The 57,671-nt window shown below is 39.3% G+C and carries 56 protein-coding genes and 2 pseudogenes (1 of these 58 running past the window's edge); 22 read left to right on the top strand and 36 right to left on the bottom strand.

Annotated features, from left to right (window positions below):
- The 4 genes from B3X18_RS03820 to B3X18_RS03805 all read left to right on the top strand — a co-directional run.
- Window positions 1–216, top strand: partial view of a MaoC family dehydratase gene (locus tag B3X18_RS03820; RefSeq protein ID WP_005025818.1) — the 3' end only. Its footprint begins 234 nt before the window's first position; 216 of the gene's 450 nt are visible here — the last part of the coding sequence; the start codon falls outside the window, past its left edge; its stop codon occupies window positions 214–216.
- 96 nt (window positions 217–312) lie between these two features.
- Window positions 313–1,341 carry an AraC family transcriptional regulator gene (locus B3X18_RS03815; RefSeq protein ID WP_005014389.1) on the top strand — a complete coding sequence of 343 codons (1,029 nt, stop codon included), beginning with the start codon at window positions 313–315 and terminating at the stop codon, window positions 1,339–1,341.
- A gap of 70 nt (window positions 1,342–1,411) precedes the next feature.
- Entirely contained in the window at window positions 1,412–1,786 is a 375-nt protein-coding gene (gene gcvH / locus B3X18_RS03810) for a glycine cleavage system protein GcvH (RefSeq protein ID WP_005014391.1), read from the top strand.
- A gap of 283 nt (window positions 1,787–2,069) precedes the next feature.
- Window positions 2,070–3,254 (top strand): MFS transporter, encoded by a 1,185-nt coding sequence (locus B3X18_RS03805; RefSeq protein ID WP_005025815.1) that lies wholly within the window; start codon window positions 2,070–2,072, stop codon window positions 3,252–3,254.
- A 57-nt stretch (window positions 3,255–3,311) separates the two neighbouring features.
- On the opposite strand, the gene B3X18_RS03800 is transcribed toward B3X18_RS03805, so the two are convergent.
- Window positions 3,312–4,358, bottom strand: coding sequence for a 3-deoxy-7-phosphoheptulonate synthase (locus B3X18_RS03800; protein WP_034688644.1), 1,047 nt, complete (start codon window positions 4,356–4,358; stop codon window positions 3,312–3,314).
- Window positions 4,359–5,179: 821 nt separating this feature from the next.
- Here B3X18_RS03800 and hppD point away from each other — a divergent pair.
- Window positions 5,180–6,238: a 4-hydroxyphenylpyruvate dioxygenase gene (hppD, locus tag B3X18_RS03795; RefSeq protein WP_005014397.1), complete on the top strand. Its 1,059-nt coding sequence runs from the start codon at window positions 5,180–5,182 to the stop codon at window positions 6,236–6,238.
- Between the two features lie 110 nt (window positions 6,239–6,348).
- Here hppD and B3X18_RS03790 read toward each other — a convergent pair whose 3' ends face one another.
- A complete protein-coding gene (locus B3X18_RS03790) occupies window positions 6,349–7,128 on the bottom strand; it encodes an IclR family transcriptional regulator (RefSeq protein WP_005014399.1) in 780 nt (259 codons plus the stop codon).
- A 471-nt stretch (window positions 7,129–7,599) separates the two neighbouring features.
- Here B3X18_RS03790 and B3X18_RS03785 point away from each other — a divergent pair, with 471 nt between their 5' ends.
- Both B3X18_RS03785 and B3X18_RS03780 read left to right on the top strand, forming a co-directional pair.
- Window positions 7,600–8,985: an amino acid permease gene (locus B3X18_RS03785; RefSeq protein WP_005014401.1), complete on the top strand. Its 1,386-nt coding sequence runs from the start codon at window positions 7,600–7,602 to the stop codon at window positions 8,983–8,985.
- A 93-nt stretch (window positions 8,986–9,078) separates the two neighbouring features.
- Window positions 9,079–10,293 carry an aromatic amino acid transaminase gene (locus tag B3X18_RS03780; protein WP_034675249.1) on the top strand — a complete coding sequence of 405 codons (1,215 nt, stop codon included), beginning with the start codon at window positions 9,079–9,081 and terminating at the stop codon, window positions 10,291–10,293.
- A gap of 75 nt (window positions 10,294–10,368) precedes the next feature.
- Here B3X18_RS03780 and B3X18_RS03775 read toward each other — a convergent pair whose 3' ends face one another.
- Window positions 10,369–11,478: an S-(hydroxymethyl)glutathione dehydrogenase/class III alcohol dehydrogenase gene (locus B3X18_RS03775; protein ID WP_034675252.1), complete on the bottom strand. Its 1,110-nt coding sequence runs from the start codon at window positions 11,476–11,478 to the stop codon at window positions 10,369–10,371.
- Between the two features lie 139 nt (window positions 11,479–11,617).
- Here B3X18_RS03775 and B3X18_RS03770 point away from each other — a divergent pair, with 139 nt between their 5' ends.
- Both B3X18_RS03770 and B3X18_RS03765 read left to right on the top strand, forming a co-directional pair.
- Window positions 11,618–13,171 (top strand): phospholipase D family protein, encoded by a 1,554-nt coding sequence (locus B3X18_RS03770; RefSeq protein WP_005405002.1) that lies wholly within the window; start codon window positions 11,618–11,620, stop codon window positions 13,169–13,171.
- Window positions 13,172–13,268: 97 nt separating this feature from the next.
- Entirely contained in the window at window positions 13,269–13,709 is a 441-nt protein-coding gene (locus tag B3X18_RS03765) for a hypothetical protein (RefSeq protein WP_034669977.1), read from the top strand.
- 74 nt (window positions 13,710–13,783) lie between these two features.
- Here B3X18_RS03765 and aspA read toward each other — a convergent pair whose 3' ends face one another.
- Window positions 13,784–15,238: an aspartate ammonia-lyase gene (gene aspA, locus B3X18_RS03760; RefSeq protein WP_034669979.1), complete on the bottom strand. Its 1,455-nt coding sequence runs from the start codon at window positions 15,236–15,238 to the stop codon at window positions 13,784–13,786.
- Window positions 15,239–15,679: 441 nt separating this feature from the next.
- Here aspA and putP point away from each other — a divergent pair, with 441 nt between their 5' ends.
- Window positions 15,680–17,170: a sodium/proline symporter PutP gene (putP, locus tag B3X18_RS03755; protein ID WP_005025803.1), complete on the top strand. Its 1,491-nt coding sequence runs from the start codon at window positions 15,680–15,682 to the stop codon at window positions 17,168–17,170.
- 32 nt (window positions 17,171–17,202) lie between these two features.
- Here the strand turns inward: putP and B3X18_RS03750 are convergent, their stop codons facing one another.
- Window positions 17,203–17,691, bottom strand: coding sequence for an Lrp/AsnC ligand binding domain-containing protein (locus B3X18_RS03750; protein ID WP_005014418.1), 489 nt, complete (start codon window positions 17,689–17,691; stop codon window positions 17,203–17,205).
- A gap of 136 nt (window positions 17,692–17,827) precedes the next feature.
- On the opposite strand from B3X18_RS03750, the gene putA reads away from it, so the two are divergent.
- The gene (putA, locus tag B3X18_RS03745; RefSeq protein ID WP_034675255.1) at window positions 17,828–21,580 is read left to right on the top strand and encodes a trifunctional transcriptional regulator/proline dehydrogenase/L-glutamate gamma-semialdehyde dehydrogenase; all 3,753 of its coding nucleotides are present in this window, start codon (window positions 17,828–17,830) and stop codon (window positions 21,578–21,580) included.
- Between the two features lie 81 nt (window positions 21,581–21,661).
- On the opposite strand, the gene B3X18_RS03740 is transcribed toward putA, so the two are convergent.
- From B3X18_RS03740 to B3X18_RS03720, 5 genes are all read right to left on the bottom strand, one after another.
- Window positions 21,662–22,252 carry a uracil-DNA glycosylase family protein gene (locus tag B3X18_RS03740; RefSeq protein WP_286935140.1) on the bottom strand — a complete coding sequence of 197 codons (591 nt, stop codon included), beginning with the start codon at window positions 22,250–22,252 and terminating at the stop codon, window positions 21,662–21,664.
- A 186-nt stretch (window positions 22,253–22,438) separates the two neighbouring features.
- Complete coding sequence (locus tag B3X18_RS03735) at window positions 22,439–23,182, bottom strand: SDR family oxidoreductase (RefSeq protein ID WP_005025800.1); 744 nt, start codon at window positions 23,180–23,182, stop codon at window positions 22,439–22,441.
- Between the two features lie 12 nt (window positions 23,183–23,194).
- Window positions 23,195–23,893, bottom strand: coding sequence for a histidine phosphatase family protein (locus B3X18_RS03730; RefSeq protein ID WP_005014429.1), 699 nt, complete (start codon window positions 23,891–23,893; stop codon window positions 23,195–23,197).
- Window positions 23,890–25,011 carry a phosphotransferase family protein gene (locus B3X18_RS03725; protein ID WP_005014431.1) on the bottom strand — a complete coding sequence of 374 codons (1,122 nt, stop codon included), beginning with the start codon at window positions 25,009–25,011 and terminating at the stop codon, window positions 23,890–23,892. Before B3X18_RS03725 ends, B3X18_RS03730 begins: the two co-directional genes overlap by 4 nt.
- A 20-nt stretch (window positions 25,012–25,031) precedes the next feature.
- Window positions 25,032–26,273: an acyl-CoA dehydrogenase family protein gene (locus B3X18_RS03720; RefSeq protein ID WP_005014434.1), complete on the bottom strand. Its 1,242-nt coding sequence runs from the start codon at window positions 26,271–26,273 to the stop codon at window positions 25,032–25,034.
- A 91-nt stretch (window positions 26,274–26,364) separates the two neighbouring features.
- Here B3X18_RS03720 and B3X18_RS03715 point away from each other — a divergent pair, with 91 nt between their 5' ends.
- Window positions 26,365–27,285 carry a LysR family transcriptional regulator gene (locus B3X18_RS03715; RefSeq protein WP_286935139.1) on the top strand — a complete coding sequence of 307 codons (921 nt, stop codon included), beginning with the start codon at window positions 26,365–26,367 and terminating at the stop codon, window positions 27,283–27,285.
- Here the strand turns inward: B3X18_RS03715 and B3X18_RS03710 are convergent.
- The 7 genes from B3X18_RS03710 to B3X18_RS03680 form a co-directional block, all read right to left on the bottom strand.
- Window positions 27,282–28,754: a PLP-dependent aminotransferase family protein gene (locus B3X18_RS03710; protein ID WP_034675265.1), complete on the bottom strand. Its 1,473-nt coding sequence runs from the start codon at window positions 28,752–28,754 to the stop codon at window positions 27,282–27,284. The genes B3X18_RS03715 and B3X18_RS03710 overlap by 4 nt on opposite strands.
- Window positions 28,755–28,807: 53 nt before the next feature.
- Window positions 28,808–28,957, bottom strand: a complete 150-nt coding sequence (locus tag B3X18_RS03705) for a hypothetical protein (protein WP_005014443.1) — start codon at window positions 28,955–28,957, stop codon at window positions 28,808–28,810.
- Window positions 28,950–29,762, bottom strand: a complete 813-nt coding sequence (locus B3X18_RS03700) for a hypothetical protein (protein WP_005025792.1) — start codon at window positions 29,760–29,762, stop codon at window positions 28,950–28,952. The genes B3X18_RS03705 and B3X18_RS03700 overlap by 8 nt, the downstream gene beginning before the upstream one ends.
- A gap of 138 nt (window positions 29,763–29,900) precedes the next feature.
- Window positions 29,901–30,008, bottom strand: a complete 108-nt coding sequence (locus tag B3X18_RS03695) for a hypothetical protein (RefSeq protein WP_005014449.1) — start codon at window positions 30,006–30,008, stop codon at window positions 29,901–29,903.
- Window positions 30,009–30,024: 16 nt separating this feature from the next.
- A complete protein-coding gene (cydB, locus tag B3X18_RS03690) occupies window positions 30,025–31,029 on the bottom strand; it encodes a cytochrome d ubiquinol oxidase subunit II (protein WP_005025790.1) in 1,005 nt (334 codons plus the stop codon).
- Window positions 31,022–32,467, bottom strand: coding sequence for a cytochrome ubiquinol oxidase subunit I (locus B3X18_RS03685; protein WP_005014452.1), 1,446 nt, complete (start codon window positions 32,465–32,467; stop codon window positions 31,022–31,024). The genes cydB and B3X18_RS03685 overlap by 8 nt, the downstream gene beginning before the upstream one ends.
- 283 nt (window positions 32,468–32,750) lie before the next feature.
- Window positions 32,751–33,185, bottom strand: a complete 435-nt coding sequence (locus tag B3X18_RS03680) for a hypothetical protein (RefSeq protein WP_005025787.1) — start codon at window positions 33,183–33,185, stop codon at window positions 32,751–32,753.
- Between the two features lie 268 nt (window positions 33,186–33,453).
- Between B3X18_RS03680 and B3X18_RS03675 the strand changes: the two genes are divergently transcribed.
- Window positions 33,454–33,891, top strand: coding sequence for a MarR family winged helix-turn-helix transcriptional regulator (locus tag B3X18_RS03675; RefSeq protein WP_005025784.1), 438 nt, complete (start codon window positions 33,454–33,456; stop codon window positions 33,889–33,891).
- Window positions 33,888–35,090 carry an MFS transporter gene (locus tag B3X18_RS03670; RefSeq protein WP_005025782.1) on the top strand — a complete coding sequence of 401 codons (1,203 nt, stop codon included), beginning with the start codon at window positions 33,888–33,890 and terminating at the stop codon, window positions 35,088–35,090. Before B3X18_RS03675 ends, B3X18_RS03670 begins: the two co-directional genes overlap by 4 nt.
- Before the next feature lie 85 nt (window positions 35,091–35,175).
- Here the strand turns inward: B3X18_RS03670 and B3X18_RS03665 are convergent, their stop codons facing one another.
- Window positions 35,176–35,667: a hypothetical protein gene (locus tag B3X18_RS03665; RefSeq protein ID WP_005025778.1), complete on the bottom strand. Its 492-nt coding sequence runs from the start codon at window positions 35,665–35,667 to the stop codon at window positions 35,176–35,178.
- A 270-nt stretch (window positions 35,668–35,937) separates the two neighbouring features.
- On the opposite strand from B3X18_RS03665, the gene B3X18_RS03660 reads away from it, so the two are divergent.
- The 3 genes from B3X18_RS03660 (at window position 35,938) to B3X18_RS03650 (ending at window position 37,871) form a co-directional block, all read left to right on the top strand.
- Window positions 35,938–36,144: a hypothetical protein gene (locus B3X18_RS03660; RefSeq protein ID WP_016801363.1), complete on the top strand. Its 207-nt coding sequence runs from the start codon at window positions 35,938–35,940 to the stop codon at window positions 36,142–36,144.
- A gap of 75 nt (window positions 36,145–36,219) precedes the next feature.
- Window positions 36,220–36,432, top strand: coding sequence for a hypothetical protein (locus tag B3X18_RS03655; RefSeq protein WP_005014460.1), 213 nt, complete (start codon window positions 36,220–36,222; stop codon window positions 36,430–36,432).
- 1,082 nt (window positions 36,433–37,514) lie between these two features.
- Window positions 37,515–37,871, top strand: coding sequence for a hypothetical protein (locus tag B3X18_RS03650; RefSeq protein WP_005025774.1), 357 nt, complete (start codon window positions 37,515–37,517; stop codon window positions 37,869–37,871).
- A 182-nt stretch (window positions 37,872–38,053) separates the two neighbouring features.
- Here the strand turns inward: B3X18_RS03650 and B3X18_RS03645 are convergent, their stop codons facing one another.
- Window positions 38,054–38,530, bottom strand: a complete 477-nt coding sequence (locus B3X18_RS03645) for a GNAT family N-acetyltransferase (protein WP_005025772.1) — start codon at window positions 38,528–38,530, stop codon at window positions 38,054–38,056.
- Between the two features lie 392 nt (window positions 38,531–38,922).
- On the opposite strand from B3X18_RS03645, the pseudogene B3X18_RS03640 reads away from it, so the two are divergent.
- Window positions 38,923–39,105 (top strand): annotated as a pseudogene (locus tag B3X18_RS03640) (DMT family transporter); the annotation flags it as partial.
- Window positions 39,106–39,777: 672 nt separating this feature from the next.
- Here B3X18_RS03640 and fumC read toward each other — a convergent pair.
- The 3 genes from fumC to B3X18_RS03625 all read right to left on the bottom strand — a co-directional run bounded on the left by fumC (window position 39,778) and on the right by B3X18_RS03625 (window position 43,385).
- Window positions 39,778–41,172 carry a class II fumarate hydratase gene (gene fumC / locus B3X18_RS03635; protein WP_005025770.1) on the bottom strand — a complete coding sequence of 465 codons (1,395 nt, stop codon included), beginning with the start codon at window positions 41,170–41,172 and terminating at the stop codon, window positions 39,778–39,780.
- A gap of 124 nt (window positions 41,173–41,296) precedes the next feature.
- Complete coding sequence (locus tag B3X18_RS03630; protein ID WP_005025768.1) at window positions 41,297–42,304, bottom strand: NAD-dependent epimerase/dehydratase family protein; 1,008 nt, start codon at window positions 42,302–42,304, stop codon at window positions 41,297–41,299.
- Between the two features lie 283 nt (window positions 42,305–42,587).
- Window positions 42,588–43,385, bottom strand: a complete 798-nt coding sequence (locus B3X18_RS03625) for a BRO-N domain-containing protein (protein ID WP_105919073.1) — start codon at window positions 43,383–43,385, stop codon at window positions 42,588–42,590.
- Window positions 43,386–43,588: 203 nt separating this feature from the next.
- On the opposite strand from B3X18_RS03625, the gene B3X18_RS03620 reads away from it, so the two are divergent.
- Window positions 43,589–43,945, top strand: coding sequence for an Arc family DNA-binding protein (locus tag B3X18_RS03620; RefSeq protein WP_034688636.1), 357 nt, complete (start codon window positions 43,589–43,591; stop codon window positions 43,943–43,945).
- A 23-nt stretch (window positions 43,946–43,968) separates the two neighbouring features.
- Here B3X18_RS03620 and B3X18_RS03615 read toward each other — a convergent pair whose 3' ends face one another.
- The 4 genes from B3X18_RS03615 to B3X18_RS03600 are packed head-to-tail and all read right to left on the bottom strand — an operon-like array spanning window position 43,969 to window position 47,120.
- Window positions 43,969–44,418, bottom strand: a complete 450-nt coding sequence (locus B3X18_RS03615; protein WP_034688635.1) for a hypothetical protein — start codon at window positions 44,416–44,418, stop codon at window positions 43,969–43,971.
- A 6-nt stretch (window positions 44,419–44,424) separates the two neighbouring features.
- Window positions 44,425–45,759, bottom strand: coding sequence for an AAA family ATPase (locus tag B3X18_RS03610; RefSeq protein ID WP_034688633.1), 1,335 nt, complete (start codon window positions 45,757–45,759; stop codon window positions 44,425–44,427).
- A 21-nt stretch (window positions 45,760–45,780) separates the two neighbouring features.
- Window positions 45,781–46,278, bottom strand: coding sequence for a type II toxin-antitoxin system VapC family toxin (locus B3X18_RS03605; RefSeq protein ID WP_034688631.1), 498 nt, complete (start codon window positions 46,276–46,278; stop codon window positions 45,781–45,783).
- Entirely contained in the window at window positions 46,275–47,120 is an 846-nt protein-coding gene (locus B3X18_RS03600) for a hypothetical protein (RefSeq protein ID WP_228133632.1), read from the bottom strand. The genes B3X18_RS03605 and B3X18_RS03600 overlap by 4 nt, the downstream gene beginning before the upstream one ends.
- 156 nt (window positions 47,121–47,276) lie before the next feature.
- On the opposite strand from B3X18_RS03600, the gene B3X18_RS03595 reads away from it, so the two are divergent.
- Window positions 47,277–47,555: a hypothetical protein gene (locus tag B3X18_RS03595; RefSeq protein WP_034688629.1), complete on the top strand. Its 279-nt coding sequence runs from the start codon at window positions 47,277–47,279 to the stop codon at window positions 47,553–47,555.
- A 6-nt stretch (window positions 47,556–47,561) separates the two neighbouring features.
- Here the strand turns inward: B3X18_RS03595 and B3X18_RS03590 are convergent, their stop codons facing one another.
- Window positions 47,562–47,786, bottom strand: a complete 225-nt coding sequence (locus B3X18_RS03590; RefSeq protein ID WP_228133631.1) for a DUF333 domain-containing protein — start codon at window positions 47,784–47,786, stop codon at window positions 47,562–47,564.
- Window positions 47,787–48,152: 366 nt separating this feature from the next.
- Here B3X18_RS03590 and B3X18_RS03585 point away from each other — a divergent pair, with 366 nt between their 5' ends.
- Window positions 48,153–49,289, top strand: a complete 1,137-nt coding sequence (locus B3X18_RS03585) for an OmpW/AlkL family protein (protein ID WP_034688626.1) — start codon at window positions 48,153–48,155, stop codon at window positions 49,287–49,289.
- Between the two features lie 493 nt (window positions 49,290–49,782).
- On the top strand, window positions 49,783–50,427 hold the full coding sequence (locus tag B3X18_RS03580; RefSeq protein ID WP_034688624.1) for a hypothetical protein: 645 nt from the start codon (window positions 49,783–49,785) through the stop codon (window positions 50,425–50,427).
- Window positions 50,428–50,546: 119 nt separating this feature from the next.
- Here the strand turns inward: B3X18_RS03580 and B3X18_RS03575 are convergent, their stop codons facing one another.
- The 9 genes and pseudogenes from B3X18_RS03575 to B3X18_RS03535 all read right to left on the bottom strand — a co-directional run.
- Window positions 50,547–51,299 (bottom strand): N-acetylmuramoyl-L-alanine amidase, encoded by a 753-nt coding sequence (locus B3X18_RS03575; RefSeq protein WP_034688623.1) that lies wholly within the window; start codon window positions 51,297–51,299, stop codon window positions 50,547–50,549.
- Window positions 51,296–51,859: a hypothetical protein gene (locus B3X18_RS03570; RefSeq protein WP_034688622.1), complete on the bottom strand. Its 564-nt coding sequence runs from the start codon at window positions 51,857–51,859 to the stop codon at window positions 51,296–51,298. The genes B3X18_RS03575 and B3X18_RS03570 overlap by 4 nt, the downstream gene beginning before the upstream one ends.
- A 64-nt stretch (window positions 51,860–51,923) precedes the next feature.
- Window positions 51,924–52,154 (bottom strand): hypothetical protein, encoded by a 231-nt coding sequence (locus B3X18_RS03565; RefSeq protein WP_034688620.1) that lies wholly within the window; start codon window positions 52,152–52,154, stop codon window positions 51,924–51,926.
- Window positions 52,147–54,045, bottom strand: a complete 1,899-nt coding sequence (locus tag B3X18_RS03560; RefSeq protein ID WP_034688618.1) for a hypothetical protein — start codon at window positions 54,043–54,045, stop codon at window positions 52,147–52,149. Before B3X18_RS03560 ends, B3X18_RS03565 begins: the two co-directional genes overlap by 8 nt.
- Window positions 54,046–54,058: 13 nt before the next feature.
- Window positions 54,059–54,739: a discoidin domain-containing protein gene (locus tag B3X18_RS03555; protein ID WP_034688615.1), complete on the bottom strand. Its 681-nt coding sequence runs from the start codon at window positions 54,737–54,739 to the stop codon at window positions 54,059–54,061.
- 3 nt (window positions 54,740–54,742) lie between these two features.
- Window positions 54,743–55,138: a hypothetical protein gene (locus tag B3X18_RS03550; RefSeq protein ID WP_034688614.1), complete on the bottom strand. Its 396-nt coding sequence runs from the start codon at window positions 55,136–55,138 to the stop codon at window positions 54,743–54,745.
- Window positions 55,135–55,407, bottom strand: a complete 273-nt coding sequence (locus B3X18_RS03545; protein ID WP_034688612.1) for a hypothetical protein — start codon at window positions 55,405–55,407, stop codon at window positions 55,135–55,137. Before B3X18_RS03545 ends, B3X18_RS03550 begins: the two co-directional genes overlap by 4 nt.
- 20 nt (window positions 55,408–55,427) lie before the next feature.
- A complete protein-coding gene (locus B3X18_RS03540) occupies window positions 55,428–56,720 on the bottom strand; it encodes a hypothetical protein (protein WP_034688610.1) in 1,293 nt (430 codons plus the stop codon).
- 120 nt (window positions 56,721–56,840) lie between these two features.
- Window positions 56,841–57,671 (bottom strand): annotated as a pseudogene (locus tag B3X18_RS03535) (hypothetical protein); the annotation flags it as partial.

Raw genomic sequence — 57,671 nt, 5'->3', positions numbered from 1 at the left:
ATTGGTACCGAAACCAGTTTACGTTGGCCCAAGCCTACCAGACCGGGAGATCTCATTCATGTTGAAGTCGAAATTACAGCAATCATTCCATCCAGAACTAAAAATGATCGGGGTATTGTTACTTATGTCACTCAGGCTTATAACCAATTTCAGGATCTCCTATTAATCTCTACTACAAAAATAGTAGTATTTAAAAAAGCAGCAATTGAAAATTAAGCAACTGATTTGTCCAACAATTCTTCTAGTTTAAAGTTTAATTTCATGCCAAGATGTAAACAGCACGTTGGAAAGCATGAGAGCAATGGATAGCGCATGGAGATAATTTCATCCCGGCAAGATGTGGGTATTCCAGGGGTATATGGCCTGTTATTGCTAGATGTGGTGTCACGCTGGGGCTATAGCGCAGAGACTTTATTTGCCCCCTTTCATTTTAGTAGTGAACAGCTCGCACACCCGGATTACCGTATTCCAACTCCTCTTGCCAACGAACTGATAAAACATGCCTTAAAAATTACAGGCGAGCAATCTTTAGGCTACCATCTTGGTACCCAAATGCGAATTTCAATTCATGGCTTTATTGGCTATGCAATCATGACAGCCAGCAATATATCTGAAGCCCTGGTTCTTGCTGCACGTTTTATTCAACTTCGTATGCCCTTTCTACAGCTTTATTTTTCTACTTTTGGTGATAAGGCAACCCTGCAATTACAGTGTGACATACAACTTGAACCTTTAAGGACCGAAATTATTCTTGCCCTGACTATTGGTATTATCAGTATGGCCAAGGCTATTACTGGCATTAATAACCTTGAAGGAGAAATTGATTTTGATTTTGCCAAACCTGAAGGATTTGACCGCTATTTAGCCAAAATGCCTTCACATCATTTCCGTTTTAATCAGCCACACATACTTTCCAGCTTTGATAAAAAGTTTCTGGGTTTACAGATGGTTAATGCTGACCCGATTGCCAGTCAAATCGCAATTAACCAGTGTGAAGCTGAACTTTCTGCTTTGGGTGAACGCCGACGTCTGGCCATGCGGGTGCGTGATATCCTCACTCATTCAGAACAGCACTATCTTAGTATAGAAAGCGTGGCCGATCGGTTGCATATGTCAGACCGTACCTTAAAACGCCAGCTGGCTGCTGAGGGCACCTCTTTTTCTAGTCTGGTTGATGAAGTGCGCTACCGGCATGCTACATCACTTCTCTCACGGACTGACTATACCCTTGAACAGATTGCCGACGAGCTGGGCTATTCTGACGTTGCCAATTTTAGCCGTGCCTTTAAGCGCTGGAGCGGCCGCAGTCCTAGTAATTGGCGTAAAGATCCGTATTTATAGACTTTAGTTTTTAAACAAAAACCTGTATAACACAAAGCAAAAATGCTTTAAAACTTTTTGAGGAATCGGCATGAATCATCCTTCGGAACTGAAGTATGCAAGTACACATGAATGGGTAAAAATTGTAGGTGATCTTGTGGTTACTGGTATTTCCGACCACGCTCAAGATGCTTTAGGTGACCTGGTCTATGTAGAAATGCCAGAGGTTGGCAGTCAGATTACAGCAGGTGCACAGGCTGGTGTGGTCGAATCCGTAAAAACTGCTTCTGATATTCATGCACCAGTTTCAGGCACAGTTGTAGAAATCAATTCTGCACTTGAAGATGATCCAGACTTTATCAATGAAGATCCGTATGGTAAGGGATGGATCTATAAAATTCGTCCAGATAATATGCAAGATGTAGACACATTACTTTCTAATACAGCTTATGAAGCTGGACTTTAAAAATTAATTTCATCAGCTTCTTTTACATAACTTGAGATTCACTCATACACTGTAGAAGAAGCTGTTTTTGTATTTATATATCATATGTAGCTTAATCGCTATTTCTCATAATCTTGCTTTAGTTCATCGTCTCTATACAATTTACATACTTTCACTTATAATTTACAGGTTATATGACTTTATGACGTATTTACTTTTTATTTATCTCCCTCTTTTCCTATTATAAAAAATATCAATTTCTCTACGTCTCAAGTCATGCTCTCCCGGTTATTATAGGTTTATCATGGCATCCATAGACTCCTCTCAGTTATGGAATAAGTTCTTTATTTTTTGCTTATTCAATAACATGTTTTTGTTCATATTTTATTTCGCACAAACTGCAGTACTACCCGTTTATATTATAAGTGACCTGAATGGTACTGTAGCTCAGGCTGGTTTAGCCATGACTCTATTTATGGTCTCTTCTATTGTAGTGCGACCATTTAGTGGCTTAATCATTGAAAAATTTGGCAAGAAAAAGACCTTTTTAGTTTCTGAGCTGATTTTTTGTCTTTTTTCATTCGCTTATCTTCTGGCAGACAATCTTAGTGTTCTGCTGGTTATCCGTTTTCTGCATGGTATCTGGTTTAGTATTCTTACTACGGTTTGTGTACCGATTGCCAATGACTTCATTCCAGAAAAACGTAAAGGCGAAGGCATGGGCTATTTTATTATGTCAATAAACTTGGGGCTGGTGCTGGGTCCACTTTTAGGGCTTAGCTTGATTCAACCATTAGGCTACACTACCGTCGCGCTGATTTTAGCAACCATTATTTGTCTAGGCTTTGCTTTCTGCCTGCTTATCCCCATTCGCGAAATTAAAAAATCACCTGAAGTTACTGAGAAAAAGAAAATCAGCTTACAGGATTTTGTTGAAAAACGTGCTTTACCCGCTTCCCTGATGGTTATGCTCCTGGCATTTGGTTACTCTAGTATTATGTCTTATATTTCAACTTTTGCTGAAACTAAAGGCTTACTCAGCTCTGCTGGATTGTTTTTTGTAGTATTTGCTGTGGCTATGATGAGTATTCGTCCATTTACTGGCCGACTGTATGATATTAAAGGCCCAAATATCATTATTTATCCATCTATCATTCTTTTTATTATCGGTTTGATACTTCTTAGCCAGATTGAAACTTTAACCGGTCTAATGATCAGTGCAATATTTATCGGTATGGGTTTCGGCTCACTTCAGCCCTGTTTACAAACTTTGGCAATCCAGCGTTCGCCTAGATATCGTATTGGCCATACGACTTCAACCTTCTTTACTTTATATGATACAGGGATAGCATTAGGGGCTGTATTACTAGGCTATGTAGTTGCATTGTACGGCTATACGGTGATGTACCTGCTTTGTGCTTTTATTATCGCTTTAAGCTTGATATTTTATAAGATTGTTGTAGACAGACAGAACCCCCTACAACCCTAAATTTACAGATATAGCCCGTATTCTTTAAGTATACGGGCCCCTGCTCTTATTTATATTTTATACTACACATTCATAGCGCATCTGCTCTGCAACAGAAAGCAACAAGGCAGATGTCTTATCCCATCCCAAGCAACCGTCTGTGACTGACTGACCATATATCATATTACAGGAGATTGCTTGGTTTCCATCTACAAGATGGCTTTCCAGCATTACTCCCCGTACATCAGTTTCACTACGCTCAGCAATAATTTGCTGGAGTACTGAGGTCTGTAATAAAGGATTTTTAGAACTGTTGCCATGACTGCAATCAATAACTAAAGGTGGAAGCACAGCTTTGTGACAGGCACGTATCCGTTCAATTGATGCAAGGTCATAATTAGGGCCTGAATTTGCACCACGTAATATCAAATGTGGTAACTTGTTACCCAGACTGTTTAACATACAAGGTAAGCCATTTTGGCTCATACCCATGAACTGATGGGAGTTTCTGGCTGACTGTATGGCATCTAGTGCGATTTGAATTGAACCATCGGTACCATTTTTAAAACCAATGCTGTACGGCATATGGCTGGATATTTCTCGATGAATTTGTGATTCGCTGGTTCGTGCGCCAATGGCTCCCCAAGCCAATAGGTCATCAAAATATGCCGTAGCCATCGGATTTAAAATTTCGCTCGCAATAGGTAAACCCATACTGATGAGTTGCAGATATAAAGCTCTGGATTGCTCTAAGCCTGACTGCAAGTCTGAAGAACCATTTAAATGTGGATCATATAAAAACCCTTTCCAGCCGACCGTAGTACGAGGTTTCTCAATATAAGCGCGCATGACCAGAAAAATCTGGTATGAAATTTTAGTTTGGAGCTGTTTTAATTTTTGGGCATATTCGAGTGCAGCAACCGGATCATGAATAGAACAAGGTCCTGTAATTACCATAAGACGAGAGTCTTCGCCTGAAAGAATATTTTGTATAGTTGTACGATGCTCAGCAACTTGCCGGGCTAATGCAGGAGATAAAGAATATTGTGCTTTTAATTGATGAGGCAGGCTTAAAGTTTTTTCTGTTGTAGCCGATTGGTTTAAAGCAGTATTGAGAGCATTCATTGGTTATTCCTCTGGACTGTTTATTTCAGTCCGATGATTTATTTGAGCGTAAGAGATCTAAGCGATTGCATGTGCGGGCCAAAATAAAACCAATAAAAATTGCCAAAATAAGTAAAGTTAAATGTATACATGAGGGAAGCTCCATAATTATCAATCTATAAGACATAAAAAAACCTGATCAGGTTTGCCGATCAGGTTTTAATTTTGATGGGCAACCTTTATTTGCCCGAACGCATTCAGGCAATCATTTAAACTGCCAGAAATAATAATATGCGTTCATAAGTTCAGGTTGCTTTAACATCTTGTACCAATGTTTGAGAAAATATCTATTTTCTAAAATACGCGTACATTGTTTCTTTGACAAGAACTTAAACTAAAAAAATTATTTATTATTAAATAAACTTCTATTTATGATTAAGATTTAATGAATAAAACCTAGATAAAACAATTGATAAACTCTATAAGGAAGAATTTTTAGCCTGTTTTGCCTCAACATGAACTTATATAATTATTGCCCAAATTACAGACTACATAATTTAATTATGTATTGCATAACTTTTTGTTTTGAGTATCATTGAAACAAATGGGATGTAGTCTGTAATTTATCTAGGGCATGGAAATAAGCAATAGAATTAATTATGGGACATTCTGAAAATTTCACTAAAAATTTTAACTCTGTAACAGGCTCGGATGCTTAAGAGTAGAAAAACATATTTGAGTATTTCTATATTTCCAATCCGGATTCATGTTCAGAATTAAAAATAATTTCAGGTAGAAGGCAAAAGCTGAACAGGCTTTTGAACACAACAAGAGGAAGTTGTATGAACGTTTTAGAAAATCCTTTAGAACTCTGCGGATTTGCTTTCATTGAATTCGTATCGAAGGATGGTGAACTAGATCAGGTGTTTCAAACGATTGGTTTTACTAAAGTAGCCCGCCACAAGTCTAAGAATGTTTATTTATGGCGCCAAGGCAATATCAATATTATTTTAAACTATCAGCCAGAATCATACGCATCTTATTTCTTTAATGAGCATGGCCCTTCTGCCTGTGCTATGGGTTTTAAAACTAAAGATGCTGCAAAGGCTTATAAAAAGGCGCTTGAGCTGGGCGCTGAACCAATGCTAAACAAGGTAGGTCCAATGGAACTGAATATCCCGGCGATTAAAGGGATTGGTGGTATGCCAATTTTCCTGATTGATCGGGATATTTACCAGAGTGACTTTGAGTTCCTAGAAGGTGTAGATGCAAATCCGGTTGGAACTGGTCTAAATGAAATTGATCATTTGACCCATAATGTTTATAAAGGCCGTATGGAATACTGGGCTAATTTCTATGAAAAGATTTTCAACTTCCAGGAAATCCGCTATTTCGATATTAAAGGCGAATACACTGGCTTAACATCAAAAGCCCTGACTGCTCCAGATGGCATGATTCGTATTCCATTAAATGAAGACAGTGATAAAGGAAATGGCCAGATTGCCGAATTCCTGGCTGACTTTAATGGTGAAGGTATCCAGCATATTGCATTCATCACAGATGATCTGGTTTCGACTTGGGATAAGCTACATGACTTAGGAGCCAAGTTCATGACGGCGCCACCAGAAACCTATTATGAAATGCTGCCTGAGCGTTTACCAAATCATGGTGAACCAACAGAAGAGCTGAAAAAACGTGGCATTTTACTAGATGGTAATACTAAAGACGGCGAAAAACGTCTTCTACTTCAGATCTTTTCTGAGAATATGATCGGACCAGTCTTCTTTGAATTTATTCAGCGTAAAGATGACGACGGTTTTGGTGAAGGCAACTTCAAAGCCCTGTTTGAATCAATTGAACGCGATCAGATTAAACGTGGTGTACTCAGTGTAACTGATTAATTTATAATCCCTATGTTTAGAGAATGCAGGAGTTTTTCCCTGCATTTTTTGATATTTTTATAAAATCAAGAAGGCGCTCTAATAGCGCCTTCTTGTCTTTAACCAGTTAGTTATCTTTCACGGATGTACTGGTTAATTGATTCGGCCATCTGCTTTAAAAATATAATTTTTTCATGGTTCGCTTGAATGGGCAGCATATCTTCACTATCAATTACCACAATACAAAACTCGATAGCATTGTAAGTATTAAAAATAGGTAAACCAACTGCATTAATCCCGGTCAGAAGATCACCTTGTGCCACCGACATTTTTTGTGCCTGTATCTGATTCTTTAATATTAAGAACTCTTCCCAATTTTTAGGGGAAAGTGTTTTATTTGATGAGGTATGTTTTTTCCACTCTTCTTCCATAAGTGGCCGCACCAGATGTTCAGGCAAGTAAGACGCATAGATCCGGCCCGCAGCAGAGTTGACTAATGGCATGATTGAGCCTACACGCGTCACGATCGATACCGGATGCAACGATTCAATTGACTGGACAACCAGAGGGCCCCGCGGCGACCATTTACTAATCTGAATACTTGAACCGATTTTGCCCTGCATTTCATAAATCTGGCTTTGAACCAGTTGCAAGGTGTCCGTATGCTGGATACAACGTAAACCTAGACGCCATGCTTGTTCACCAAGGCCATACTGGCCATCTTCAAGCTGTCTGGCATAATTCATGCGTATCAGACTGGCCAGATAACGGTGGACTTTAGCAGGATGCATGCCGAGTTTGTGTGAAAGGTCTTTCAGCATGATGGGGTTATTATGTTCTACCAGTGAATTGAATACGTGTAGCCCTATTTCTAGAGACTGAACACCACCAGAGACCTTTTCTTCACTCATGTTTTAACCCTTTTCATCCTTTTTAAATATCCGTCTTCGCTCGTCTATTCCGGTTTTTCATGCTGAGACTTTAGCAAGTTTCAGCCTGCCTGATCATAGAGAGTTCATTATTTTTTAGCAATCACCAAGCCCGACAAAGCTGGAAAAAACTGAAAAATATAGTTTTCTTCTTTAAAGCTGAATGTTTTAGCTCATTACAGACTTGGCCAAAAGAAAAAATTTAGCGTTGAGTAACTTTTCTCATGCCATATAAAGATACAGGCTCAACGGCAATTAGAATAAAATTTATGAATAATTTTTATTTATTAAAACAATAACTTATTTTTATATAATGGCTAACCCAACAATATAACTAGACTTTTCAGTCAAAAATTTAAAAAATCGGCTATGTTCTCAAGGTTTAAATTATGTTATACGTAATTAAGTATAAAATTATTACGAATGCGAAAAACACAAGGAAGAAAGGATCATATGGATAATCCTCAACAAGGTGATTTAAACGCAGGTTTAAAGAATCGTCATATTCAGCTGATTGCTCTTGGAGGAGCAATCGGTACCGGTCTATTTCTGGGAATTTCTCAAACAATTAAAATGGCCGGCCCCTCAGTTATTCTGGGCTATGCAATAGCAGGACTGATTGCTTTCCTGATGATGCGCCAGTTAGGTGAAATGATTGTAGAAGAACCGGTAAGCGGTTCATTTAGTCATTTTGCTTACAAGTACTGGGGAAAATTCGCAGGATTTATGTCTGGGTGGAATTACTGGGTACTGAACGTACTGGTGTGTATGGCAGAACTCAGTGCAATTGGTCTTTATATCCACTACTGGTGGCCTGAAATTCCAACCTGGATGACCGCCTTAGGCTTTTTTATTCTGATCAACGGCATTAACCTGCTTCATGTCAAATTTTTTGGTGAAATGGAATTCTGGCTCGCTATTATCAAGGTGGTGGCGATCATTTGTATGATCGGCTTCGGTAGCTATCTGCTCACTACCGGTAGCGCAGGACCACAATCGACCATCAGCAATCTTTGGGCACTAGGTGGGTTTTTTCCGAACGGCATCAGTGGTCTGGTTATGGCCATGGCTGTAATCATGTTTGCTTTTGGTGGTATTGAACTTGTCGGTATTGCTGCAGCAGAAACGCACGAACCCGGGAAAACCTTGCCTAAAGCTATTAACCAGATTGTCTACCGTATCCTAATTTTTTATATCGGTACTCTCGTAGTAATTTTATCGCTATTTCCATGGAACAAAATGGCCGAAGGCGGCAGTCCGTTTGTGCTGATTTTTGATTCTCTTAACAGTCAGGGAGTTGCGACTGTACTGAATTTTGTAGTACTGACAGCAGCAGTTTCTGTTTATAACAGTACCAGTTACTGTACCAGTCGCATGCTGCTCGGTCTGGCCAAACAGGGTAATGCACCTGAGTTTTTGAGTAAAATTAACAAAAATGGTATTCCGGTGCCGGCCGTACTAATCTCTGCTTTTGTTACCCTGCTCTGTGTACTGCTCAATTACATGTTTCCAGAGAAAGCGTTTAGTCTGCTGATGATGCTGGTTGTTGCTGCGATCGTTATTAACTGGATGGTCATTTTTATCACTCACTTAAAATTCCGCAAACAGATGATACGTGAAAACAAAACCACGCAATTTCCAAGTTTGGCTTATCCATTCACAAACTATCTCTGTATAGTCTTTATGATTGGTATTTTAGGCATTATGATAATGACGCCAGATATGCGTATTGCAGTTATGATGATCCCAGGATGGCTGTTGTGCCTGCTGATCGCCTATCAGATTAAAAAGCGCAAGGCACTTCAACGTCATAATATGGTTCTGGAAACTGACACCTGAGCCAGTAAATCCCCTCCAGAACATGGATGATGGACTGGAGCAGTTTTTAACATAGTACAGTTAGAAGGCTGTACGACTTAAGGAAGTAATTGAATGTTTGAGCATGTAAATCCTTATCCGGGTGATCCGATTCTGTCTCTAATGGAAGAGTTCAATACGGATGCCCGTACAGACAAGGTAAACCTGAGTATTGGACTTTATTATAATGAAGACAGTATTGTGCCACAGCTCGAAGCCGTTAAAACAGCGTACAAGCATATTGCCAAGCTGAACGATACGACCAAACTGTACCTGCCAATGGAAGGCTTCAAACCTTACCGTGAAGCCATTCAAAACTTGCTGTTTACTGAAAACAGTCCGGCTCGAGCTCAGGGACGTGTTGCTACAATTCAAACATTAGGCGGATCAGGTGCTCTTAAAGTAGGTGCAGATTTCCTTAAGAAATACTTTCCTGAGTCTGAAATCTGGGTAAGTAATCCAACTTGGGATAATCATGTAGCCATCTTCAATGGTGCAGGTATAAATACACATTACTATCCATATTTTGATGCTGAAACCCATGGTGTGGACTTTGCGGGTATGCTAGATACCTTAAAGCAACTGCCAGAACAAAGTATCGTATTATTGCATCCATGCTGTCATAATCCGACTGGCGCCGATCTTGTTCCTGCACAGTGGGATCAGGTGATTGAAGTATTAAAAACAGGAAACTTGATTCCGTTTTTAGACATCGCTTATCAGGGCTTTGGCCACGGCATGCAAGAAGATGCTTATCTGATCCGTGCACTGGATCAGGCAGGAATGAACTTTATTGTCAGCAATTCATTTTCCAAGATTTTCTCGCTATATGGTGAACGTGTTGGCGGACTTTCCTTTGTCTGTGACGACCAAGAAACAGTTCAGCGCGTTCTGGGCCAGTTAAAGGCTACTGTTCGCCGTATTTACTCTAGCCCCCCTACAACGGGTGCATTACTGGTTGAAAATGTGCTCAATGATGAAGAACTGCACTCCCTTTGGCTAACTGAAGTTGAAGGTATGCGTACCCGTATCCAGAAAATGCGTCAGATTCTAAAAGATGAATTAAGTCGCCCATTACCAGATCAAGACTTTAGCTACCTGGTAAACCAGAACGGTATGTTTAGTTATACCGGGTTGACTGCTGAACAGGTCGATCTGCTTAAGGAAAAATACGGTATTTATCTGGTTCGAAGCGGACGTATGTGTGTTGCAGGTTTAAACCAGAAAAATATTTATTATGTGGCTGAAGCAATGGCTGCTGTTTTGAAAAAGAGTTTAGCCACTGTTTAATTTCAAATAAATAAAAAACCGGGAAAGTTCCCGGTTTTTTATTTTTTAGATTATAAAGTTTAGGTTTGCCTAGAACTAAAAATGAATCACTGTACGGATAGATTTACCCTCATGCAGTAAATCAAAAGCTTCATTAATTTTACTCAAAGGTAAATTATGCGTGATGAATGGATCAATTTTAATTTCACCACGCATTGCCTGCTGTACCATACCTGGTAGCTGGGTACGACCCTTAACGCCACCAAAAGCCGAACCACGCCATACCCGGCCTGTTACCAGCTGGAATGGACGGGTACGTATTTCTTGACCGGCGCCGGCAACACCAATAATGACTGACTCGCCCCAGCCTTTATGGCAGCATTCCAGTGCAGCACGCATGATGTCTACGTTACCAATACATTCAAAGCTATAGTCAACCCCTCCATCAGTCATCTCAACAATGACTTCCTGGATAGGCTTGTTATAGTCTTTCGGATTGACAACATCAGTCGCGCCCATTTCCTGAGCCAATGCAAACTTGTCCGGATTAATATCAATTGCAATAATTCGGCCAGCTTTGGCTTGCACTGCACCCTGAATAGCTGCCAGACCAATTGCACCTAAACCGAAAATCGCGACAGTCGCACCTTCTTCAACTTTTGCCGTATTATGTACTGCACCGATTCCTGTCGTTACACCACATCCGAGCAGGCACATTTTTTCAAGTGGGGCTTCCGGATCAATTTTAGCGAGAGAGATTTCTGCTACTACAGTGTATTCACTGAATGTAGACGTACCCATATAATGATAAATAGGCTCACCATTATAAGAAAAGCGGGTCGTACCATCCGGCATTAAGCCTTTACCTTGAGTTGCACGAACTGCCTGGCACAGGTTAGTTTTGCCTGAAGTGCAGAATTTGCACTTGCCACATTCTGCAGTATAGAGCGGAATAACATGATCACCGGGCTTCACCGAAGTAACCCCTTCTCCGACCTCAACTACAATACCGCCACCTTCATGCCCTAGAACCGCTGGAAAAACGCCTTCCGGATCTTCACCTGATAAAGTAAAAGCATCAGTATGGCATACACCAGTGTGTGTAATTTTAACCAGTACTTCACCAGCTTTTGGCGGAGTAACATCTATTTCAACAATTTCCAGGGGCTGACCTGGCCCAAATGCGACTGCTGCACGTGATTTCATTACATTTTCATCCTGTAATCTGTAAGGCTGACTGAAAAATTAATACCTAACAGTAACTCTAATACGCTAAAACATTCAAGTATTTACTCAGGTATGATGTTATCTTAAATGTGAAAGAGATACGTGACACATAATTAAAATGCAATTAGATAATCATCTGAAAGGTATAATTATTGGTATGACATTGACGGGTTTAACTGGCTGTGAGCTCCCTCCCAATATCTCGGAATATACGGAGCATAAACATACGCCTTCTCGCCCCTGGATTAATGATGATGCTAAAGACGAAAAAATCCGACAGGGACTCACTGCCTATTTGGCCATGGAAGATGCATTTAGTAGTATAGCATCACGTATCCACCTGATTCGTAATGCAAAAAATACTTTAGAATTACAGTATTATATCTGGAATAATGATTTTATTGGGCACCTGATGTTTGCTGAACTCCTAAGAGCAGCTGATCGTGGTGTAAAAATAAAGCTTTTAATTGATGATCAGAATGGTACACAGCTCGACCCGACCTTAAAAGTACTCAGTCTGCATCCAAATTTTGAAATTAAAATATTTAATCCTTACAAATACCGGCATTTGCGGGTATTGGACTATTTTTTTCGCATGAAATATGTCAATCAGCGTATGCATAATAAACTTATTATTGCTGATGGAGTCATGGCCGTAACAGGTGGACGGAATATTAGCCGCGAATACTTTGATGCGAGTCAGGAATTCCAGTTTACCGACATGGACATTCTGTTTTCTGGTAAAGCTGTTGAGCAGGCTAATCAAGTATTTGCAGAATTTTGGCTGCATGAATTGAGCTACTCATCACAACAGCTGCTCGGTTTCGGTACGGTTGACCAGTTAATTGCATTACGTAAAGAATATGACCTGATTGAAAATTCTCGCAACCCGACAGAAGAACGGATTTCTCAGGCTCAGGAACTGATTAACCAATATTTGCAGGAACGCCCGATCAACTGGGCCAAAGCATATTTTGTAGCAGACTCTCCCAAGAAAATTAAAGGACTAGCAACTGGCAATGAACTGATTTATAACCAGATGATTTCTATATTGGGTGAGCCTAAAAACCATCTTGAACTGGTTTCAGCTTATTTTGTACCTACAGAAATCGGTCAGAAGTACCTTTCTAATATTTCTAAAAATGGAATTAATGTCAGAATTCTAACCAATTCTCTGCCAGCCAATGATGTTGCTTTGGTCCACGCCTTTTACGGGAAGTACCGTAAAAGTCTGCTTGAACATGGTGTACAGCTTTATGAATTTAAGCCTTATCAGGAGCGAAAGCGTCGTACTTGGTATGAAGTCGCTACCGGTAACGTAATACCCTCTAAAGGCAAGAACAGTTCCAGTTTGCATGCTAAATTTTTTGATGTAGACGGCAAGGTTTTTATTGGCTCATTCAATTTTGATCCACGTTCAGTTAATCTGAATACAGAAGTAGGCTTGGTGATTGAATCTGAAGCTTTACAAAAACAGATTACATTAAATCTCGACAAGCACCTTCCCCAGATTGCTTATAAGCTCAAATTAGATCAAAAAGGTAACATTGTCTGGTTAGAACAGAAAAAGGACGGCAAAGTGATAGAACATCAGAATGAACCCGGGACTAGCCGTTTCCAGCGCTTCATGATGGATACTGTCTCAAGACTGCCTATTGAATGGATGATGTAAGTCTGATTTTCAAAATTTGCATTTATATACTGTAAAAGTTGTGCCTGACGACCTGATCTTTTAAGATGGCCACTTTTACAGTTCACATCTCCCCGTAATGCAATTTTTTGATTTAAGCCGGCAATTTAATTTAAATGATATTTTGACGCCCAAGAAAACTCTGGATGACTTAGGTGGACAGGAATGGTTCCTGAGCAAGATCCGTGTGGAATATGACTGCCTGGCTTCCGACAGTAATATTCTTGAAGGTCAGGCTATTTTAAAATCTAGTGAAAATATCCAGATTGAGCTAGAGTGGGTAATTGTCGATACAGGTTATGAGCTGCAAATACTTTTTAAAGGTATTGAATACTATCGCAACGAACACGTTATAGTGACAGTTAAAGGTGCCCAGCTTGTAGAACTTTCTGGAGAACTAGTAACCAGCCAGGCTTTAGCATTATGGATTGAGGGGACTTTACTGATAAAGCTCCCTCATATTCGCCGTGAAATTAAAAGCCGATTAAATCTATGGGACTACATAGAATATCAGGATTAACCTGATTAATATAAAAGGATAGCTGCATGGGCTATCCTTTTGGATTTTAAAAATATTACTTTAGCCTAAATTATTCAGCTTACTTGGTCTAATGTTTGTGAAGCACTTCCGGACAATACTTCACTCACCAGATTTTCAAATGAGAAAATTTCTTCCAGCTGTTTTTCGGTCAGCAGTTTTTTCTCTAAAACTACGTCTTGAATTGTACGATTCTCAGCAATACACTGCTTACCGATTTCATCACACGCACCATGACCAAGAATCGGTTCAAGCAAGGTAATTATTCTAACACTGCGCATTACTGCTTCGTAGCAGGTCTTTTCATTGGCATGAATGCCCTGTATACATTTTTCATCGAGTGTTTTTATGCCTTGGGTGAGTAGCCCGATTGATTCATTTAAGGCTTGCGCAATGACAGGCTCCATAACATTAAGCTGTAACTGGCCTGCTTCAGCAGCAAAGGTAATGGTTAAATCATTACCTATAACCTTAAAAGCAATCTGGTTAACTACCTCAGGAATCACAGGATTTACTTTAGCCGGCATAATAGATGAACCTGCCTGCATTTCAGGTAAACTGATTTCAGCTAGTCCGGTACGTGGTCCCGAACTTAATAAACGCAGGTCATTACAAATTTTTGATAGTTTGCAGGCCAGACGTTTTAAACTGCTCGACAGAATAATAAATACACCACAGTCACTGGTTGCTTCTACATAGTCTTCTGCTCCCGAAAGCGGCAGACCAGTAATTTCCTTTAAGCATTCTACCACTTTAGCCGCATAACCCTGTGGCGTATTTACACCGGTACCAATCGCTGTTGCACCCAGGTTAATTTCCAATAATAGCTGGCGCATCTTTTGAATTAAACGTACATCTTCTTTGAGCAGAGTAGCAAAAGCACGAAACTCCTGTCCTAGGGTCATAGGTACTGCATCTTGCAGTTGGGTACGTCCCATCTTTAAGACAAAACGAAATTCAGTTGCCTTATATTCAAGTGAAGTAATTAAATTTTCGACCTGCATAAACAGTTGATCTAAAGCATAGTAGGTCGCAACTCTTAAGGCAGTCGGATAGACATCATTCGTTGACTGTGATTTATTCACATGGTCATTGGGATGAATAATATAGTATGAGCCCTTGTCATGACCGGTCATTTCTAGCGCCAAGTTGGCAATTACCTCATTGGTATTCATATTAATAGAAGTACCAGCGCCGCCTTGATAGACATCTAGCGGGAAATGTTTTTCCCAATTCTCTGGAGTATCAATTAGTTCTTGACATGCTGCCTGAATGGCCTGACTCTGCTGTTCGGTAAGTTTTCCAAAAAACTGGTTAGCTTGTGCTGAAGCTTTTTTTACCTGAGCCAAAGCGCGGATGAAATGGTGCTGTTCACCTATTTTCTGCTGAGAGATCTGAAAGTTTTCTAAGGCTCTTAAAGTATGAATGCCATAGTAACTTGAAGAAAGCACCTCTTTGGTGCCTAATAAGTCCTTTTCGGTGCGAAACCTGTTGTTTTGTCCAATATTCATTCCGTTAACTCTTAAATTGTGCACAATTATAGTGCAATAGAAGTATAATAGGACTTGTTATAATTTTCACTACTTACAATATGAAACATTTGGAAAGTTTTTACTAATTTTTATCAAGTTCTGCAACTAACGTAATTTTATGTAAATTTTGGCAGAAATTTGAATTTTCTATTTGAAGCGCTGTATAAAAGTTAAATTTTTTCACTATTTTACATTAATGCAAAATTGTAGTTATAAGTTTAAAAATTAATCTTTATAAATCACTATAATAAATTTATTGTAACTAAAGTTACACAAAGTAACATTTTGCATGTAAAATTGTATTACAAATGTAACAGTACAAAAAATCACTTTTGTGCTTGAATCACAGCCTTTCCAGGTGAATCAGATATAATGCGCTATTTGCTGGAATGCACATATACAGCATAAGGACAGGCAGGCATGGAACAGTTTAACCCTACCCTCATCACATTTATATTTTATATCATCGCTATGGTAGGTATAGGTTTGTATGCCTATAAAGCCACAAGCGATTTTTCAGATTATATTCTCGGTGGTCGAAGCCTCGGCAGCTTCGTCACCGCTCTTTCAGCCGGTGCTTCAGATATGAGTGGCTGGCTACTCATGGGCCTTCCAGGTGCAATCTACCTGTCTGGACTTTCTGAAGCATGGATTGCCATCGGCCTAATTATTGGTGCTTGGCTAAACTGGCTACTGGTTGCAGGCCGTCTGCGGGTACATACCGAAGTCCAGCATAACGCTTTAACTCTTCCAGATTATTTCACTAGCCGTTTTGCAGACCACAAGAAAATCCTGCGGATTACATCAGCAATGATTATTCTGATTTTCTTCGCAATCTACTGTGCTTCAGGTATGGTTGCAGGTGCACGTCTATTTGAAAGTATTTTCGGAATGTCTTACCAGACTGCTCTATGGATCAGTGCTATTGCAACTATCAGTTATGTATGTATTGGCGGATTTCTGGCTATTAGCTGGACTGATACATTCCAGGCTGGCCTGATGATTTTTGCTTTACTACTAACACCCGTAATTACATTTTTAAGTATTGGCGACACTACTCAAGTTATGACACTGCTGGAAACTGCTCGACCTGCTGCATTCGACATGTTCTCCAATTTGAGCATAGTGGCTATTTTATCTCTCATGGCTTGGGGTCTGGGTTATTTTGGCCAGCCGCATATCCTTGTACGTTTTATGGCAGCAGATTCAGTCAAGTCAATTCCGGCTGCACGTCGTATCGGCATGACCTGGATGATTCTATGTTTAGGCGGTGCAGTTGGAGCAGGTTTTTTTGGTATTCCCTACTTTGCACAGCACCCTGAACTTGCAGGTGCAGTGACTCAGAATCCAGAAACTGTATTTATGGAATTAACCAAGATCCTTTTTAATCCTTGGGTAGCAGGTATTATTCTTGCTGCGATTTTAGCAGCTGTGATGAGTACATTAAGCTGCCAGTTACTGGTATGTTCAAGTACTTTAACTGAAGACTTTTATAAGACTTTCCTACGCAAAAATGCTTCTCAGAAGGAACTGGTTTGGGTAGGCCGCCTTATGGTTCTGGCAATTGCAGTGTTGGCGATTATTCTTGCAGGTAATCCAGAGAGCAAGGTTTTAGGTTTAGTTTCTTATGCATGGGCAGGTTTTGGTGCTGCATTCGGTCCACTCATTATTCTGTCTTTGTTCTGGAAGCGCATGACTCTAAATGGTGCTTTAGCCGGAATGATCACAGGTGCAGTGGTAGTAATTTTATGGAAAAACCTGTTTGCTGAAACTGGTATCTATGAAATTATTCCTGGTTTCATTTTGGCGTGGGCAGTGATCATGCTGGTCAGCCTGATGGGTAAAGTGCCAGGTCGCGAGGTGACTGATCGTTTTGAAGAAGCTGACCGTCTGTATCATGAGCAGAAATAAACCGGTTATCCATATCTAAAACAAAGGGGCTTTTAAGCCCCTTTATTTTTAACTGCTGTTTTACTTTTAAGCTTTAATCGGGTTGTGGTTTTGAGCTCTTCCATCACCGGATAACTGCGTGTTTCCTTTACGCCTGGCAGTTGCCAGAGCACCTGTCCTGCCATTTTACGAAATTCTTCCATATTGGCACTGCGCACCTTAAGCAGAAAGTCGAATCCTCCACTCATTAAATGGCATTCAGAAATTTCCGGATAGTCCAGAATTGCCTCTTCAAACTCTTCAAGAGCATTTGGGGTTGTCTTGTCCAGCATCACCTCGACAAAAACAACAAAGCCGGCATCCAGCTTGTTTGGGTTAAGTTTAGCTTCATAACCAAGTATATATCCTTCCTTGGTAAGCTTTTGTACCCGTGAAATTACAGCTGTGGGAGAGAGGTTAACTAACTCAGCCAGTTTACTGTTGGCAATACGTCCATCACACTGTAATAGTTCAAGTATTTTGAAATCTGTACGATCCAGCATAATTTCCTGTCTTCCATGAATAATTCACTAAATTATGAACTATTTTTAGTGAGTTATTCGCTATTTATTTTGTAATTATAAAATTATCTAAAGTGACTGATCATCACAGTTTTTAATATTGTCATCGGATACTGACATGAATGTAATGGATACATACAGCGCTCGGGAAAATGCCCAGCCACACTTCGGCTACATCACTGCTTTCAAGGAAAAAAGCAATTTTGAAGAACAGATTAATACTGCCTGGCGCCGTGCGGAGCCTGAAGCGGTAGAAGAGCTATTACAGGCAGCTGAGCTTTCTGCAGAGCTGGACCAGAAAATTTATGAACTGGCTTTTAATCTGGCACACAGTTTACGTGACCGTAAATCAGGTTCGGGCAAGGCTGGAATTGTACAGGGACTTTTACAGGAGTTTTCTTTATCTTCGCAGGAAGGTATTGCACTGATGTGTCTGGCTGAAGCTCTTCTTCGTATTCCAGATACAGCTACCCGGGATCTGCTCATCCGTGACAAGATTAATCAGGGCAACTGGAAAGAACATTTGGGCCAAAGCAACCTGATGTTTGTAAATGCGGCAGCTTGGGGGCTAATGCTGACCGGTAAACTGATGGAAACACCAACCCGTACCAGCCTGTCAAGCATCCTGACAGGTATTCTGGCACGTAGCGGGCGTGGCATTATTCGTAAAGCTGTTGATGTTGCCATGCGTATGATGGGCGAGCAGTTTGTAACGGGTGAAACCATTGGTGAAGCACTGAACAATGCAAAATCACTTGAAGATAAAGGTTTCCGCTATTCTTATGACATGCTGGGCGAGGCTGCCCTCACAGCTGAAGATGCTGAACGCTATTATGATGATTACAGCCAGGCCATTCATGCAATCGGTCAGGCTTCTAAAGACAAAGATGTATATGATGGCCCGGGTATCTCAATCAAGCTTTCTGCCCTGCATCCGCGTTATCAACGTGCTCAGGTTACCCGAGTACATGAAGAGCTTTATCCTAAGATTCTCAAATTAGCCGAGCTGGCCAAAGGATATAATATTGGCCTGAATATTGATGCTGAAGAAACTGAACGTCTGGAACTGTCTCTGGAACTATTAGAACGTCTATGTTTCGAGCCATCTCTGGCCCAGTGGAAAGGTATTGGCTTTGTTATTCAGGCTTACCAGAAACGCTGCTTCAATCTGGTCGATTATCTGGTTGATCTGGCAAAACGTTCTGAAAAACGTTTGATGATCCGTCTGGTTAAAGGTGCTTACTGGGATAGTGAGATTAAAAAATCCCAGATTGAAGGTATGTCGGACTATCCGGTATTTACTCAAAAAGTCCATACTGACCTGTCTTATATTGCATGTGCTAAGAAACTTCTCGCCGCGCCTGAACAGATTTATCCGCAGTTTGCCACACACAATGCGCAAACACTGGCAACGATTTACCAACTGGCTAAACCGGAACAATATTATCCGGGTCAGTATGAATTCCAATGTCTGCATGGTATGGGTGAGCCGTTATATGAACAGGTAGTAGGTTCACGTCAGGATAAAAAACTGGGCATTCCATGTCGTATTTATGCGCCTGTCGGCAGCCATGAAACTCTTTTGGCCTATCTGGTACGTCGCCTGCTCGAAAATGGCGCCAACACTTCATTTGTAAACCGTATTGCTGACAAGAATCTGAGCATCGAAAGCCTGATCCGCAATCCTGTTCAGGAAATTAGAGAGACTGCAGCCTTTACCGGAAAACTGGGACAGAAACATCCTTCTATTCCTTTCCCTCAAGATTTGTATGGCAATCTGCGTCACAATTCTAAAGGTCTGGATCTGGCAAATGACCAGGTATTGAAAGCTCTAAATGATGCAGCAACCCGTTTTCATGATCAAACCTGGTCTAGCCAGCCTATGCTGGGACAGGAAATTGATTCCAGCCTGGAACGTAGTCTGGTCACGGTATTAAATCCATCTTCTCATCAGGATATTGTGGGTTATGTACATGAAGCAGAAGCTCAAGATGTAGAACTGGCACTGACTCTGGCACAAAAAGCTGAATCAGACTGGGCAAATACCACACCGGTCCAGCGAGCAGGTATGCTGAAAAAAGCAGCCGACCTGATGGAAAAACGTATTCAGGAGTTACTGGTTCTTCTTTCTCGTGAAAGCGGTAAAACCTATGCAAATGGCCTTGCTGAAGTTCGTGAAGCGGTAGATTTCCTGCGTTATTATGCTACTCAAATGGAATCAATTGCGGCTCAGAGTGTAGTCACACCGCTGGGTACCGTTTTATGTATCAGTCCATGGAACTTCCCGCTGGCAATTTTCAGTGGGCAAATCGCTGCGGCACTGGTGGCCGGTAATTGTGTAGTTGCAAAACCGGCAGAACAAACTCCTCTCATTGCTGCTCTTGCTGTTGAACTGCTATGGGAGGCTGGTGTTCCTCATAGTGTGCTACAGCTTATGCCAGGCCGTGGTGAAATTGTAGGGGCATTACTTAGCCAGGATGCACGTATCCAGGGCATCATGTTTACCGGCTCAACTGAAGTTGCCAAGATTCTGCAAAAAACTGTATCAGGTCGTGTAACCCGTCATGGTCAGCCAGTGGTATTCATTGCTGAAACAGGCGGTCAGAATGCGATGATTGTGGACTCCTCTGCCCTAACTGAACAAGTGGTGCTCGATGTCTTGAGCTCAGCCTTTGATAGTGCCGGCCAACGCTGTTCCGCACTACGTATTTTATGTGTGCAGGAAGATAATGCAAAACCGCTTTTACATATGCTAAAAGGTGGCATGCAGCAGTTACGGGTTGGCAATCCGGTTTATCTGAATACAGATATCGGACCGGTAATTGATCAGGAAGCAAAAACCAATATAGAAAATCACATCCAGAAAATGCAGAAACAAGGTTACCCGGTATACCAGTTTGCGCATAATCCGGAGCAAAACCAGTTCAAAGATGGGACTTTTATTCTTCCAACACTTATTGAGTTACCAAACCTTAATGAACTCAAACGTGAAGTCTTTGGACCGGTATTGCATGTAATTACCTACAAACAGGGCCAGCTTGCACAGTTACTTGATGCCATTCATGCTAAAGGCTATGGCTTGACTATGGGTTTACATACACGCATTGATGAAACAATTCAAACGGTTATTCAACATGCAGAAGTAGGCAACCTTTACATTAACCGTAATATTGTAGGTGCCGTGGTAGGTGTACAGCCTTTTGGCGGAGAAGGTTTATCTGGTACAGGGCCAAAAGCGGGCGGTCCGCTCTATTTATACCGCTTGATGCAAGATTGTCAGCCTAAAAAACTGGAACAGCCGTTTGCAGTACAGACGGTGAACCATACAAGTGCTAATCCGTTATATGTCGATTTTCTGGCTTGGGTAAAACAGAATCTGCCACAATATACTTTGGGCCAAGAGCAAAGCTTCTTTGCAGGGAAAGTATTTGAATTGCAGGGACCAACCGGGGAATCAAATCAGTATGCTGTGTTACCACGTAAAAGAACTTTAAGTCTGGCAGAGAGTGAGCAGGAACAGATTGCTCAACTTATTGCAATTTTCTCGGTAGGTAGTCAACCAGTTTTACTTAAAGGTAATGACTTCTATCAAAAACATGCAGCCAGGTTACCTGAAGTTATACGTCAGCAATTCCACATCATTGAAAATATTCAAACTGGTGATTTTGATGCTGTGTTACATCATGGTAGTCAGAACCAACTCATGAATCTGCAGAAACAGATCGCACAGCGCGAAGGTGCAATTGTTGGAATTACTCACTTAGAGCCGCAACAGTTACAGATTCCGGTTGAGCGTTTAGTTATTGAACGTGCAATCAGTATTAACACTGCTGCTGCAGGTGGTAATGCCAGCCTGATGACGCTGGTATAAGCTGGCTATAAAAGTCTAACAAAAAGGCGGTCTATATAGGCCGCTTTTTTAATATGGATCCTTTTGAAATGATCATATTCATTAAATCAGGCCAATTTCCTGAAAAAAGTTCCCATATAATTCTGCTTTTTTTTCAAGTGCTAATGGATATGCACGTGATGAAGATGGCATACGGTATAGATTCAGGTCTCTGCCCATAAAATGGGTATGTATCGGCATGGCAATAGTGGGTTTTTCAGTTCCTTCAGGTAAAAGGGAAATTAGTGTTTCTGTTGCTTTATCTCCTGTGGTCATTAGAGTATGACATTCAGGAATCGGCATAAGCAGCTCTTCAAGCTTGACTGTAGTCACGATTTGCAAGAATTTATCTGAAGCATTGCCCTTTAGACGAATTACTTTTTCCGCAACATCATAAATGGCTATACCTTTATCTACCAGAAACTCACAAATTAAAGTTTCATTAAAGCTTTTTTTATCAATATCAAGAAAATAGTTTTTATTTTCAAAAAAAATAAGACCGAAGATTCGCCACATATCATTTTGAAAGTTCGGATAGTAAAACTCCATTTTCCAGCGCTCACGCGATGGTGGAAAACTTCCTAACATCAACAGCTTTGCATTTTCTGGTAAAAAAGGTGTAAAAGGATGAGTTTCAATCTGGTTTTCAAGCATACTGACTAATTTCCTGAATCACGTGTGCACTTTGATTTTTTGGTTTTCAAAATCTAATCTTTATAAAAATTACTTTAGTTTCAGATATAGTTCCATGCATACTTTGTTCAGGCTGTTAATTTCGGTAAACAGTACCTACATTTCTTTTTAATTCTGTTCAAAAAAAGACTCCGGAGAGTCTTGGTACTAGCTAAGTTTATTCACCAGTTTTAAAGGCAATATCTTCATTGCGATACCCATGGGTAACCATGGCCATTTTGGAACATAAGCTTTAACGGGCTCTCTTTCAATGGCTTCGACGAGTGCTTTGCTACCGGTTTTTTCATCCACTTCAAATGGAAGTTTTTTAGCCCCTTCATTCAGTTCGGTTCGAATATAACCAGGGAAAATTGTTGAAACCTTGATGGGAGTATTTAAAAGTTCAGCACGGATTCCTTCTGCCAGATGCGCTACAGCCGCTTTACTGGCAGCATAGGTAGAAAGGTGCTTTGGCAAGCCACGCATAGCACTCATGGATGAGATTACGACAAGATGACCGGCATTTTGTGCACGGAAAATTTCCACAGCTGCTTCACACTGGGCTAAAGCAGAAATAAAGTTAGTTTCTGCTGTAGCACGGTTAACTTCAAAATTTCCCTTACCAATACGGCGGCCTTCACCCACTCCTGCATTTACAATAATTCGATCAATTTTTCCGAACTCTTGCTTAAACGCCTTAAATACTTCAAAAACTTCATTGTAATGCGTTACATCCAGAGTTTTTGCAATAACTCTAATACCGTATTGAACCTCCAGCTCCTGCTTCAGCTGCTCCAAGCGCTCCATCCGTCGCGCACAAATTGCGAGATTATAGCCTTTTTGTGCAAATTCGCGTGCCATACCCGCGCCTAACCCAGAACTGGCGCCAGTAATTAAGATTGTTTTAGCCATGGTTTATTCCTTTTATATCCATGTAAGTAATTCAGGGTGAGTAGCCTTGATAAAATGATGTTCATTTAGGCTGAGCAATTGTGGCTCATTACCTACCAGACGCATAGTAGTTAGACTGGTATTGGCGATTGCCCAGTTAAGCGCAAAAGTCCGGTCAGGATTAAGCTCCAGAAGTTTGCCGACTGCTACCGATATAACCCCTCCTGAAGTGAAAACAATTGCATAACGTGGTTTAGATTTTTCTAGCTCATTACACAGGTTTACGAGTGCTGTTTCTACACGTTGCTTGAAGTGAGGCCATGATTCATCATATTCATGATGATAATCACCTCCTGTCCAACGCTGAATGGCACCTTCGAAGATTTTAGCCAGGTAAGCGCGTGGATTGCTTTCTTTGGCAACATCCTGCTTGAGCAGTGCAGGCTCATTAAAACGGGGTTCATAGCGAGAGAAAACCTGCTGATGGTTAAACTCATTCCATTCGCTCAATGTCTGGACCGGAACTTCAGGAAAGTATTCTGCAAGTGCCAGTTGAGCGGTCTGCTGATGACGCCGCATGCTTCCTGCTACTACATAAGGTTCATCTTTTAGAATCTTATTGAAGTACTGACCTAGAAGTTTAGCCTGCAGTTCTCCATTAGGAGATAGCTGGTCATAACTAGTGGCGCCAAACGAAGCCTGACCATGTCTAACCAGATATATTGTAGTCATTTTTTCAGGATCTCCTGCAACTTATGTACATATTTCTGGGCCAGCGGGTTTTCATGAATTTTCTGCTGAGCAATCAGTTTCAATGCACGTACATGCAAGGCCTGAATTATGATCCAGAAGTTTTTAAAGGCTGGATTTCGAGTTTGCCTATGAAAATAACGATAATAAATCTGTTGGGCAATGACCGCTAAACGAAAAATACCGAATACCTCATAAAAGGTCCAGTTATCAGGTTTCAGGCCAGTTTTATCCAGATAATATTCAACCACTTGTTTGCGGCTAAACATACCCGGTAAATGAGTTGGTTGACGTCGGGTAGAACGGAAGATCATATTATCAGTTGGTTCTACCCAGTAAGCCAAGGCGCTGCCCAGATCCATTAATGGATCACCCAAGGTGGCCATTTCCCAGTCTAAAACACCAATAACTTGTGTGGGCTGCTGCGGACTCAACACTACATTGTCAAAACGCCAGTCGTTATGAATTAAGCAGGTCTCTGAATCCTCTGGTATGTTATCCAGCAGCCATTTTCGGACATACTTAAAAGAAGGTACATTGATGGTTCTGGCCTTTTCATAGCGTTTGTCCCAACCTTCTACCTGACGCCGGCAATAGCCTTCGCCTTTACCAAGTTTTTCCAGCTCAGTTCCCTGATAAGGTACTTGATGTAATTCAATGAGCTTATCAATGACATTAATACATAGCTCATGTACTTGTGCTTCACCCAACTGAAGCTCTGGCGGCAGTTTGGCACGTGGAATAATTCCCTCTATACGCTTCATCACATAAAAGTCGCAACCGATGACAGACTCATCCTCACAAAGGGCGACCATTTGTGGTACTACCGGATAATAAGGTGCCAGATTTTTCTGTACTGTATATTCACGAACCATATCATGTGCAGATTTGGCTTTAGTCCCTTTAGGTGGACGACGTAGTATCAGATCCAGATTTTCATAGTTCAAGCGGTAAGTCCAATTTGAAGCCCCTCCCGAATACTGAGTTACTTCAACCTTACCCTGCAGATCAATACCCTGCTGTTTTAGCCATTGTTCTACAGCTTCAATATCTAGTTCTTCGCCTTTTTTGATCTGTCCACCAACATCAATTACCGTCATTTATTCTATTCCTGGAATTTTTAAGCTTTTCTTCGGGTACTATAACCACGTTTTGCCAGTTCTAGTTTGGCGATCATACCCTTATGTACTTCATCAGGGCCATCTGCCAGACGCAGACTGCGTGCCTGTGCAAAGAAACCTGTTAATACCGTATCACGTGACATACCGGCACCACCGTGAATCTGGATAGCCATATCTACAACTTTCTCAAGTACACTAGGCGCCACCACTTTAATTGCAGAAATCTCCGTTAAAGCTGCCATATTTCCTAAAGTATCCATTTTGTAGGCAGCATACAAGGTTAAAAGTCGGGCCTGATCAATGGCTACACGTGCTTCTGCAACCCGCTCGAGATTGCCTCCCAGTTTTAGAATTTCCTTACCAAATGCAGTTCTTGACATACCACGCTCAATCATTAAATCTAATGATTTTTCCGCAGCTCCAATACATCGCATGCAATGATGTATACGGCCTGGTCCCAAACGTCCCTGGGCAATTTCAAACCCTTGACCTGCCCCGCCAATAAAATGACTGAGTGGTACTCGTACATTATTAAAGCTGATTTCACCATGTCCATGCGGAGCATCATAATCACCAAAAACAGGTAACATACGCTCAATAGTCACGCCTGCTGTATCAATGGGTACTAAAACCATAGAATGTTGGTGATGCCGGTCTTTACTCTCATCTGGCGTATGGGCCATAAAAATAATAACTTTAGCATTTGGATCCCCTAAACCTGATGACCACCATTTACGGCCATTAAGTACAATCTCATCACCTTCAATGACTGCTGTTGCCTGCATATTGGTAGCATCACTAGAAGCCACAGCAGGTTCAGTCATACAAAATACTGACCGGATTTCGCCTGCCAGCAATGGACTGAGCCACTGCTGCTTTTGCTCTTCACTACCATAACGCCAGAGTAGCTCCATGTTGCCACTATCTGGCGCATTACAGTTAAATACAGTAGGCGCCAGCAGACTACGGCCGGTCAGTTCAGCTATATGAGCATACTCCTGTACAGAAAGCCCTGCACCAAGCTCAGCATCTGGTAAAAACATATTCCACAAGCCAGCAGCCTTAGCTTTTTCTTTTAATACCGTCAACTGTTCAGGCCATTGCCAGCTCTTCCAGTTTCCATCGGGATTAAGTTGATGTACTTCTTCCCAGAATACTTTTTCTACAGGTTCGATTTCTGTTTCTATAAATTTACGGGTACGTTGAACAAAATCTTGTGCACGTGAAGAGAGCTCAAACATTTTTTATCCTTAGAAATCATCTTATTTTCTATTTACATTACCATAGCCCGAAACTTAATATGAACCAAATGATTTTATTCAATACCTAAACATGCATGAAATTCATAAAGAGCCCTATCTCGACATTGCCATTTTTCATCATATCGATATCAACTTATATCCTCTTTTCATTGCAGTTTATGAGCAAAAAAGTATCTCCAAGGCAGCCCAAGTTCTATGCATCAGCCAGTCTGCAGCAAGCCATGCCTTGCAACGGTTACGATTACATTTAAAAAATGAACTGTTTATACGTAGCGGAGCGAGGATGCGGCCTACTCCTTTTGCCGAACAAATCTATTTACCTGTCAAACATGCCTTACTGGCGCTTCAGGGAATTTCAGTCCTTCAGCATCAAAATCTTGATGCCGGTATTGTTCACAATTTAAAGATCGCTATTCACGATGAAATCGAGCCATTAATTTTCCCCAATCTGATTCATCATGTTCAGAAGCTGAACAGTGATATTGAATTTTTGAGAAGTAAACTTGACCGAAAAATGATTATTAGTGATCTTGCTACACAACAAACCGATTTTGTCATTGATCTAGAACAGGATTTTGGACAAAAACTTTGCAATAAAAGGCTGGTTGAAGACCGCTTTGTAGTGTGTACACAGCTACCTGAAATGTCTAAAGAGTTATACTTTTCGGCCCAGCATATTGGTGTGTCATCACGGCGTAGTGGTGTATTGCTGGAAGATATTTATTTAAACCGTCAGGAACTGGTCCGTAAAATTTTTCTGCGCTGCCAGCATTATTCTACTGCCTTACAGGTTTTGGAACAGAGTGATCAGTTCATATTAACTATTCCAAAAAATATATTAGACAATCTGCACTACTCAAAACAGGTGCAGGTATATGAGTTACCCTTTGAACTGCCAGCCTTAAATCTGGCAATGTATTGGCATAAAGATCTAGATAAAAATATAAGACATCAGTTTTTAAGGAATGAAATTTTTAATCTGTTTTCCTAGGGAACAATAATATTATTCACTCGCTTCAGTTCTGTCGTAATCAGGCCATGCAATTGCAGCATACATGACTTAATTTCTGTCGGGTTCAGTGAGCTGAACCCCAGTACAAAACCATAGCTCGGATGCTGTGCATAAAACTGACTTAAACGAGTCAAACTAATATTCTTGAGTGCTGCCGCCTGGACAAGACTTTCCTCAAGTTCATCAGGTAAATTTTCTTTAAAGTAACAGGCAACCTGCATTGCAGGCGAATTCTCATGGATAAAACAAAATTCACTTAAATACTGATGAAAATAAAAAATAAAGGCTTCATAACGCTCGTGATAGATCCGCTGCATTTGAGTAAGGTATTCAGCGTAATAACCCCGCTGCATAAATTTCCCAAGAATGGTTTGAAAATACTGGGAAGGTGCACTGCCATCTATATAGTTCCGATAACGAGTAAAGGCATCTACCAGTGCACTGGGCAAAATCATGTAAGACATACGCAGGCTTGGTAATATATATTTGCTAAAAGACCCGATATAAATAGTGCGCTGACAGGAATCCAGACCCAGTATTGCATCATTTTCAGATCTATTTAAAAGTAGGGCATCATAATCATCTTCAATAATAAAACTATTCTGCTGCCGGGCGTATGCCACAATTTCTTTTTTGCGCTGCATACTCATTTGTATTCCAGTGGGATACTGGCTTGCCGGTGTCACATAAATAGCTTTAATATCAGTTAAATGATGGCACCGCTCAATCATTAAACCTTGGGCATCAATATCACAATAGTGTATATTTAGCCCCATCATTTTAAAAAGATGACTGGCATTGGAATAGTAAGGATTTTCCATGATCACCCGGTCATTAGGGTGAAATAATACTCGTCCGCATAAATATAATGCCTGCTGTGTACTATTTACGATCAGTATATTTTCTGGTTGTACCCGGCTATGACGCTGTGTATTAACCAGATTGGCGATTTCCTGTCTGAGTAATGGAAGACCTTGAGTATTATCTTTTAAAAAGATATTTAATCCGTTCTGCTCTAAAGCCAGTTTTTCGGTGTCATACCATTTTTTAAACGGAAAATTTCGTACCTCTGGCATACCATCTGCGAAAAAATCCAGATTTTGGTCAAAAAATAGAGTCTCCAGTTGAATCAATTGTTCAGGCAAGCTGAAGTTGCTTTCTTCCTGAATAGTACGTGGAATTTGAGAAGGAATACTAAAAGTCCCTTTACCCTTGACCCGATATACCAGCTTTTCGTTTTCTAAAAGTTCGTACGCTTTTTCAATAGTATCCCGTGAAATCCCCAAACTTTCAGAAAGGAAGCGGCTAGAGGGAAACTTAAATTCCTGAATATAATCTGATTCTTGTAAAAAATTCTTAATGACCTGAAAGACTTTAAGAGTAAGCTGCCTTTCGGAGCTATGTTTGAGCCCATTTTTAACGCGCTGGAGAAACTCATTATTATTCATTAGTCACCTGAAACAAGCCCCAGATTTACTGAGGCTACTATTTTATAATGCTATCACTGATTCGCCATTTTTTTCTGATATGAAGGCATATATTCCGGTTCCTGAGTAACAGCCAGATAAAAGAATCCTAAAAACATACAGCCAAGTAAAATACTGATCAGTACTGTAATAATAGGAAACTTGGAGGAGGATTTTTTAGACATAAGAGGCTCTCTTGGTTAATTCGGTTTTATGTTTAAAAATAGTGTCTATAAATTCTTCATAAACAGATATTTTTTCCAGAATATGTTCGCTATATAGTAGGTCTTGAATAAGCTTTAAATTATTATTAATACTTAGGCTATTATTTAAGGTACTAAGTAATTCTGCATTGGTCTCAGCAATGAGCTCACATATTTCTGCCGCCGACTGAGTTTTTTTCTTACCTAATAAGCCAGCTAAGCTTGACCTGGTTATTTGCAGTTTACTACTAGAAAACGGCAGATAGATAATCTTCGCATGCAGAGATTGCTCTAACATTTTCAGATTTTTATCATCGTAATTTTGAAGGTCAATAAAAATCAGCTGTCTAAGTTTCGGATCAAGAAAAGCTCTTAATAGGCTGTATAGCTTGGTTTGCACACTGTTTAACTGCTGTGGTGCTATCTGAATAAAAAGTCCCATTTCATCCAGAGATTTTTCTTGTTTTATAAAATGAAGATTATCTATATTTAAATAATGACCTAACCATAACTCGGAGCTTACAGGTAAATAACAACTTGTCTTGTACTGGAGAACAGCAAGAATAAATGGAGAAAAAAGATAAGCTATATTTTCCTGCTTATTTTCAATTTGGGCTATATGTACATATTCACAAGATTCAGGAAAATTCTGGCGCTGATAGATAGCATAGCCTAAACTCTGCTCCATCATCTGGCCAGAAGTGGTATTAAAAAAAGGAAGTACAGTATCAAGATCGGAAGCTGTAGCTTGAAACGTCTGAAGAATTCGGTCAAGCAAAGGAGTCATACTTATTCCAAAAATATCGGCCTTAAATATTACTGCTTCACTATAGAGAAGACTGCTGGGAAAGTGGTCTGAAGCACTAAATGGAAGTGGTCTGTTTTAAACAGACCACTTTTTAATACCATACTGCCAACTGTACAATTAATAGGCAAGCTGTATTAAGACACGAAATAGACCGGCCACTAAAACCAGACTGAAAAATCCCGCCAGCCATAACACTGCAAACCACTGCTTTTCTGAAAGCTTCATTATAACCTCCTTCTAGTTAGTGGTAGCCTTCATCTCCTACCCGAACTTTATGGCGGAATACCCAATATGCCAAGCCGGTATAAGCCAGAATAATCGGAATAAGAATTACAGCGCCCACCAATGTAAACAGCTGGCTGCTATGTGGGGCTGCTGCCTGCCAGATCGTTACGTCATAAGGAATAATGTAAGGCCATAGACTGATCAGGAAGCCAGTGAAAGCCAGAAAAACCAGCGCTAGAGTAAAAATAAATGGCTTATGTTCATTTTGTTTCTTGACAGCACGTAAAGCAAGAACTGTGAAGATTACTACAAGAATTGGTACCGGACTGAAGTAGGTTAAATACGGCTGAGTAAACCAGCGCTCTGCTATAAGTGGCTGAGCAAAAGGTGTATATAAACTAATAGCTGCAAAGATAACCAGTAAAGCGATTAGCATTTTTGGCATTAAATGAAACATTTTCTGCTGTAGATCATGATCAGTTTTCATAATGAGCCAACCGCAGCCCAGAGTTGCGTACATTACGACCACACCTACTCCAGTGAACAGAGAAAATGGCGTTAGCCAGTCTAATGCACCACCTATATATCGGCCATCTGCAATTTTAATTCCCTGAATGTACGCACCCAAGATCACACCCTGGAAAAAACTTGACAGCAAAGAGCCTAAAATGAATGATTTGTCCCAAAAATGTTTTGTCCGGTTAGCTTTAAAGCGAAACTCGAATGCCACTCCGCGAAAAACCAAAAACACAACCATCAAAATTATGGGCATATATAATGCAGACAGCACGGCGGAATAGACTATTGGAAATGCTGCGAATAACCCGGCACCACCGAGCACCATCCAGGTTTCATTGCCATCCCAAACGGGAGCTACGGTATTCATCATTACATCGCGTTCCTGTTCCCCTTGAATAAAGGGAAACATGATACCAATGCCCAGATCGAATCCATCCATTACTACATACATCAATACACCCAAGCCAATAATGGCTACCCAGATCAGAGATAAATCAATCATGATGTTTCTCCTTTGTATCTTGATCGGTTGTGTCTGTTTTTTCAGTAGCCGCACTAAGTGGGCGCATTGGTGTTTTAAAATGACCCGGTCCGCCATGATCGACAGGATCTGCATGAACAAATTCCGGACCTTTATGCATCAGACGCAGCATATAATAAATGCCGATTCCAAATACCACCGTATAAACCACTACAAAAATGATTAGTGTCAGACCCACTTGACTTGCCGGTACAGGCGACAAGCCATCTGCAGTCCGCATAACGCCATATACTACCCAAGGCTGACGCCCTACTTCTGTTGTAAACCAGCCAGCAAGCAGCGCTATAAATCCCGCCGGTCCCATTACTAAAGCAAAATATTGTAGCCCTCTATTTTCATATAAACGACCACCTTTACGTAGCAGTAGCCCTCCTAAAGCCAGTAACAGCATTAATATGCCCAGACCGACCATAATCCGGAAACTCCAAAATACAATCAGAGAATTTGGACGATCTTCTGGAGCAAAATCCTTGAGGCCTTTTACGGTACCATCCATACTGTGAGTCAGGATTAAGCTACCTAGGTTGGGAATACCGACCGCATATTTGGTTTCTTCTGCTGCCATGTCTGGAATACCGAACAGGTAAAGTGGCATGCCTTCATTATGGTTGGTTTCCCAATGTCCTTCCATTGCGGCAATCTTTGCTGGCTGATGCTTCAAAGTATTCAGACCGTGCATATCGCCAATGAAAATCTGTAATGGGGCAAGCACCAGCAACATCCAGAGTGCCATAGAGAAAGAAGTTTTTACCATAGCATCGCGACGGCCCTTTAACAGATGCCATGCTGCAGTTGCACAGACCAGTAAAGCTGAGACCAGAAAAGCTGCCATTCCCATATGGAATAAACGGTATGGAAATGAGGGGTTAAATATAATCGCTAGCCAGTCTTGCGGTACAATGATGCCATTTTCAATAGCATAGCCCGCAGGTGTCTGCATCCAGCTATTGGAAGACAGAATCCAGAACATTGAGATACAGGTACCTAGAGCGACCATAAGAGTGGCAAAGAAATGGGCTTTAGGACCAACCCTGCCCCAGCCAAACAACATAATACCCAAGAAACCAGCTTCAAGGAAAAATGCGGTTAACACTTCATAGGTCAGCAATGGCCCGGTGACACCACCTGCAAAACGTGAGAATTCACTCCAGTTGGTACCAAATTGATAACTCATTACGATACCGGACACTACGCCCATACCGAATGCTACAGCAAAAATCTTAATCCAGAACTTGTAAAGATCTTGAAAAATTGGATTTCGGGTTCTCAACCATCTCCATTCGAGTACAGCAAGAAAGCTTGCCAGCCCAATGGTAATTGAGGGGAAAATGATATGAAAAGAAACCGTAAAGGCAAATTGTATTCGTGCAAGCTCAAGCGCTGTTAAACCTAAGTCCATTACTTCACCTATATTATTCTACAGAGCACTGTATTGTTATTGTTAAGCACAAGTTGAGGTTGGAGCTTAAAGAAGCTTATCAATTCACAGTACTGAGATTGTTCAAAAGAAGCATGTGGCTTTATGTTTTGTTTTGTACGCAAGATATTGGTAATAATCCATGCGATAGATTTAACTTGCCGTACTGTATCGTCTGAAGATAGTAATAACATAACTATTCTCTTTCTAAATTTAGATAAAACTGGTCTAGAGTAATGATTACCCTAAAGTTTAAGTTAATGATTTAGACAGGAATATATAAAGGAGGCGCTCGTCCCTGCGGAAGCAGGAACAGTCTTTGCAGACTAAAATAGATATGCCGAAATAATTGTTCAAGTGTAATGAGACGAATCTGTATACGAATCAGGATTTCTTTAAAATCTAAATAAGGGGGAAGAACTAGATTTCCATAGACTGTACAGTACTGGCATTGATGATTAGGATCATGGTGACTGCTGTCATGATCATAAACTGAGGAATCAGAGAGAAACCGGTGCTGTGATGTGTCATCCAAAGAAAAATACAGCTCATGCTGGTGCGGAGGCGCAAGTAATACATGAGTAATTTTCTCACAGACTGGCGCAACCTGATATCGCTGCGGTAATAATGGCTGCAAGAATACTGCAATCTGTAAACATACTGTTGCCAAGGCCAGCAACAATCCAGCACGTAATAGCAAAGCTTAATCTCGACCTGAACGGGTTTCCGATTGATAAGCTAAAGCATGAAAAACATTGAAAAATAATTCCAACTTTTTGTGTATGCTTTCACTCTTTCCTTACTATAGTTTATAAAAACATATTTTAAAAGTGGCCTGAGTTAAAAACTTAATGTGGTCTGTTTTTAATACCTTTCCAAACACAACTTATAACAGATATGTAGTAGGACCTTGATTCTTACTGAACTCGGAACTATATTATCAGATTTTAGTTACCCTAGTTAACTATATGTCTAATCTTCCTACTTTTCGTTCTGCACTTTTGGTTTCGGCTAGATTGATGAGTGATCAGATTAATACCATTCTTGAACCTTACAGCTTGAATTATTCATTATGGCAGGTACTACATACCATTCACTTTAAACATTCATGTACCTCAATTGATATTGCTGAATATTTAAATATCTCCAAGCCTGCTGTTGCAAAGCGAATACACATATTGATAGAGCTTGAGCTTCTGGAGCAAATTGATACAGAAGATAAACGGCAAAAAATGCTAACTTTATCTTCAAAAGGCTTGTCCCTGTTTGAACAATGCAGCAGTTGTATTGATCAATTTGAATATTCATTAATTCGGCACATTGAACCAGAACAACTGGCCCTTGTAAGAGCCACGTTGGAATTAGTGTTGAAGCAACTTCAAGACTCCAAAAGAGGTGCAATATGAAAGACAGTGCTCCCTTATGGACCCGAAATTTTATTCTGGCCAGTGCTATTAACTTTCAGCTTATTCTGGTTTTCTATCTTCTAATAGTGGTTATTGTAGGTTATGCAGTCGCTGAACTAGGTGCTTCCACCGCACAGGCAGGCCTGATTTCTGGTCTTTATATTGTAGGAACCTTATTTGGGCGCCTGCTGATTGGAAAATTTTTATCTCGCTTTGGACACAGGCTTACTTTGCTTACTGGCCTTAGTGGATTTTTCCTGTTTTCCGGCCTTTATTTTATAGAATATGGTATTGGCTTTTTACTGTTTGTACGTGCTATTCATGGTTTTACAATGGGTGTGGCTTCTACTGTTCTAGGAACCCTGATTGCACAGATTTTACCAGTTTCTCGCCGTGGTGAAGGCATTGGTTATTATAGTATGAGCAGCACCTTGGGCACTGCTATCGGACCATTTCTAGGAATCTGGCTTAGTTTAAATTTTGATTATAATGTAATTTTTATATTCTCAAGCATAATTGCATTCTGCTGCCTGTTTACTGCTCTAGGTATAAAAATGCCCAACTTAGTAAGCAGACAGGAAACAGCAACAGCTCCACCTCCAAAATCTAGCTGGATTACACAGTTTATTGAGCCGCGTGCTGTGCCGATTGCCATTATTGTACTATTAACATCAGTCTGCTATTCAGGTGTTCTTTCCTTTATTAATTTTTATGCAAAAAGTTTAGATCTGGCTAAGGCGGCTTCTATTTTTTTCCTGATGTATGCATTAGCGATACTATTTTCTCGTCCTTTTACTGGCCCTTTAATGGACCGAAGAGGTGAAAATATCATCATGTATCCGGCTATTTTAATTTTAGCATTCGGCTTGTTCTTGCTGAGCCAAGTTCAAACTGCAAGTATGCTGCTAATTTGTGCGGTTTTACTAGGATTAGGTTTTGGAAATATTCAGTCAGTGTGTCAGACCATTGCTGTTAAAAGTACCAGTTTAGACCGCATGGGGCTTGCTACCTCAACCTTTTTCATTTTTCTGGATGCAGGGTTGGGATTTGGGCCTTATATACTCGGAAAATTACTGGAATATATAAACTACTCGCAGTTATATTTTATAAGTAGTCTTCTGGCCCTTATTTGTGTTGTCCTATATTATCTGCTGCATGATCGCAAGGTACGCGCACCATTTAAAACAGTAAACTTATAGAATATTTTTCTATTCTGATTTTAAGAATAAATTATCTTTAAATAAGAAGGATAGCTGTTGCTATCCTTTCTCAATCATTTTTAAATTATAGCTTTGCCATTAAAACCCGGTCTGAAACAAGTGATTTCCAGCTATCACGTAAAACAGGTAAATAAAATTTTTCACCCACTTCTACCAATTCGGCATCAATCAAAGCATGGATTTCATGCATAAATAGATAATCTAAATCTATATCTGATAAATCAGGATGCTCTAATGATAAAGCTTTACGTTTTGCTTGGGTCTTTTTAACTAACTGATCTGCAAATTTTTTATCTTTAAATTTGGCAATAGCACCTAAACGCAGCTCAATGATTCCCCAGCCATTCAAAAGTTTCTTGAATAGTTCAAAATCCTGGGTTGTTGATTCCCAAGTCATTTTTTCCAGATCTTCATCATCCGGTAAAACGGGTAAAATCAGCTCCATCACGCTAGGAAAGATCTTTTTAAAATTCAGAATAAATTTAACTGGATGTTCACCTGGATAATCCTTAAATTGCACTTGTTTCTGAACATCTGTTAAATAAATATCGAGCATTAAAAATTTCCACAAATAAGTTACTGTTTTATAATGGCTTAAATTTTACCCAGCAAAACTTTAGCAAAATAATTGCAAAACAGTGTTAAAAAGCAGTTTGCATTTTAGCAATTATGCCAACTAATTCAATGTTATTTGGCCAATGATTGAACTTATAAAAAGCCCTCAGTTGGGGGGGTTACTCTTGCATGTATTACGCTCTAGTGTTTATTAATTAGCTAGACATCTCACATCATTCTCTTTTTATGATCAATGTGCGCAAATTTAGTCATGTTGGGCTTTACAACCTCTGCCGATGAGTGCAGTCAGGATTGTTTCGGATACTATTACGAAGTACTAGAAGTTTTATTAACTGCTGAGGAAATAGAAGAACAACAATTCAAGGTGATTGGCGGGGTTTGGCAAATCTCATCTATAAAGATGGTAGTTAAATTTCGGGTGTTAAATGTTCAAATATTCGGCATAATAAAATTATAATCGACATATAAATAGTCAATAAAACCTGTTAATTGTGAAGCTATACTATTTCAATATTTATGGAGAATAAAAAGAATGACCACCAAATCTGAAATTTGCCATACGGCAAAAGAACAAGTGGCTTTTGAGCTTATGAAGTACATAGCCGAGGTCGAAGCCTCAGAAGACCAGGAAAAGTACCATAAGCCTACTGTACGCGAATATTATTTACGTCTATATGGTAAGTGCCTACATGTGATTGAGTTTCCGGACTCAGACTTTAGAAAGCTGATGGATGATAGAGAATGACGAATATTAGGATAGAAAATAACTAAATAAGAGAGCGTGTTAGACACAGTACTCTAGTAATGCTGCTTAGATTTTCCTAAAAAAGGAATACAAGTCAGTTTTTTATAAGAGTTAAGTATTGATATTTATGAATTAGCAGAGAATTTGATAAATGGCAAAATTGGCTTCAACTTTTTGCTAAAAATATCAATTTGTAAACCAGGTCAAATGGTCTAATAGAACCGCTTGCGGGGGAGTTGCGGCTTTACTTTTTCTCTAATTTTTTCCTCTTTGAAGAATCTTTATATTTTGATAAGTTTAATGCTCTAGATAAGATTAAATATTTCTGTAAATCACACAAATCTACATTTATTGAAAATGGTTATCTAATGGCAGGATTCTCCATTAAACAACTCGACTTTAAAGTTATTGAGTATACTGAACTTCTTAGTAAACTAATTAATTACCAATATAGGTCTAGAAGACTTCAAGCTATAGAGGATATTTTAACTTCTATAAGAGTGGTTTTTTAAAGAAAGTTTTCATCTATTGAAGTTAGTCCTAAACTTATAGGACATTTAGGATAGAAATATGATTTCAACTTTGCTCACCATGCGACATTTATTGATTATATTAAAGCGGATAAAATAAGAAGAATGCTCAATCCAGAAAATGATTGAGACTAAAAACCTTAATAGTGATATTTCATTCAATAAGATTATTGATGATTTAGAGAATGATTAGTCTAAATCAGAATAGATGATTTTTTCTGGTTATAATAAGGTTCAGCCTCTATCTAAATTTCTAGCAAGTTGAATATTCTTAATACTTTCCACCTTCAACGGTAGGTTTTTCTTTTAAATAGAATTCTGAAAAATTAAATAAAAAGATACTTAGCAACATACTCAAGAAACCCGCACCTCTTGCATCCATATGATTTCTGATTTTATTATGCAGGATATGAGGTCCAAAAATCATCTCAGTAAAAGCTTACACATTCAATTCTATATTTTTATTTTAAATCAAAGAATAAATTTTTTTAAAGTTTTTTTTTTACAAACTAAAATTTATAATTAGCAAGCTTTAATTAAAGACAAACCTCGATGAAAACAGAAGTAGTCCTTATCCTTCTTTTCACTTTAACCATTACTGCATGTCAAAAACAACCAGAACAGCCTATGGCTGCTGAGCCTTCGAATGAACCTGCAGTAACAACAGAATTTGATCAGGCAGATAAAAAAATCACAGACTTTCTGGACCAGCTTGATCATCCTAATACATCACAGGAACAGCGCACCCAGATCATCTGTAAAGACTACCCTGCTGTTTATAAAAATGAGTATATACCGGCTTTACTAAAGCTCTCACCAAATGAGTATACTGAGCCTAAACTCCTTCAAGATATGAAGATTGCCTTAAACTATTATGTTCAGAAAGATAAGGTAATCTGTAACGAGTAATACCAGACTCGCTTATTCGTTAATTAGCTGATCTTCTAGCTAGCGTTGAACCAAATCTATTTTATTTACACTTATAAGCACTATTTTAAGGATTATAGAATAAACTGTAATTTATGAGGATGCCACCTCAGCTTTACAAATACAGGTAACTAAGAGCTAATAAACAGTTAATAATTAATCTATTACTTATTAACGAGGGTCAAGCTATAGCGAAGCCTTGGAGCGGTATGAGTCACAGTAAGTCCTAGAGATTTCCAGAAAAAATTTGCGGGTTTAAGCTCATCGGTTTCAAGTTCGACAAGAACGGCGCCAAGACTCTGCCCCCAACTTATTACATTCCGCCATAGCGCTTTTCCAAAACCATGCCGATGGTATTCATCACGGACATAAAACTCTGCAACATTTAGGATAATATCATCATCTTTGCCAAGCCAGGCATTAGCAATGGCAACAGGTTCATCGTTGAGATACATAATAAAAAATCCTCGATCTCCCTGCCTAAATCGTTGCTTCAAATCGGATGAGATCAGTTCTTGAATTTTGGTTTCACTATTATTAGTGTAGACAGTCGGCCAGTGACGCTGAAAATATTCACAGCACAATACAATAAAATCCTGCCACGCTTTCGATTGGGGATCAATACGTTCTATCCTTAGCATTATAAGTATCCAATGGTGGCATGAATAATCTCAACAACCCAGATTGTACATAGCCATTTGACACAGTGTCTATCCGGTTTTAATTAAAAGTAAATTTAGATGAAAAAATAACCCTCACCTTTCTTTTCGTTAAGAGGATAGATAACAGTAAAATTAGGGCTAACTAAACTCAATTATCTTGTTATTATATCCATACTAGTCCTGTGTTTTTATTATTTTTATTCAAGCATATATTGAGTAAGCAATACCCCTTTTACTATTCTCTTATTAGTTTTACTTTAAGGTCCACTTATTATATTCAAAGTAGACGACTTCTACTGGTGCATTTTAAACTAAGCTGCACCAGTTTACACTTGTCGGGACGAGCTGATCACTATTTAAAGTTAGCGATTATGGCATGGGTTATTCTGATTCTTGCAGGTATCTCTGAGATTGTCTGGGTGTATTCAATGAAGCTATCAGCAGTTTTTATTAAACTCACCCCTAGCATTATTACCCTTTTCTTTATGGTTCTTAGTTTTGGTGTGCTTGCCTATTCAATGCGCACCCTTTCCCTTGGTACGGCTTACACCATCTAGACAGGCATTGGTGTAATGATCTGAGTGTAGAAATTGCTGGTAACATTGAGCAGAGTTATCAAGCTTCGAACATAAGTTGGGGATTTTAAGCCTTAAATCTAGCAAGAATTCTGCTTCACACGACACAATATCTATCAAGAACATTTTTAACAGCGATTAAGCAAGTCATTGTATATCTTGGATTAAGTAGTCGGCACTTACCAAGCTTTCATGAAATACCTATACTTCCATTCCCTTGTATAAGAAAGCTGGAAAATTAGTCCAAACTCTCGCAGGCCATACAACCAAAAAAATGACAGAAATATATACTTCAAGGCATAAACTTATCTGAAATGATGCAGATATTGGGATTGATCTTCCCTTTGATATGAATAAAAAAATAAGCCCGCTCTTATTCTTATAGCTTATTTATTGGCTAAAATAACAGGAAAGTAGCCAGCAAAGCCAGATCATAATCATTTATTTTATATAGGTTCCCAAGTAGCGATTTGAGCAAATTTTTAAGTAAAATTAATCATATAAATATTATGAAAAATAGCTGTTATATCTTTCTTGGAAATTAATATATATCCAAAAAAATCATCATTAGCAGTTAATACCTATTGGACGAATTTATTCGCCTGTAAAAACTGCCGATGTTTAATTGGCTAGAAAATAATCCTATCTGGATTACTTAGTATTTGGTGAAACCATTTTTTCCGGTCTGACCACTTCATCAAATTGCTGTTCAGTGACCAGATTAAGTTCTACAGCAACCTGCTTTAGTGTCTTTCCTTGTTTATAAGCTGTTTTAGCTACTTTGGCCGCATTTTCATATCCAATCACTGGATTTAAAGCCGTCACAAGCATAAGCGAGTTATGCAAGAAATAATCTATTTTTTCACGATTTGGCTCTATACCTAGTGCACAGTTATCATTAAAACTATTACATGCATCACCTAGAAGCTGGATTGATTGTAATAAATTGAATGCAATCACTGGCATAAAAACATTTAACTCAAAGTTCCCTGAAGCTCCAGCAATATTAATTGTAGTGTCATTGCCCAATACCTGAGCAACCACCATAGTCATAGCTTCACTTTGGGTCGGGTTCACTTTTCCAGGCATAATACTTGAGCCCGGTTCATTTTCAGGAATATATAACTCTCCCAAGCCACAACGTGGCCCACTTGCCAGCCAGCGAATATCATTAGCAATCTTGTTTAGGCTTGTAGCAAGCGTCTTTAAAGCACCTGATGCAAATACAGCTGCATCACGGCCTGCCAAAGCCTCAAATTTGTTAGGGGCTGTGATAAAAGGCAAGCCGGTGAACTGTGACAGTCGCGTTGCAGCTTTTTCAGCATATTGGGGATGAGCATTTAAACCTGTTCCTACTGCCGTACCCCCTAGTGGCAATTCGTACAATCCTTCAAGAGCCTGATTCAGACGTTTTAATCCATGATCTAACTGTGATACATAGCCACTAAATTCTTGACCTAACGTTAAGGGGGTTGCATCCTGCAAATGGGTACGACCAATCTTAACAATATCTTTAAATTCTTCAGATTTTCGTTCTAAGGTATCTTTTAATCTGGTGACCGCCGGTATAAGAAGTTCATTAATTTGCAAACTGGCTGCTACATGAATTGCAGTCGGAAATGAATCATTAGTAGATTGGGCCCGATTTACATGATCGTTTGGATGAACCGGCTTTTGTGAACCTAAAGCATTTCCCAATTTCTGGTTGGCAATATTGGCAATTACCTCATTACAGTTCATATTACTCTGGGTGCCTGAGCCAGTTTGCCATACAACTAGCGGAAACTGGGCATCCCATTTACCTTCAATCACCTCTTCAGCAGCACCAACGATATAACCAGAAATTTCATCTGTGATCTGGCCAAGTTCGGCATTGGTCATTGCTGCCGCCTTTTTAACCAGCCCCATTGCACGAATCATAGGACGCGGCAGACGTTCCTGTCCAATTTTAAAGTTCTGCAAACTGCGCTGTGTTTGAGCTCCCCATAAAGCTTCATTCGAGACTTCAACCTCACCCATAGTGTCGTGTTCGATTCGAGTTTGCATAAACGTCCTCTATCTTTGTACTGAATTAAGAATATATTGGTTCAATCATTTAAAACTGCTCGTAATCTATTATGCTAAGCAATAATCACCTTTATGTAAATAATAATCATTTTTATTAAATTAATTATTGCCCTTGTAGTGTATTCTGATAAAAACGCCACTCATCCTCAATCATCTGTTTCAAGGTGCGTTTAGGTCCCCACTGAAGCTGAATTCTAGCTTTATTCAAATTAGCACCTAACTGTTCAAGCTCATCGAGTTTATGGGTTGCATCGATGGTACGAATGTCTGATTGAGTATAAGTCGCTACCTGATCTAATAGAGCTTGTATAGAAACTACTTTCTCTCCGGCAATATTAAATGCTTCACAACAATGATATTGATTTTGCAGCCAGAGCAAACTAGAAATTATTGCATCACATGCATCAAGTACATGTAAAAAACTTCGCTCTACAGTCTGATCCTCTGTATTTGCATGACGCTGTAATTCAATATATTCCCGTTGCATTGCTGCGGCCTGCATAGCCATCGGCATAATGTTTTTTGGTAAAGGTGTCACATATTCACCTAAAACTCCGTGTTCAAAAGCTCCCGCCACATTACCCAGCCTTAAAATAGCTATTTTCCATTCATTATCTGTTTTATAAGTATCATAAATAATCTCTTCAACCATCTGTTGAGATTTAACATAAGGATTTGGATAGGTATAGTTAAATGGCTCATCTTCTGTGAGATCCAAACCGGATTTACCATATACGGCCAAAGAAGATAAATGTACTAGAGAGCGGACACCTGTGCGCTGCATTGAACGTAACAGACTCATAATACAACTGACATTATCATTGTAATATTCAAGTGGTTTTAATCTAGATTCTTCAAGAGACTTGAATGCAGCAGCATGAATCACAGCATCAACTGAATACTGTTCAAAAACTTTATTCAGGGCAGGCGTATTACGTACATCAATTTTTACAAATGGCACATACATTCCAAAAATGTATTCAAGTCTTTCCAGAGTTTGCAAATTAGCATTGGCCAGATTATCAACAATAATGACCTCTTGCCCTTGAGCTAGCAAGTTTAAAACTACATGCGAGCCGATAAAGCCTAAACCACCAGTCACTAAAATCATTGTTTATCAACTCCATATAAAAATCAAATATTTATAATTTATTGGCGTAGATTTGGTGCTCTCAGTGACTTATCCACAGACTTTAAAAACATAAAAACCGACTCAAAATTCATTTTGAGCCGGCCAATCTGCTCAATAAGTATAATTCATATTACAGAGTGGAAAAACTGTGATTGTTGCTCTTGTGAATAATTAATGTATCCCTAAGTCTATGTTTGATTATGTCGATTACTTGAGTGCCCTCACTTGGAGAGCTTTTTATTTAGCTTAACTTTTTATGTCTTTAAGTCCGGTTCAGCAGGTTATAACGATCTGTCGAGTTCATGTGCCATGGATAGTTATCTATACGCTGTCTGAGCTGCGCTACCTTGTCCTTTTCAATATAGAGCCATCCGACAAAAGCTCCATCAATAAAATGATCGTGTATGGTTCCTGCCAATTGAGGATCTAAAGTGCGGATAGCCGGCCCAAACTGGCGCCACCAGCCGGCAAGCCATACCAGATGAATGGCCATTGCCCTGACATTCATATGTACTTCCTCGGTTTCAGGTTTGGTACGCAATGTCAGGGTTTCCAGATAATGAACTGCATCCTGAAAGTGGATAGCCAGAAGTTCGCTATAGCGCGGTATACGGAAATGCTGGTTATGTCGGCTCCAGAGTTCTGTACGGCGTTTGACACTCCCCTCACAGCGACGGTCCACGATTTCCTTAAGTGTTGCCTGCTGCTGGGCATTAATTTTAACTCGAGTGTCAATCTGTTGTTGCAGGACTTCATTATCCAGTACGTCTAGCACCCATTTTCGAAATTCTTTGGCGACTGGCGTGCGGGCAAATACTCCTACTAAATGTGCTCCACGTAGTGAAAAAATTCGCATACCCAAATTGGGTACCTGAGGGTTTTCAATAACTCTCGTCATATTACAAGTAAATTCATCTGATCTACGATTAAAAATCTGAGTAACTTTATCGGAACGTGTATAGCCAAGCATTTGTGCTAGTTCAGATGAAGTAATCCAAATTTGATCATCATTTTGATTAACTGGATGAAAACTAATGTCATTAAATGATAGACTGTTCATGTCTAATCTCCTTGCAGGGTTTAGATAGAAAGCCCCTCCTTCCGCCAAGTTGTAGGGGCTTTTTTACATTGAACCTTTTAATATTGCACAACCTCATTTTGAGGTTATAGATATTTTGGTTCATATTTAAACCGAAATTAAACCATTGTGGTTCACATGTCAATCTGATAAATTACTTTCTATCGGCAAATGGAGTTTTTTAAATGACTGAAGATGCACAACTCAAAATTCGGTTATCACAAGAGTTGAAATCTATTTTAGAAGAAAGATCTAAATCAAATAATAGAACCATGAATGGTGAGATAGTTAATATCTTGGAGCAAGCTTTATTAAACTCCAAAGCCAACTCTGGTCGGTCTATTTACTTCAATGATATAAACTGCATCGAAGACTATCCAAAAGAATCACTTCATGAGCGTACTGCACGTGTTGAACAAATGATCTCAAAACTATTCTATAGCCATCCAGAATATGAGCTTATTAATATCGAAACGTTGAATGATGGGAAAAAGATTCGTTATTGGTACTCTATTCCTAGAAGTGAGAGTTTTAGAGATTAAAAAAAGCACCGTGAGGTGCTTTATTAAATATGAATAGTATGTAAATTAGTGTGGGGACTAAAAATCTCTCCATTAATTCTTCTAAATTTTTTTTGTAAAATTTGAAATTTAGTACTAAAACTAGGGACGCTTCCTGAGCCCCCACTTTTTACAATATGACATTCAAACTTTTTAGATGGTTTAATAATTTTTACAGCACTTTCGAGTTGCCCTAATGCCTTAACAATATCTCCACCTTTCAGTTCAACAAAATACAACTTTTCATGATCTTTTGGTCCAATTACCCAATCACATCTTTCATCATTAGGTTGTGAAATTTCACATTTACAATTATCAAATTTAACTTTCTCAAATATCAATGGTCTTTTAGCGGAAAGAATAAAAGTAGATCGGCCTTCTGACACTTTACAATTAGATATAGGCTTTGTGATTTCTTTTTGGGTACAAACATCAAAAAAAAGACTACAGCTCATAACAATTCACCCCAGAAGCTCTTCAAAGTCGCTGCTCAACTTAGATGAAATTAAATCAATCTCATCCGCATTAATTAAACCTGTTTCTTCATCAATAATTGATTTAATTTTTCCATTTATTAAAATATAGGCTGCTACATTACTTGTATTGATGGCCGCATCAATCCATTCTTTAGCAGAAGAACTTTTAATTTCAAAATTCTCATATTTAGCTATATATGCTTGAATAGCATTATTAATACTCATAAGAATATAAGGACTATGAGTAGTAATAATAAAATTAGAAAGTTCTTGATTTAAATTATAAGTTTTACCAATTAACTTAATTACTTCAGCTTGTGCTGATGGAAATAAATGTGCCTCAGGTTCTTCAATAATTAAAGTATTATTTTTTGATGTTGAGGCTACAGATAATAACATCGGTAAAGCTTCTTGCTGTCCAGAAGAAGCAAACTCAAGATTAACTAATGCACCATCTTTAGATTTAATAAAATCCCGGTCTTTTAATCTAATATAATTTCCGCCAAGAATTGTTAAACAGGTATTTTCAAAATTAGATTTCCCTTTAGCGGTATAAAAAAATTCGTCTTGGTTCTCTGTGCAGCCATACTTCATACGTTCATAACGCGCACCAAACTCTTTTAGAAAGAAATCAATAGGTAAATTATTAGTTAAAAAGTTAAAGATTGATTTCTGTAAGTTTGCAAAAAAGGATCGACCTGCAGGAACATAAACAGATCGTTCCTGATTCATATACAACTTATCAAACTCTAGTGCCTTATTAAGTTTAGCTTTAATTGTTTCAAAATCAACTGGTTCTGAATCTTTTGACCTTTTTGTTACTAAATATTTAGAAAAACTATTTACAATACTTTCAAAATCGACTCTATCATGTTGCTCTTCACCAATTAACTCATAAAATGAAGGAAAGCTAAAATCATCTTTAATTTTTTTACATCTTCTAAATATATGTTTTAAAGATTTTAAATTGCTATAAAACTCTTCATCAAAATCAATATTTATTTTTGAGTTATTAGCTTTTTTATTAATACTACAAATAAATTTTTCACAAGTAAATTTAATATCAATATCTTTATTTTGAAGGTTATCCATATTAAATATTTGTAAAAATTTATCTCTTAATTTTGATTGTAATTGTAACTTTGTTCCATTATTAATCACATTACTAAATACATCTTTTTCTAACCCTTCGAAAAAGTATAATAATTTCGATACTAAACTTTTACCTTGGGCCTGAGGACCAATAATAACCAATAAATCAGTATATTCAACTGTGATGGCATTTAATATTAAAAATCTTTTTATTTCTAAAGTTTTCATTAAAACACTCTTATTACCTTATTACTGTAAAATTTTAATCTCAGACAAAAATAATCCTGTCATCTTCTCAAAATAATTATTGTCTATATAATCATAAATAGCCAATGATAAACCAAGTTCATTCACAACTGTTTTGAGGCCCTGATCATGAGTAATAATAGCTATAGCATTATTAGCGAGTGCTATCCCAATAATTTGAATATCAACCTTTACTTTTTGACGTGGATCTTGAGACTTTCTATTCTTCGGCAAATTGCGATATTCGCGATAAACTTTGGCAGCACTTAACGCTGCTTTTGCATCAAAATCCAAATTTTTAAATTTAGAGGTTGGTTTAAGCAAACTTAAAGAACGTGCTTCATTGTCATCACCCGCGATAAATTCAGAGATTACTGGCATCGGCAAAGCCATAGAGAAATTCTTGCTTTGATTAAGGAAGGCAACAAGATTCTTATATTCAGCCTGATCTTTGTCTTTCATTAATAATGTAATTAAGGCATTTGTATCTAAGATGATCAATCTTGTCGCTCCTTCAGCCACTCAGCTATCGGGTCATCATGTGTAGACCAATTCGATGCACCTTTTGCTCTAAAGTCATCAATCCACTCTTCTAAGCTAACCTCCTCAATAACATGAAACTTATTGATGATGTACTTCTTAAGGGTCAATTGATAAGAATTAGATTTCGATAAGTAAGTAGCTACCCCTTCAAATCTTAAAGATTTATCCGTATTAAAGTATGGATGTAATTCTTGTAATAATTTCTTAGAACACTGCGCAGCAACTTCTACGCCATTATTTAAAATAATAGTGATATGGTCTGATTTATCCCGGCCTTTTTGAAGGCGAGTTAAACGTCCATCTAGAGACTCTTCTTGAGTGAAAGTTGCTTCAGTTTCTAATTCTGGTACTACACATAGAATTTCTTTAGGTTCGTAAAGTTCATCTTCTTTTAAAGTACCATATGAAATTTCAGCATGATGAAAACCATACTTCCCCAGTTCTTTTTGTATACGAGCAATTTGTCTGTGCTTTGCCGCTGTATCCTTCATTACATTGGACATAGCCAATGATTTACAGTCACTTGGGACTGTAACTGCAATAGTCGTAGAGCCTTCTTTAATTGTATTGAAGCTAGCTTGTTTAACTCCAACAATTTGACCTAGTGCAGATAGTAAATTTGCAACACTGGAGATTTCTAGGTCATATAAGTGCCCATCATGGATTTTTAAAACAAAATCGAGATCCCCAGCTTGTTCTTGCTGAACAGCCGGATCTAATAGATCAAGACTTTGCTGGGCAGCTTTGCCCTTTTTATCCACTTTTGACATTTCAAAAACTATAAAATGCTTTACTGCCATTATGTTCAATTCATTGAACAAATAAAAGATCTTTGAGAAATAAACTTTTCTGTTATATAGCAATATTATTAATCAATTTAAAAATTACTAATCTAATATCTCTTCAAAAACGTGTGATAGATTCGAGAAACAAAGGAACAATTTCATAGGGACAATATGAATAGCTTAAAAAAAGCATCTACCGTTTCACTTGCAGCTCTTACCCTGCTTGTATCTGGTTATAGTGTTGCGAAAGAAGAAATCAGACAGCCAAAGCAGAATGAGGGACGCTCTCAAGTTGTACCTAGAAGTTTTAGTGATCTGATTACACCAAACAGTATGCGTTTCTCGGCAAGCTGCTGTAAACACTGTAGTAAGGGCAAGGCTTGTGGAAACTCATGCATCTCCCGTTCTAAAGACTGCCATAAGCCACCTGGCTGTGCATGTGATTCTTAGTAAATCTTATTTTTGGTGATGATCTTTTCTGAATAGCTCCCACTCTTCAATAGTTTGTCCATTGGGGAGCTGACATAGAGCATATTCCCCGCCATCCTTATTTTTCTGCGGAATTAATTTCCCGCCCTGTTTAATACAGTATTTACTTGCCGGGTTAGGCATTCCTACCGACATCTCACTATTATTTGAAGGAATAGAATTGCATGCGGTTAAAGTCATAGTTGTAACCATCAGGATTCCTAAGTAGATTTTTTTCAAGATTTATATCCTTAAAAGCAGAAATAATAATTTTAAAAATATTTTTATAAGATGGTTGTATCAATATTGTCTTCATAAATTTTGAGAAGGTTCTGTAATCACTAGAGCTTTCAAGAAGCGCTCTTGTAGAAGTTTACTCTAGCATTTAAGTGACTAATATCCGTTTCTAAATTTGAAATACCTCTCATATTAAGTAATGATCAAATACTTGTTAATAATTTTTTCGTAAAAAGATAGTTACTTTTCCACTTATCAGTATTTAATCGACTTTTCACTAAAAAAATGTATCTTAATGGTGCAAGTTATTGAAGACTTTGCCGATGTATAAAAGGACTAACAATGAAAAAAATGAATTTTGCCAATAAATCTATAATTACCATAGCAACTCTTATCACTGCATTCTCAGTGCAAGCACAAGACTTTAAAAGGTTTTCTGTGTCAGCAGGCTGGTTGCACGTAATGCCTCAAGGGAAAGCCAATCCATTTAACATAAGTACTGCTGTAGCAAATGGAACTACTGCCGAAGTGGGATCTATTTCAACCACAGCATTTATGAAGGCCGTAGATCCGAACGCAAAATTGAGTACTGGAGAGAATGCTAAAGAAATTCTCGATATGGTTTTTAGTCATCCAGTTGATCAAAACGGTAATCCAAAACCATCTGTAGGCCAAATTTTAGGTCTTGTAGATGAAAATGACATGGTATCACCTGATATAACTGGAACAGCAACTATTAATGGGTTAGAGCAATGGAAGGCACAAGGATCAGGCCTTGAAGCTGATGATGTAGATACTTTAGGATTAACATTTAATTATTATGTTAATGAAAATGTTTCATTACAACTCATCGGCGGAATTCCTCCAAAAGTTGATATTAAGGGAAAAGGTGAAATCAATGCACCATTATCTGGATTCGCGAAACCGGAAGGATTAGCTGCTTTGGTGATAGGGGATAGACTAGATCTACTGCAAAATATTCCAATCACGAACCTCGGCAATAAATCTAAGGCGGCTACGGTACGTGCTTGGACTCCTGCATTAGAAGCTCAGTATCAGTTCGGTAAACCGGGAGTAAATAAGTTTCGCCCATATATTGGCGCCGGTTTAATGTACGCCTATTTCAATGATATTAAACTTAATCCACAGATTGAGTCTGACTTAGAAGCCGCTGGTCACATGATTCAGAATGTTCTAGATGGTAAAGCGGGTGCTGCACTGGATGGCACAGTTTCATCAGGTGTCATGCGTGTAGAAGTCGATGCAGATGACGCAATAGCTCCAATTATTACAGCTGGTTTTACTTATGATTTAAACGAAAACTGGTATACCGTAGCCTCTGTGTCTTACGCAAAGCTAAATAATAAAGCGACCATTGATATAATTAATGAGAGTACTGGTGTACGTTTAATTAATGCCACAACGAAAATCGATATTGATCCTCTAATTACTTACTTGGGTGTAGGTTACCGATTCTAATTTTTAAGCATTTAGAAGTTAGTCGGTATTATTTCGACATATAAACCCTGCTATACGAGATTATTGGCAGGGTTTTATTTTGCTAGTTTATTTATTAAAAACGTTGAGTAAGCAGACCTCTAAAGAAAACTTATTCTCATATATATTAGGTTCTAATTTTTATTCATGAAATATAAAAAGCTAGACCTCTTTCACCACCTACCTTGCGGGCAGATGCAACAATTTATACATTTGGCACAATACGTTTATTTAAAAACAAACAGCCAATCGGCGGGCCTTTTGCTCTCAAAGTTGGAAAAGGTTTTTGGAATACTGAGAAAGATAGACAGCCAGTAGGGAGCTGTGAAATCACATTACCCGCCCCCGACTTACAAGCAATAACAGTGTCCCTAGACTTGGGCTTCGAGGGTAAATTTGATAATGGTAAAGTTGTACCAAACCCACCATATAAAACACACACTTTCACAATAACCTCAGCATCACGACGTAAAGCATGAAGAAATATTTAACCCCTATTATTCTTTGTACTGTTGGGCTAATCAGTGCCTGCAGTAATGCTACAAACTCATCAAAGGATGTAGAAAAAGTCCCAAAAGAATCCGTTATTAAAACAGTCTCAGCCGAAGATCAAAAGATCATTGATAAGTATGAAAGTTACTTCAAATACTACCGCGAGGGTAACTTTGAAGAATTTCAAAATAAAATGAAAGAGATATTGCCTGAGGTCAGTACGATTTCTGATAAAAAGAAACGTGAATTTATGCAAATGAATATCTACATGACTTTGCAAAATTATAATGATGCGTATGCTTTAAATGAAAAACAACTGAAGGAGAAACCTAACGATACAGCAAGGCTTACATTTAGATGTCAGTTATTAACCTTGCAAAAGAAAGAAGCTACTTTGATTAATAAATGCTATGACAATTTAGCAGACGTTTTAAAAGTAGAGTTAGACAAACCAGAAAACAAGAGTAACCCTGATTATAAGATAGGCGAGTTCTCATACTTGTTTGCAAAATATAAAGCTGGTCACACTGAATACAAGCAGAAAATGCAAGAGTACATTGCAGAAACTAAGGATGAAAAATTAAAGGCATCTTTAACATCGCTTTACGATGTGGAATTTGAAAACTAAAAAAACCCTGATTTCTCAGGGCTTAATCTTGCATACACTGCACACAGATACTAACTTTTATTTGTGTATTGATTGAATGAGCTGTGCAACCTGATAAAAGGAGGCACAGCGTTAAAGTATTAATTGCGCTTTTCATAATCGATCAGCACATCAGCAACTGCTTTTGCAGCTAACCAGTAACGAGCATTAAAGCGGGATATCTCATCCTCATTACTAATAAAGCCTAACTCTACAATTAAGCCCCCATTACTAATAAAACCTAACTTTCCACGCGCTGACTGACTTTGATCAATCCAGCCTTCATTACCTCGCAAACGTGACCCTAAAGCAGCAGCTACAGCCTTTGATAAATCTTGAGCAAGTTTCTTGTCTTTCGGTAGTGCAATAGTTTCAATGCCATTTGCCTGACTAGATCCAGCTGCATTTAAGTGAAATTCAACTGCAACAGAAGAACCTTTAATTAATTTGATGGCTGAAGCTAATGGATTGTTAGTCGTACCCACACCATCCGTTTTAATACTAATACCGGAGCTCTTTAAGTAATAAGCTACTGCATTACGGAAATTAGTCACCAGTTCAGCTTCTTTAAATTTGCCACTGACTGCACCAGGATCAACATTAGAATGGCCGGCTGTCACAGTGACAAAACCTAAAGGCTGGTTCTGGTTTAAATTCGGCTGGGCTTTTTTTCGGCCAATCAAAACAGCCAAGAACATCAAGCCCAAAGATGCAATCGTTTGATATGGTTCAGGCAATATATTGGCGTTATATACCTCTTGTATAACCAGTTGCAGACAGGATAAAAAAAGCGCCATGTAGGCGCCATATTTTACTGAGTCAAATTTCCAGACACTTTCGTTTATTAATTTCATGGTTGGGGTCTCGTGTAATTTGGATTATAAAATTTGTTTCGGATTTCTTCTAAAATTCGGATGGTTTGGTCCCCCTGCTTTTCAAGAACTTGGATTTTTTGACTGTTCTCTAAGGTCCGGGTACTTACTGCATCTGTTTTTGCAGTCTGATTACTCCATCCAAGCCAAAGTGCGCCAGCTAAAGTTAGGCCGCCCCATTTGACAATGTTTGTAAAGTTTTCAATCTTTGTTTTACCTTCATTTAAAGGCCGAATTTGTAGATCCAATTCTCTATATTTCACCTCGCTATCCAGTTTAATTTGCTTTATTTCAGCCCGAAGCGTTGTTTTAGTACGTTCCAGATCATCTTCAAGTCCTTCACGAAACTTATGGAGATTCGTCTCGGTGAGCTGTTGTTTCTCTTGAAGTTGATCAAACTGCATGCTTATGCGATCCATCTTCTGCGGAACATCTGTCAACTTTTCCATATCTTTCCGCAGTAATGCGATAGAATCTGAAATCGCTATAAGCTGCCCAGCTGTTGCTGCAGGCGGATCAGATGTGTAGTTGTTATCAGGCATACCTCCCCCTTTTTTCAGATATAAAAAAAGCACCCCGTAGGGTGCTTAAACTGTTTTAGCTTTCTTAAATTTCTATCTGTATGACCCTGCCTTCAGGCGCTGGGCGCTTGATCTCGTTGTTTGATACAAACACCCGGGTACCTGTTAAGTATTTGGTACTGCTGGTGCACAGGACCAATCCGCTACCATCGACCACTAAAACCTTATAATTAGGATGATCTGCTGAGGTAATCTGTCCAATAAACTCCGGGGCCTTGGGTAATAAGTCGATTAAACGTTGTAATGGATTACTCACGATTTACCCTCTCGACTTTGATGCTCTGGTTAATCACCGCATGATTAAATGACACGTTCACCTCATCAATGATGCCCCACCACTCAGCATTAAATGCTACTAAATCACCAGGTGCACATTCGCTCACATCCGGACCAATCGGCATCACCAGATTGTGGGTTTCGACCATACTGGCTTTAGCAAGTGCTGACTTGCCATAAGACCCCATGCTCTCAACGGTAAACAGTGGACTGTTCGCTGTTTCCAGCAAAGTATCACCTGCAGTGCCGGTACGCTTGATCTGACCACTTAAGCCAGAGCGGTCATTAGTCAAAGTAATCCCGTTATAATCAGGATAAGGCTCATAATCGGTAGACTGCTCTGTGACCAGACTTTCAGGGATCAGCCGATCATATTCTTCAACCGTGATTGAATCCCAGAATGTTTTTTTGTACTTGGGCTTTATAGTGATGGTATCGCTACCCTTCTCGCTGTAGACAAAGCCACCTGCACTTTCAGCAATCATTTTGATTACAGCAATGGGGGTCATGTTTGAATAGCTCAAGCTGCCCGCTGGAACAATCCAGCTCAGCTCGTCGATCAGCTCCCACTTCAGTGTTGTTGAGCTGTTGACCCGATCCAGTTCAGCCTGACAGAGCTGCCGTGCGGTCCTTTCATTCTCCTGGATAAATGACCGGGTTGGAGAATATGGCGCATCAAGTAAAGCGGACTGGCTACGGCCATTCAGTGTATAAGTGGTTTCGGCAAAGCGACGTGAGCGACTACGGTTTTCAAGCAGCATGTGATGCTCGGTACCATTCACCATAACTCTTAAAATCACAGGTTGGCCATTAACCGGTTCGAGCTTTGGTATTTCAGACGCGGGTACGCTCAGGCTATATGACCAGCACCAGCGGCTGCGATCTGTGCTGTAACTGCCATCATAAACCAAAATATTCTGGCCATTGTCCAGACGGCTTACGGATAATTCATTCACGATATACCACCAGTTTTTTGGCGGCAGACCTGGAATACAGTCATCTGCCGCGAAATTTAAAATAAGGTTGTGTGGATCCGGTTCGGTACACAGACAGTTAAAGTTCAGGTCAGTACTGCCCACGTATTCAGGAAGTTCCGGCTGTGGCCAGGGTTGAACCGGATGCTTGCGGTAATGAATGGCTTTGGCTTTATCCCAGGCAATGCTATTGGTCGTGATCAGTTCAAGACCTTTATCCCACTCGAATGTAAAATGCTTTTCAAAGACGTGGGCTACTTGATGCGAATAAGTAAAATTCTTGCGCTTCCGTACCAGCTCCTCCCAATCTGAAATACGGTTGATCCTAAGCTTACTGCCCTCTTCAAATACCAAGGTTCGAGTTTTAGTTAATCGCTTATTCTCTTGCCAGACGAAATCAGCAGAGCTGACCAGCCCGGTACTTTCTTCATGCTGTAACTGAACCGAGCGGTACAGCAAGGCAGCCTTTTCAAAGCTCAGTAATGCCTGATTGCTCAGCCTTAAACTGTGCTCAAAATAAAAGGCGCTGTGATGCGCCCGTAATACCGGTTTAGCCCAAGGGATTTCAATTACACTTAAACAGGGCAAAGCTCCCTGATAGCCAGCTATGAGATAAGCCTCAATGCCACGGATAAAGTTGATATCAAATATACCAGAAGCAACCGACTTAAATGATACATCCACAAAAGCGACCACTTGTCCTGTATTGTTTACTTGTTGACTGTTGGTACCAACGATAAAGGGTTCAAAAGAAACGCTAACTCTTGCTTTTAAAATACTTGCTACATAATTTTCATCATAGGTTGCACTTAAGCTAAATGGCTTTGTTAATGCACTTGGTGCAGGATTGTCTTGATATGTGGCAACAAGGCTGCTTGGTTTATAGTCATCACTCATAGCTTACCTTGTATTATTTCAATGAGAATACTTTTCCAATCCCAGGCACCCAACCAGATACACCATAAAAGCCTTTAATATCTACCCAAGTCAAATTATCTTCCGAGCCTTGTATAATAAAGTCTTTTGGTGCTCGGCCTTGCCATGGATGAAGATTTGTTGGGTATATTCGCACCTCAACTACATCTTGAGGGGATAGCAAATCAAAAGCCACCCAATGTGGGCCCGACACGCCTATAGCCGAGGTCCAGATATAATTTGCCCCATCAAAAGCATTGGATACCAGATTGCTCGCAGGACGATCAGGGTAATAACTACTTTGATATGAAGGTGTTGAAGCTGTAGTGATGTCAACACCCCCAGATTGTAAAGCAAATTCTATCTGCTGAAACTCGCTATAACTGTCCAGCCCGTTGTTTGCGGTAATGTACACTCTCATATACCTGAATGGTAAAAATGGGGATGCTTTAACTTTAATTTGCTCGCTTAGTAAATTCGCCCCATCTCGATTAACACGCACCATATAGTAATAAGTCGCACCTTCAATAATGGCTGTATCAATGTAGTACATTGTTGTTAAACCGGTAGCAATAGCATTAGGAAGTGAACTAATATTTATTGGTGTATTCGAACGAAAAATATCAAAGCTATCGAAATCACCAAACTGCGCGAACTCCAAACGAATACCAGCCATAAATTACCCCAAATATGGTTTTAGAATGATTGAGTCAAGTGTCTGTTTAGAACCCATAACTAATTCATAGTTATTTAGAATGATGTCTGTACCCATCTGAAAATCAGCCACCACATCCCCATTCGCGCTAAATAATCTAGCCCAAACAGCAATTCCTGTTTTTAAAACAATTTCTGATGAGGTGGGAAATAGTTCAATACCATCTAAAAGCATTCTTTTGAAACTTGGATTAGGAAGATTTAGAACTACAAGTTTTTTAGATTCATTTGGCTCAATTAAGGTGGAAGTGGGTTTTTCATCTTCATAAAAAACAAAGGTAGCATTTCCCCTACCTTGATCTATAAAGTTTGCTAGTGCTTGAAGTTGAGCAAGGCCAGCAACTAAAGAAGGGATTATCATTTAGGCCTCACATTATATTGAATCACTGCGTTGAATTGCTGGTTCTTGTCAAAAGCCACAATAAACGTCTTTAAGTCTGTGTTTAGTCCTAAAAACTGATAATTGCCATCGGCATCAGGCTTGCGGATGGCAATCGGTTGTAAGTTGGCTTTGTTGTATACCACTACGGTTGCATTCTGATATTTTTCACCAAGTTTTTTAACTGAGCCCTTAATTTGTGCAACTACAGGGCCGACACTCAGGTTTTGTAAAAGATCAGATGATTGCATAGCTAGGAACTCGCACGGCTTCACTCCAACTCTCCCATATAAAAGTAAAATCCCCCCATAACATCGCCTGCAGCTGGATTGTTATAAAGATTTTCATAGATATACATCGATGACTCAGCAATTATTGGTGTTACTTGTTGATACAAGGGATTTTTTCTTGAGAAGCAAACATGCTTTAGGTTGCCTCGCAGGAAACCGTTATCGTCGCCGAAAGGAAAGCTTGTTGCAGCAACCAATGAATTACTGTGAAGATCATTAATCCCACTTCTATACCCCGTAATATCACAATTTGCATAAGTGTGATCTGTTAGGGGATTTGCTGGGTCATGTTTTAGCACCAAAAACTTACCACTAGCACTACTACCGCACAGCATTGTCATATTGGGGGAGTTATAGATAGTGTTATAGAAGCTGGTTGCTGTTTGCTGCGTGATTACACCCCCCAAAAACCAATTCTGAATTAACGATTTATCGAAAATAGAGTCAAATAGTCCACAGCCCATCATAATTTTACGATTAGGAAAATTTACATGAATATTTGTTAAAAAATAAAAAGCATTTTGGTCACCAATTAACGTAAATTGACCACTGCCATTTGTGTTAATTGAATCTGAATCCGCATATTGTTCACCCGGATTTCTTTCCCCACGTTTTCGCCAATACCAGCGATTCCACCCTCTAATCACGTTTGTACCCGTGCCTGTTATTTTCCAATTCTTTGCAGGATCGGTCGAATCAAAAGGCAGTTGTAAAACTTCAGGATTCTCATAATCATCAATATGGGTCATGTTTTCAAGCAAACCCACCATCGCATATTTTGCATAGCTTGAAGTGTAAACACCACTAGTATCATCTGGGCTTGTTAATGATTCATCAACACGAATAAATGGATGCTCTACTGTTGGGTTTTTCGTGCGATATACCCGTTTCACATCATTTGGATCTCGAAAAATAATCTCATAGCCAAGTGAAGCCAGCTTTGCAGTACCTGTAGTGGTAATTGCTTGCCCCTTCAACTCTGCTTTAAGGATGAGAGTTTTTGAATCAGGTGTGCCCTTGATGCGATATTTCCCATTGATACTGGCGGGTACAAACCCTTGCAGTTCGATCACCTGAAATAGCAACGCCTTGTGTTCTGCATATAGATTAAGTGTAATATCACCCTGTGCATCGATTGTAGCTGAAGTAATTGCAGTTAAAGGCAGACCATTGACCAGACAGGTATCCAGTAACCGGATCAGATCTCCCCAGTTATTACTTAGTACCAGACCGTTTAAATGACTAAAAAACTGAACATCGACATCTGTCGCCATATAATTGATTCCATAAAAAAAGACCACACGAGGCGGTCTATAGAAGAGAGATACTTAATTACTCGGCATGCTTAACTCGTAGCAGGAAGAATACATAAGCCTTATTACTTCCGATCAAGGCTAAACATCACGATCTATATCACCACGCAGCATGATCTGGAACTGATCTGACATCACACTCGGTTCGGACTGCTTTACGGTGCGAATCACCCAAACCGGGAAGGTTGCAGCCACTGTATTAAAGCGCAGCACGTTACCACTCACCCAGCCCTGCCCCCAGCCTTCTTTTTTAATAATGAAGTACGGCACACCGGTCACCGGATTAATTGGGGCATAGTCTGTGTTGATAGTTCCTGTTCCAATCTGTCCCGAGTATTCACCCACACAGCGGAACGATTGATCTCCAGTAAAAACCAAGGCCCAGCGTTCCTGAATTGCACCATTATTCGTGACTGCAATTGGATATAAGGCATCATTGTAATTGGCTGAAATCGCCCCACCAGTGGCCTCATCTGACCAGATACTATTCCATGACTGCTGTACAAATTTGCCGGTGGACCGGGCCTGCATATCGCCAATGATCAACGCTGAACCGACAATAGTATTTTCAGCATCATAATTGTGGGTCAGTGGCTTGGTGAAGGTTAGCTGGCCGTTGATCTGCACATCACGGATCAGCAGCATGTCCTGATAGCGATAACGCATGCTGAGCGGTGCAACCAGCGCATTTAAAGCAAAATCACCGCCCAGAGTAAACTTGCCATAGTCATAATCCATGCTGTACATATCAAACGGTACTTTTACCCCGTCGGCATCTTCCAGCTCGGCCCATGAAATACGCTGATCTGGCAACTCATAAGTCTGGCCAGCCACATAATCCGGCAGTTCAAAGGCTTTACTGGAACTGACAATAGCAATATCACCAACCCGGTAAATCGGTACCCGGCCATC

This window comes from Acinetobacter sp. UBA6571 (genome assembly GCF_002434085.1).
Taxonomy (GTDB): Bacteria; Pseudomonadota; Gammaproteobacteria; order Pseudomonadales; family Moraxellaceae; genus Acinetobacter; species Acinetobacter radioresistens.
This window is presented reverse-complemented; position numbering and strand designations above follow the sequence as displayed.

What these genes read in the sequence shown, in the direction of transcription:
- B3X18_RS03815 (WP_005014389.1), top strand. Translation starts at nt 313, where the DNA reads ATGGAGATAATTTCATCCCGGCAAGATGTGGGTATTCCAGGGGTATAT.
- gcvH (WP_005014391.1), top strand. Translation starts at nt 1,412, where the DNA reads ATGAATCATCCTTCGGAACTGAAGTATGCAAGTACACATGAATGGGTA.
- B3X18_RS03805 (WP_005025815.1), top strand. Translation starts at nt 2,070, where the DNA reads ATGGCATCCATAGACTCCTCTCAGTTATGGAATAAGTTCTTTATTTTT.
- B3X18_RS03800 (WP_034688644.1), bottom strand. Translation starts at nt 4,358, where the DNA reads ATGAATGCTCTCAATACTGCTTTAAACCAATCGGCTACAACAGAAAAA.
- hppD (WP_005014397.1), top strand. Translation starts at nt 5,180, where the DNA reads ATGAACGTTTTAGAAAATCCTTTAGAACTCTGCGGATTTGCTTTCATT.
- B3X18_RS03790 (WP_005014399.1), bottom strand. Translation starts at nt 7,128, where the DNA reads ATGAGTGAAGAAAAGGTCTCTGGTGGTGTTCAGTCTCTAGAAATAGGG.
- B3X18_RS03785 (WP_005014401.1), top strand. Translation starts at nt 7,600, where the DNA reads ATGGATAATCCTCAACAAGGTGATTTAAACGCAGGTTTAAAGAATCGT.
- B3X18_RS03780 (WP_034675249.1), top strand. Translation starts at nt 9,079, where the DNA reads ATGTTTGAGCATGTAAATCCTTATCCGGGTGATCCGATTCTGTCTCTA.
- B3X18_RS03775 (WP_034675252.1), bottom strand. Translation starts at nt 11,478, where the DNA reads ATGAAATCACGTGCAGCAGTCGCATTTGGGCCAGGTCAGCCCCTGGAA.
- B3X18_RS03770 (WP_005405002.1), top strand. Translation starts at nt 11,618, where the DNA reads ATGCAATTAGATAATCATCTGAAAGGTATAATTATTGGTATGACATTG.
- B3X18_RS03765 (WP_034669977.1), top strand. Translation starts at nt 13,269, where the DNA reads ATGCAATTTTTTGATTTAAGCCGGCAATTTAATTTAAATGATATTTTG.
- aspA (WP_034669979.1), bottom strand. Translation starts at nt 15,238, where the DNA reads ATGAATATTGGACAAAACAACAGGTTTCGCACCGAAAAGGACTTATTA.
- putP (WP_005025803.1), top strand. Translation starts at nt 15,680, where the DNA reads ATGGAACAGTTTAACCCTACCCTCATCACATTTATATTTTATATCATC.
- B3X18_RS03750 (WP_005014418.1), bottom strand. Translation starts at nt 17,691, where the DNA reads ATGCTGGATCGTACAGATTTCAAAATACTTGAACTATTACAGTGTGAT.
- putA (WP_034675255.1), top strand. Translation starts at nt 17,828, where the DNA reads ATGAATGTAATGGATACATACAGCGCTCGGGAAAATGCCCAGCCACAC.
- B3X18_RS03740 (WP_286935140.1), bottom strand. Translation starts at nt 22,252, where the DNA reads ATGCTTGAAAACCAGATTGAAACTCATCCTTTTACACCTTTTTTACCA.
- B3X18_RS03735 (WP_005025800.1), bottom strand. Translation starts at nt 23,182, where the DNA reads ATGGCTAAAACAATCTTAATTACTGGCGCCAGTTCTGGGTTAGGCGCG.
- B3X18_RS03730 (WP_005014429.1), bottom strand. Translation starts at nt 23,893, where the DNA reads ATGACTACAATATATCTGGTTAGACATGGTCAGGCTTCGTTTGGCGCC.
- B3X18_RS03725 (WP_005014431.1), bottom strand. Translation starts at nt 25,011, where the DNA reads ATGACGGTAATTGATGTTGGTGGACAGATCAAAAAAGGCGAAGAACTA.
- B3X18_RS03720 (WP_005014434.1), bottom strand. Translation starts at nt 26,273, where the DNA reads ATGTTTGAGCTCTCTTCACGTGCACAAGATTTTGTTCAACGTACCCGT.
- B3X18_RS03715 (WP_286935139.1), top strand. Translation starts at nt 26,365, where the DNA reads ATGCATGAAATTCATAAAGAGCCCTATCTCGACATTGCCATTTTTCAT.
- B3X18_RS03710 (WP_034675265.1), bottom strand. Translation starts at nt 28,754, where the DNA reads ATGAATAATAATGAGTTTCTCCAGCGCGTTAAAAATGGGCTCAAACAT.
- B3X18_RS03705 (WP_005014443.1), bottom strand. Translation starts at nt 28,957, where the DNA reads ATGTCTAAAAAATCCTCCTCCAAGTTTCCTATTATTACAGTACTGATC.
- B3X18_RS03700 (WP_005025792.1), bottom strand. Translation starts at nt 29,762, where the DNA reads ATGACTCCTTTGCTTGACCGAATTCTTCAGACGTTTCAAGCTACAGCT.
- B3X18_RS03695 (WP_005014449.1), bottom strand. Translation starts at nt 30,008, where the DNA reads ATGAAGCTTTCAGAAAAGCAGTGGTTTGCAGTGTTATGGCTGGCGGGA.
- cydB (WP_005025790.1), bottom strand. Translation starts at nt 31,029, where the DNA reads ATGATTGATTTATCTCTGATCTGGGTAGCCATTATTGGCTTGGGTGTA.
- B3X18_RS03685 (WP_005014452.1), bottom strand. Translation starts at nt 32,467, where the DNA reads ATGGACTTAGGTTTAACAGCGCTTGAGCTTGCACGAATACAATTTGCC.
- B3X18_RS03675 (WP_005025784.1), top strand. Translation starts at nt 33,454, where the DNA reads ATGTCTAATCTTCCTACTTTTCGTTCTGCACTTTTGGTTTCGGCTAGA.
- B3X18_RS03670 (WP_005025782.1), top strand. Translation starts at nt 33,888, where the DNA reads ATGAAAGACAGTGCTCCCTTATGGACCCGAAATTTTATTCTGGCCAGT.
- B3X18_RS03665 (WP_005025778.1), bottom strand. Translation starts at nt 35,667, where the DNA reads ATGCTCGATATTTATTTAACAGATGTTCAGAAACAAGTGCAATTTAAG.
- B3X18_RS03660 (WP_016801363.1), top strand. Translation starts at nt 35,938, where the DNA reads ATGTTGGGCTTTACAACCTCTGCCGATGAGTGCAGTCAGGATTGTTTC.
- B3X18_RS03655 (WP_005014460.1), top strand. Translation starts at nt 36,220, where the DNA reads ATGACCACCAAATCTGAAATTTGCCATACGGCAAAAGAACAAGTGGCT.
- B3X18_RS03650 (WP_005025774.1), top strand. Translation starts at nt 37,515, where the DNA reads ATGAAAACAGAAGTAGTCCTTATCCTTCTTTTCACTTTAACCATTACT.
- B3X18_RS03645 (WP_005025772.1), bottom strand. Translation starts at nt 38,530, where the DNA reads ATGCTAAGGATAGAACGTATTGATCCCCAATCGAAAGCGTGGCAGGAT.
- fumC (WP_005025770.1), bottom strand. Translation starts at nt 41,172, where the DNA reads ATGCAAACTCGAATCGAACACGACACTATGGGTGAGGTTGAAGTCTCG.
- B3X18_RS03630 (WP_005025768.1), bottom strand. Translation starts at nt 42,304, where the DNA reads ATGATTTTAGTGACTGGTGGTTTAGGCTTTATCGGCTCGCATGTAGTT.
- B3X18_RS03625 (WP_105919073.1), bottom strand. Translation starts at nt 43,385, where the DNA reads ATGAACAGTCTATCATTTAATGACATTAGTTTTCATCCAGTTAATCAA.
- B3X18_RS03620 (WP_034688636.1), top strand. Translation starts at nt 43,589, where the DNA reads ATGACTGAAGATGCACAACTCAAAATTCGGTTATCACAAGAGTTGAAA.
- B3X18_RS03615 (WP_034688635.1), bottom strand. Translation starts at nt 44,418, where the DNA reads ATGAGCTGTAGTCTTTTTTTTGATGTTTGTACCCAAAAAGAAATCACA.
- B3X18_RS03610 (WP_034688633.1), bottom strand. Translation starts at nt 45,759, where the DNA reads ATGAAAACTTTAGAAATAAAAAGATTTTTAATATTAAATGCCATCACA.
- B3X18_RS03600 (WP_228133632.1), bottom strand. Translation starts at nt 47,120, where the DNA reads ATGGCAGTAAAGCATTTTATAGTTTTTGAAATGTCAAAAGTGGATAAA.
- B3X18_RS03595 (WP_034688629.1), top strand. Translation starts at nt 47,277, where the DNA reads ATGAATAGCTTAAAAAAAGCATCTACCGTTTCACTTGCAGCTCTTACC.
- B3X18_RS03590 (WP_228133631.1), bottom strand. Translation starts at nt 47,786, where the DNA reads ATGGTTACAACTATGACTTTAACCGCATGCAATTCTATTCCTTCAAAT.
- B3X18_RS03585 (WP_034688626.1), top strand. Translation starts at nt 48,153, where the DNA reads ATGAAAAAAATGAATTTTGCCAATAAATCTATAATTACCATAGCAACT.
- B3X18_RS03580 (WP_034688624.1), top strand. Translation starts at nt 49,783, where the DNA reads ATGAAGAAATATTTAACCCCTATTATTCTTTGTACTGTTGGGCTAATC.
- B3X18_RS03575 (WP_034688623.1), bottom strand. Translation starts at nt 51,299, where the DNA reads ATGAAATTAATAAACGAAAGTGTCTGGAAATTTGACTCAGTAAAATAT.
- B3X18_RS03570 (WP_034688622.1), bottom strand. Translation starts at nt 51,859, where the DNA reads ATGCCTGATAACAACTACACATCTGATCCGCCTGCAGCAACAGCTGGG.
- B3X18_RS03560 (WP_034688618.1), bottom strand. Translation starts at nt 54,045, where the DNA reads ATGAGTGATGACTATAAACCAAGCAGCCTTGTTGCCACATATCAAGAC.
- B3X18_RS03555 (WP_034688615.1), bottom strand. Translation starts at nt 54,739, where the DNA reads ATGGCTGGTATTCGTTTGGAGTTCGCGCAGTTTGGTGATTTCGATAGC.
- B3X18_RS03550 (WP_034688614.1), bottom strand. Translation starts at nt 55,138, where the DNA reads ATGATAATCCCTTCTTTAGTTGCTGGCCTTGCTCAACTTCAAGCACTA.
- B3X18_RS03545 (WP_034688612.1), bottom strand. Translation starts at nt 55,407, where the DNA reads ATGCAATCATCTGATCTTTTACAAAACCTGAGTGTCGGCCCTGTAGTT.
- B3X18_RS03540 (WP_034688610.1), bottom strand. Translation starts at nt 56,720, where the DNA reads ATGGCGACAGATGTCGATGTTCAGTTTTTTAGTCATTTAAACGGTCTG.